The organism is Fundidesulfovibrio sp. (assembly GCF_058402725.1).
In genome coordinates this window covers 1-55,942 of record NZ_JBZVFJ010000006.1, presented here as the reverse complement: position 1 = coordinate 55,942, position 55,942 = coordinate 1, and the positions used below count along the sequence as shown (strand labels likewise).

54 protein-coding genes and 1 riboswitch are annotated in these 55,942 nt (G+C 68.1%); of the genes, 21 read left to right on the top strand and 33 right to left on the bottom strand.

The features are described from left to right. Together ACV4UX_RS01930 and ACV4UX_RS01925 are read right to left on the bottom strand one after the other, a co-directional pair. A partial coding sequence (locus tag ACV4UX_RS01930; protein WP_491591644.1) for a hypothetical protein occupies positions 1–597 on the bottom strand: 597 nt, incomplete at its 3' end. A 210-nt stretch (positions 598–807) separates the two neighbouring features. Next, the gene (locus ACV4UX_RS01925; protein ID WP_491591643.1) at positions 808–1,989 is read right to left on the bottom strand and encodes a GGDEF domain-containing protein; all 1,182 of its coding nucleotides are present in this window, start codon (positions 1,987–1,989) and stop codon (positions 808–810) included. A gap of 159 nt (positions 1,990–2,148) precedes the next feature. Here ACV4UX_RS01925 and ACV4UX_RS01920 point away from each other — a divergent pair, with 159 nt between their 5' ends. The 4 genes from ACV4UX_RS01920 (at position 2,149) to ACV4UX_RS01905 (ending at position 5,204) form a co-directional block, all read left to right on the top strand. After that, positions 2,149–3,285 carry an MFS transporter gene (locus ACV4UX_RS01920; RefSeq protein ID WP_491591642.1) on the top strand — a complete coding sequence of 379 codons (1,137 nt, stop codon included), beginning with the start codon at positions 2,149–2,151 and terminating at the stop codon, positions 3,283–3,285. Positions 3,286–3,418: 133 nt separating this feature from the next. Then, positions 3,419–3,646 (top strand): antitoxin, encoded by a 228-nt coding sequence (locus ACV4UX_RS01915; protein ID WP_491591641.1) that lies wholly within the window; start codon positions 3,419–3,421, stop codon positions 3,644–3,646. Further along, complete coding sequence (vapC, locus tag ACV4UX_RS01910; protein ID WP_491591640.1) at positions 3,643–4,065, top strand: type II toxin-antitoxin system tRNA(fMet)-specific endonuclease VapC; 423 nt, start codon at positions 3,643–3,645, stop codon at positions 4,063–4,065. Before ACV4UX_RS01915 ends, vapC begins: the two co-directional genes overlap by 4 nt. Before the next feature lie 59 nt (positions 4,066–4,124). Beyond that, a complete protein-coding gene (locus ACV4UX_RS01905; protein ID WP_491591639.1) occupies positions 4,125–5,204 on the top strand; it encodes an NAD-dependent epimerase/dehydratase family protein in 1,080 nt (359 codons plus the stop codon). 47 nt (positions 5,205–5,251) lie between these two features. On the opposite strand, the gene ACV4UX_RS01900 is transcribed toward ACV4UX_RS01905, so the two are convergent. The 7 genes from ACV4UX_RS01900 to ACV4UX_RS01870 all read right to left on the bottom strand — a co-directional run bounded on the left by ACV4UX_RS01900 (position 5,252) and on the right by ACV4UX_RS01870 (position 10,513). Continuing rightward, positions 5,252–6,388: an acyltransferase family protein gene (locus ACV4UX_RS01900; RefSeq protein ID WP_491591638.1), complete on the bottom strand. Its 1,137-nt coding sequence runs from the start codon at positions 6,386–6,388 to the stop codon at positions 5,252–5,254. Positions 6,389–6,954: 566 nt separating this feature from the next. Continuing rightward, a complete protein-coding gene (locus ACV4UX_RS01895; protein ID WP_491591637.1) occupies positions 6,955–7,866 on the bottom strand; it encodes a metallophosphoesterase family protein in 912 nt (303 codons plus the stop codon). A 12-nt stretch (positions 7,867–7,878) separates the two neighbouring features. Then, the gene (gene cysC / locus ACV4UX_RS01890) at positions 7,879–8,487 is read right to left on the bottom strand and encodes an adenylyl-sulfate kinase (protein WP_491591636.1); all 609 of its coding nucleotides are present in this window, start codon (positions 8,485–8,487) and stop codon (positions 7,879–7,881) included. Positions 8,488–8,662: 175 nt separating this feature from the next. Then, on the bottom strand, positions 8,663–9,202 hold the full coding sequence (locus tag ACV4UX_RS01885) for a DUF488 domain-containing protein (protein WP_491591635.1): 540 nt from the start codon (positions 9,200–9,202) through the stop codon (positions 8,663–8,665). A 16-nt stretch (positions 9,203–9,218) separates the two neighbouring features. Continuing rightward, positions 9,219–9,824 carry a hypothetical protein gene (locus ACV4UX_RS01880; RefSeq protein ID WP_491591634.1) on the bottom strand — a complete coding sequence of 202 codons (606 nt, stop codon included), beginning with the start codon at positions 9,822–9,824 and terminating at the stop codon, positions 9,219–9,221. Positions 9,825–9,923: 99 nt separating this feature from the next. Beyond that, entirely contained in the window at positions 9,924–10,256 is a 333-nt protein-coding gene (locus tag ACV4UX_RS01875; protein ID WP_491591633.1) for a type II toxin-antitoxin system PemK/MazF family toxin, read from the bottom strand. Further along, entirely contained in the window at positions 10,256–10,513 is a 258-nt protein-coding gene (locus tag ACV4UX_RS01870) for an AbrB/MazE/SpoVT family DNA-binding domain-containing protein (RefSeq protein ID WP_491591632.1), read from the bottom strand. Before ACV4UX_RS01870 ends, ACV4UX_RS01875 begins: the two co-directional genes overlap by 1 nt. A 183-nt stretch (positions 10,514–10,696) precedes the next feature. Here ACV4UX_RS01870 and ACV4UX_RS01865 point away from each other — a divergent pair, with 183 nt between their 5' ends. After that, positions 10,697–10,957: a DUF2442 domain-containing protein gene (locus ACV4UX_RS01865; protein WP_491591631.1), complete on the top strand. Its 261-nt coding sequence runs from the start codon at positions 10,697–10,699 to the stop codon at positions 10,955–10,957. Positions 10,958–11,060: 103 nt separating this feature from the next. On the opposite strand, the gene ACV4UX_RS01860 is transcribed toward ACV4UX_RS01865, so the two are convergent. From ACV4UX_RS01860 to ACV4UX_RS01835, 6 genes are all read right to left on the bottom strand, one after another. Next, a complete protein-coding gene (locus ACV4UX_RS01860) occupies positions 11,061–11,750 on the bottom strand; it encodes a hypothetical protein (RefSeq protein WP_491591630.1) in 690 nt (229 codons plus the stop codon). A gap of 128 nt (positions 11,751–11,878) precedes the next feature. Further along, on the bottom strand, positions 11,879–13,900 hold the full coding sequence (locus ACV4UX_RS01855; RefSeq protein ID WP_491591645.1) for a ribonucleoside triphosphate reductase: 2,022 nt from the start codon (positions 13,898–13,900) through the stop codon (positions 11,879–11,881). After that, a complete protein-coding gene (locus ACV4UX_RS01850) occupies positions 13,818–14,609 on the bottom strand; it encodes a radical SAM protein (RefSeq protein ID WP_491591629.1) in 792 nt (263 codons plus the stop codon). The genes ACV4UX_RS01855 and ACV4UX_RS01850 overlap by 83 nt, the downstream gene beginning before the upstream one ends. A 222-nt stretch (positions 14,610–14,831) precedes the next feature. Next, positions 14,832–15,023, bottom strand: a riboswitch (cobalamin riboswitch). 268 nt (positions 15,024–15,291) lie between these two features. Continuing rightward, positions 15,292–15,882, bottom strand: coding sequence for a glycerol-3-phosphate 1-O-acyltransferase PlsY (gene plsY, locus ACV4UX_RS01845; protein ID WP_491591628.1), 591 nt, complete (start codon positions 15,880–15,882; stop codon positions 15,292–15,294). Positions 15,883–15,924: 42 nt separating this feature from the next. After that, positions 15,925–18,039, bottom strand: coding sequence for a ribonuclease catalytic domain-containing protein (locus ACV4UX_RS01840; protein ID WP_491591627.1), 2,115 nt, complete (start codon positions 18,037–18,039; stop codon positions 15,925–15,927). A 19-nt stretch (positions 18,040–18,058) separates the two neighbouring features. Beyond that, positions 18,059–19,336: an IMP cyclohydrolase gene (locus ACV4UX_RS01835; RefSeq protein WP_491591626.1), complete on the bottom strand. Its 1,278-nt coding sequence runs from the start codon at positions 19,334–19,336 to the stop codon at positions 18,059–18,061. A gap of 121 nt (positions 19,337–19,457) precedes the next feature. Between ACV4UX_RS01835 and ACV4UX_RS01830 the strand changes: the two genes are divergently transcribed. Next, on the top strand, positions 19,458–19,835 hold the full coding sequence (locus tag ACV4UX_RS01830) for a hypothetical protein (protein ID WP_491591625.1): 378 nt from the start codon (positions 19,458–19,460) through the stop codon (positions 19,833–19,835). Between the two features lie 21 nt (positions 19,836–19,856). Here ACV4UX_RS01830 and ACV4UX_RS01825 read toward each other — a convergent pair whose 3' ends face one another. The 8 genes from ACV4UX_RS01825 to ACV4UX_RS01790 form a co-directional block, all read right to left on the bottom strand. Further along, the gene (locus ACV4UX_RS01825; protein ID WP_491591624.1) at positions 19,857–20,171 is read right to left on the bottom strand and encodes a helix-turn-helix domain-containing transcriptional regulator; all 315 of its coding nucleotides are present in this window, start codon (positions 20,169–20,171) and stop codon (positions 19,857–19,859) included. Positions 20,172–20,179: 8 nt separating this feature from the next. Further along, on the bottom strand, positions 20,180–20,503 hold the full coding sequence (locus ACV4UX_RS01820; RefSeq protein ID WP_491591623.1) for a type II toxin-antitoxin system RelE/ParE family toxin: 324 nt from the start codon (positions 20,501–20,503) through the stop codon (positions 20,180–20,182). A 315-nt stretch (positions 20,504–20,818) separates the two neighbouring features. Beyond that, entirely contained in the window at positions 20,819–21,616 is a 798-nt protein-coding gene (locus ACV4UX_RS01815; protein WP_491591622.1) for a PDZ domain-containing protein, read from the bottom strand. A 124-nt stretch (positions 21,617–21,740) separates the two neighbouring features. Continuing rightward, positions 21,741–22,724, bottom strand: a complete 984-nt coding sequence (locus ACV4UX_RS01810) for an SAM-dependent methyltransferase (RefSeq protein WP_491591621.1) — start codon at positions 22,722–22,724, stop codon at positions 21,741–21,743. A gap of 57 nt (positions 22,725–22,781) precedes the next feature. Beyond that, positions 22,782–25,016 (bottom strand): hypothetical protein, encoded by a 2,235-nt coding sequence (locus ACV4UX_RS01805; protein ID WP_491591620.1) that lies wholly within the window; start codon positions 25,014–25,016, stop codon positions 22,782–22,784. A gap of 26 nt (positions 25,017–25,042) precedes the next feature. Then, positions 25,043–26,476: a glycosyltransferase gene (locus ACV4UX_RS01800; protein WP_491591619.1), complete on the bottom strand. Its 1,434-nt coding sequence runs from the start codon at positions 26,474–26,476 to the stop codon at positions 25,043–25,045. Then, the gene (locus ACV4UX_RS01795) at positions 26,473–27,417 is read right to left on the bottom strand and encodes a GDP-mannose 4,6-dehydratase (protein WP_491591618.1); all 945 of its coding nucleotides are present in this window, start codon (positions 27,415–27,417) and stop codon (positions 26,473–26,475) included. The genes ACV4UX_RS01800 and ACV4UX_RS01795 overlap by 4 nt, the downstream gene beginning before the upstream one ends. Next, positions 27,414–28,655, bottom strand: a complete 1,242-nt coding sequence (locus ACV4UX_RS01790; protein WP_491591617.1) for a class I SAM-dependent methyltransferase — start codon at positions 28,653–28,655, stop codon at positions 27,414–27,416. Before ACV4UX_RS01790 ends, ACV4UX_RS01795 begins: the two co-directional genes overlap by 4 nt. A gap of 358 nt (positions 28,656–29,013) precedes the next feature. Here ACV4UX_RS01790 and ACV4UX_RS01785 point away from each other — a divergent pair, with 358 nt between their 5' ends. The 4 genes from ACV4UX_RS01785 (at position 29,014) to ACV4UX_RS01770 (ending at position 34,689) form a co-directional block, all read left to right on the top strand. Further along, entirely contained in the window at positions 29,014–30,294 is a 1,281-nt protein-coding gene (locus tag ACV4UX_RS01785) for an adenylosuccinate synthase (protein WP_491591616.1), read from the top strand. A 13-nt stretch (positions 30,295–30,307) separates the two neighbouring features. Further along, positions 30,308–31,180, top strand: coding sequence for a DNA polymerase III delta subunit-related protein (locus tag ACV4UX_RS01780; RefSeq protein ID WP_491591615.1), 873 nt, complete (start codon positions 30,308–30,310; stop codon positions 31,178–31,180). Positions 31,181–31,275: 95 nt separating this feature from the next. Continuing rightward, positions 31,276–32,427, top strand: a complete 1,152-nt coding sequence (locus ACV4UX_RS01775) for an ABC transporter substrate-binding protein (RefSeq protein WP_491591614.1) — start codon at positions 31,276–31,278, stop codon at positions 32,425–32,427. Between the two features lie 3 nt (positions 32,428–32,430). Next, a complete protein-coding gene (locus ACV4UX_RS01770) occupies positions 32,431–34,689 on the top strand; it encodes a hybrid sensor histidine kinase/response regulator (protein ID WP_491591613.1) in 2,259 nt (752 codons plus the stop codon). 4 nt (positions 34,690–34,693) lie between these two features. Here ACV4UX_RS01770 and ACV4UX_RS01765 read toward each other — a convergent pair whose 3' ends face one another. Further along, on the bottom strand, positions 34,694–35,011 hold the full coding sequence (locus ACV4UX_RS01765; RefSeq protein ID WP_491591612.1) for a hypothetical protein: 318 nt from the start codon (positions 35,009–35,011) through the stop codon (positions 34,694–34,696). Between the two features lie 167 nt (positions 35,012–35,178). Here ACV4UX_RS01765 and ACV4UX_RS01760 point away from each other — a divergent pair, with 167 nt between their 5' ends. From ACV4UX_RS01760 to ACV4UX_RS01745, 4 genes are all read left to right on the top strand, one after another. Then, positions 35,179–37,545, top strand: a complete 2,367-nt coding sequence (locus tag ACV4UX_RS01760) for a DUF3536 domain-containing protein (protein WP_491591611.1) — start codon at positions 35,179–35,181, stop codon at positions 37,543–37,545. Continuing rightward, positions 37,545–38,291: an orotidine-5'-phosphate decarboxylase gene (pyrF, locus tag ACV4UX_RS01755; protein WP_491591610.1), complete on the top strand. Its 747-nt coding sequence runs from the start codon at positions 37,545–37,547 to the stop codon at positions 38,289–38,291. Before ACV4UX_RS01760 ends, pyrF begins: the two co-directional genes overlap by 1 nt. 260 nt (positions 38,292–38,551) lie before the next feature. After that, positions 38,552–38,809, top strand: coding sequence for a hypothetical protein (locus ACV4UX_RS01750; protein WP_491591609.1), 258 nt, complete (start codon positions 38,552–38,554; stop codon positions 38,807–38,809). A gap of 1 nt (position 38,810) precedes the next feature. Further along, positions 38,811–39,476: a hypothetical protein gene (locus ACV4UX_RS01745; RefSeq protein ID WP_491591608.1), complete on the top strand. Its 666-nt coding sequence runs from the start codon at positions 38,811–38,813 to the stop codon at positions 39,474–39,476. Positions 39,477–39,680: 204 nt separating this feature from the next. Here ACV4UX_RS01745 and ACV4UX_RS01740 read toward each other — a convergent pair whose 3' ends face one another. From ACV4UX_RS01740 to trmFO, 5 genes are all read right to left on the bottom strand, one after another. Next, complete coding sequence (locus tag ACV4UX_RS01740) at positions 39,681–40,382, bottom strand: lytic transglycosylase domain-containing protein (protein ID WP_491591607.1); 702 nt, start codon at positions 40,380–40,382, stop codon at positions 39,681–39,683. Between the two features lie 43 nt (positions 40,383–40,425). Continuing rightward, on the bottom strand, positions 40,426–41,835 hold the full coding sequence (locus ACV4UX_RS01735) for a PilZ domain-containing protein (RefSeq protein ID WP_491591606.1): 1,410 nt from the start codon (positions 41,833–41,835) through the stop codon (positions 40,426–40,428). 142 nt (positions 41,836–41,977) lie between these two features. Further along, positions 41,978–42,847 carry a radical SAM protein gene (locus ACV4UX_RS01730; RefSeq protein WP_491591605.1) on the bottom strand — a complete coding sequence of 290 codons (870 nt, stop codon included), beginning with the start codon at positions 42,845–42,847 and terminating at the stop codon, positions 41,978–41,980. Between the two features lie 9 nt (positions 42,848–42,856). Continuing rightward, entirely contained in the window at positions 42,857–44,434 is a 1,578-nt protein-coding gene (locus ACV4UX_RS01725) for a diguanylate cyclase (protein ID WP_491591604.1), read from the bottom strand. 162 nt (positions 44,435–44,596) lie between these two features. Beyond that, complete coding sequence (gene trmFO / locus ACV4UX_RS01720; protein ID WP_491591603.1) at positions 44,597–45,901, bottom strand: methylenetetrahydrofolate--tRNA-(uracil(54)-C(5))-methyltransferase (FADH(2)-oxidizing) TrmFO; 1,305 nt, start codon at positions 45,899–45,901, stop codon at positions 44,597–44,599. Positions 45,902–45,977: 76 nt separating this feature from the next. Between trmFO and ACV4UX_RS01715 the strand changes: the two genes are divergently transcribed. Genes ACV4UX_RS01715 through ACV4UX_RS01705 form a run of 3 tightly spaced genes read left to right on the top strand, consistent with a single transcriptional unit; the run spans position 45,978 to position 48,415 of the window. After that, the gene (locus tag ACV4UX_RS01715) at positions 45,978–46,952 is read left to right on the top strand and encodes an ABC transporter ATP-binding protein (protein WP_491591602.1); all 975 of its coding nucleotides are present in this window, start codon (positions 45,978–45,980) and stop codon (positions 46,950–46,952) included. Next, positions 46,949–47,902, top strand: coding sequence for an ABC transporter ATP-binding protein (locus ACV4UX_RS01710; RefSeq protein ID WP_491591601.1), 954 nt, complete (start codon positions 46,949–46,951; stop codon positions 47,900–47,902). The genes ACV4UX_RS01715 and ACV4UX_RS01710 overlap by 4 nt, the downstream gene beginning before the upstream one ends. Positions 47,903–47,923: 21 nt before the next feature. Further along, entirely contained in the window at positions 47,924–48,415 is a 492-nt protein-coding gene (locus tag ACV4UX_RS01705) for a hypothetical protein (protein WP_173085206.1), read from the top strand. Positions 48,416–48,455: 40 nt separating this feature from the next. On the opposite strand, the gene ACV4UX_RS01700 is transcribed toward ACV4UX_RS01705, so the two are convergent. From ACV4UX_RS01700 to ACV4UX_RS01685, 4 genes are all read right to left on the bottom strand, one after another. Continuing rightward, positions 48,456–49,832: an NAD-dependent succinate-semialdehyde dehydrogenase gene (locus ACV4UX_RS01700; protein ID WP_491591600.1), complete on the bottom strand. Its 1,377-nt coding sequence runs from the start codon at positions 49,830–49,832 to the stop codon at positions 48,456–48,458. A 70-nt stretch (positions 49,833–49,902) separates the two neighbouring features. After that, positions 49,903–51,072 carry a D-alanyl-D-alanine carboxypeptidase family protein gene (locus ACV4UX_RS01695; RefSeq protein ID WP_491591599.1) on the bottom strand — a complete coding sequence of 390 codons (1,170 nt, stop codon included), beginning with the start codon at positions 51,070–51,072 and terminating at the stop codon, positions 49,903–49,905. A gap of 330 nt (positions 51,073–51,402) precedes the next feature. After that, positions 51,403–51,981 (bottom strand): FlgO family outer membrane protein, encoded by a 579-nt coding sequence (locus tag ACV4UX_RS01690; RefSeq protein WP_491591598.1) that lies wholly within the window; start codon positions 51,979–51,981, stop codon positions 51,403–51,405. A 187-nt stretch (positions 51,982–52,168) separates the two neighbouring features. After that, on the bottom strand, positions 52,169–52,702 hold the full coding sequence (locus ACV4UX_RS01685; protein WP_491591597.1) for a hypothetical protein: 534 nt from the start codon (positions 52,700–52,702) through the stop codon (positions 52,169–52,171). 176 nt (positions 52,703–52,878) lie between these two features. Between ACV4UX_RS01685 and ACV4UX_RS01680 the strand changes: the two genes are divergently transcribed. The 4 genes from ACV4UX_RS01680 to ACV4UX_RS01665 all read left to right on the top strand — a co-directional run bounded on the left by ACV4UX_RS01680 (position 52,879) and on the right by ACV4UX_RS01665 (position 55,785). Continuing rightward, positions 52,879–53,115 carry a hypothetical protein gene (locus tag ACV4UX_RS01680; RefSeq protein WP_173085193.1) on the top strand — a complete coding sequence of 79 codons (237 nt, stop codon included), beginning with the start codon at positions 52,879–52,881 and terminating at the stop codon, positions 53,113–53,115. 69 nt (positions 53,116–53,184) lie between these two features. Beyond that, the gene (locus tag ACV4UX_RS01675) at positions 53,185–53,403 is read left to right on the top strand and encodes a hypothetical protein (protein WP_491591596.1); all 219 of its coding nucleotides are present in this window, start codon (positions 53,185–53,187) and stop codon (positions 53,401–53,403) included. Between the two features lie 10 nt (positions 53,404–53,413). Beyond that, on the top strand, positions 53,414–54,136 hold the full coding sequence (locus tag ACV4UX_RS01670) for a lysophospholipid acyltransferase family protein (protein WP_491591595.1): 723 nt from the start codon (positions 53,414–53,416) through the stop codon (positions 54,134–54,136). Then, a complete protein-coding gene (locus ACV4UX_RS01665) occupies positions 54,133–55,785 on the top strand; it encodes a ribonuclease J (RefSeq protein WP_491591594.1) in 1,653 nt (550 codons plus the stop codon). The genes ACV4UX_RS01670 and ACV4UX_RS01665 overlap by 4 nt, the downstream gene beginning before the upstream one ends. The last annotated feature ends 157 nt before the right edge of the window (positions 55,786–55,942 follow it).

The window sequence follows — 55,942 nt, the reverse complement described above, 5'->3', positions numbered from 1 at the left end:
GACCCGTTTGAGGAACAGGGCCGCCACCAGGCAGGCCGCCACCACGCCCAGGGTGAGAGGCGCGTTGATGGTCATGGACAGGGCCACGTAGATGGCGATGTAGACCAGATTGATGATCAGGTTGACGTAGTTGTTGAGCCCTGAAAGAGCCCTGCCGATCTCCGTGGTGATGATGTTGTTCAGGTGGCCCTGGTTGGTCGAGGCGTAGAAGCGGTAGCTCATCTGCGCGTAGCGGTCGAGAAACCGGAGGCGCAGGTCGCGTTCCAGGTTGGTCTGGAGGCGAGCCTTGAACACGGCCTGGGCCAGCACGAAGCCGCCCTTGAGCAGGAACGTGCCCACCAGCAGCATCAGGAGCGAGGCCAGGCTGAACTTGATGCCGAGCGCGGCGAAGGCCTCGCGCACGAAGCGCGTGGGCGCGTTGTCGGCGGCTTCGCCGCCCTCCACGCCCAGCAGGGGGATGAAGAGCGTGAAGCCCAGGCCTTCGGTGAGCCCGCCCGCCAGGATGAGGACGAAGAGCGCGAGCAGGCGGTTGCCCACGTGGCGATGGAACACGCCGTAGTAGTGCGTCAGCGTGGAAAGGATGGGGATGTGCTTCATGGTTGGATGACCGCGCGCGGCGGCGCGCCACTGATAGCGCAATCCCCCCCTCCTGGCAAAGCCCGCGCGGGGAGGGAGCGGGAGGACGGGCCTCGCGGGGAGAGGCGTCCAGGTCCAACGGGCGGCGGTCGCGGCCTGCCGGGAGGTTTCCGAGGCGGGCGGGCGTCCGCGGCGGACGGCAGGCCGGAGCTCTCTAGCCCGGGGCGGCGCTCAGGGCTGCGGCGCGGCGCAGGCGTCCACGCGGTTCTTGCCCTGGCCTTTGGCCTTGTAGAGGGCGCGGTCGGCGCGGGCCACCAGCCCGGCGAAGGGTTCGCCGTCCAGTTCGGCCACGCCGAAGCTCGCGGTGACGCGCAGTCCGGGCAGCTCCGGCAGGACCAGGCCGCCCAGGGCCTGCTGGAGCCTGCATGCGGCCTCGCGCGCCTCTTCGACCCCGGTCTGGGGCATGAGCAGGGCGAACTCCTCGCCGCCCCAGCGGCAGAGGGTGTCCACGTCGCGCACGCTCTCCAGGCAGGTGCGGGCCACGGCGGCCAGCACGGCGTCGCCCGCCTGATGGCCGTGGGTGTCGTTGACGGCCTTGAAGTCGTCCAGGTCGAAGAGCACCAGGGAGAGCCGCTGTGCGTAGCGCCGGGCGAGGCGTTCGTCGTGGCGGGCGATGTCGTCGAAGGCGCGGCGGTTGCTCAGGCCGGTGAGGGGGTCGGTTTCGGCCTGGCGTCGCAGGGTGGCCTGAGCCTCCAGCAGTTCCTCCTCCACGCGGCTCTGGGTGAGGGTGACGAAGCCGTAGACCGAGAAGACCATGGACACCAGGCCCACGGCCAGCACCAGGGTGAGCCAGGCGTCCTGGCTGAGCATGTCGCTGATGCCCGGGGTCCCCGCAGTGGCCACGGCCCGGCCCAGCAGGCAGAGCACCACCAGGAAATAGCAGGCGCTCATGGAGGCCTGGATGGAATAGCGCCGCCCGTCAGGGTGGAGCAGGGGCGCGGCCGCCGTGTCCAGGAGCAGGAGCGCCAGGCCCAGCGAGAGGTTGACGATGCGCGCCTGGAGGCTGTTGTGGACGAAGAGGAACCACATGGCCACGGCCAGGACCACGGCGGAGAGGGCCAGGTGGACCTTCAGGCGCACGCCGCGCCTGTCGTAGCCGTAGAAGAGCGTATGCCCCAGCGAGAGCAGGACCATCACCGCCAGATAGGCCGCGTTGCCCACGATCACCGAGGCGACCTCGCCGATCGCGCCCCGCAGGTACACGGCCGCGCTGCCCACGATCCACATCGCCTGGCTGACGATCCACGGGAGGAAGCCGGGGTAGGTCTTGCGGGTCAGGTAGGTTTGCGTCAGCACCAGGGCCAGGGCCATGTGCAGGATGATTCCGATGACGGCGACCGTTTTCGCGTCCAAGTGCAGCAACGATGGCTCCTGTAAAGCGGCTGGCGCGGACTATGGCCGACACCGCTCCGGATGGCAACCACCCAGGCGCTGCATCGCCCATGTCGCCCTCGACCTGCACGTCGATTTCTGGCAGAATCCCGCACCTCATTCGTCGGTTCAGGATTCTTCATGTCCGATTCGCAGCGCCGCATGTACGTTTTTCTTCTCGTGGCCACCATCGCCTCCCAGGTGGGGATGCAGGGCTGGGCCACCATCCTCAACAACTTCTGCGTGGACGCCGCCTCGCTGGACGCCTTCCAGGTGGGCCTCGTGCAATCGGTGCGCGAGGTGCCGGGCTTCCTGTCGCTGCTGGTGATCTACATCCTGCTGGTGCTCTCGGAGCACCGCGCGGCGGCGCTCTCCGTGCTGCTCCTGGGCCTGGGCGTGTCCATGACGGGTCTTTTCCCCAGCTTCTGGGGCGTCGTGTTCACCACGCTCCTCATGAGCACGGGGTTCCACTATTACGAGACGCTCAACCAGTCGCTGTCTTTGCAGTATTTCAGCCTGGAGATGGCCCCCGTGGTGCTGGGGCGGCTGCGCTCGGTGGCGGCGGTGGCCAACATCGGCGTGGGCGCGCTGATCTTCTTCCTCTCGGGGCATCTCTCCTACGCCCAGCTTTTCGCGCTCATCGGCGGCAGCGTGGCCCTCATGGGCCTGTGGGCCGTGTTCCAGGACCCCTCCGACAAGTCGCTGCCCGCCCAGCACAAGCGGATGATCCTGCGCTCGCGCTACTGGCTCTACTACGCGCTCACGTTCCTTTCGGGCTCGCGCAGGCAGATTTTCATGGTCTTCGCCACGTTCCTGCTGGTGAAGAAGTTCGAGTACTCCCTGGCGGCCATGAGCGCCCTTTTCGTGGTGAACAACATCGTGGCCTGGGTGGCCAACCCCATCATCGGGCGCATGATCAACCGCCACGGCGAACGCGCCCTCATGAGCATCGAGTACGTGAGCGCCGTGCTCGTGTTCTTGACCTACGCCTACACCGACTCCCACATCCTGGCCGGGATCATGTTCATCCTGGACTACCTTTGCTTCAACTTCGCCGTGTGCATCCGCACCTACCTGCAGAAGATCGCCGACAAGCCCGACATCGCGCCCAGCTCGGCCGTGGGCTTCACCATCAACCACATCGCGGCGGTGTTCATCCCGGCCCTGGGCGGCTGGCTCTGGCTGGTGGACTACCGCATCCCCTTCCTGATCGGCGCGGCCCTGGCCGTGGTCTCCCTGGTGCTGGCCCAGTTCGTGCGCACGCCGGCGCGGGGGTGAGCACGACCGGCGGCTTGCATGCTAACAGCGCACAAGGTTTGCTGGGCACGCGCCTTGATACGCCTTTTGCCCGCCCGGGCTTGACCGGGCCGCCCGTCGTGTCTATACACGCAGTATAGACACGGAGGACCCCATGCAGACGGCCAAGCTCTTCAAGAACGGCGGCAGCCAGGCCGTACGTTTGCCCCGGGAATTCGCCTTCGAGGGCGACGAGGTGTTCATCGAGAAGGTGGGCGACAAGGTGGTGCTCTCGCCCAAAGAGCGCTCCTGGGACGGCTTCTGGGCCGCCTGCGGCAAATTCAAGGGCGCGATCGCCGTGGACCGAGACTATCCCCCCATGGAGGAGCGCGAACCGCTGTGACGCCCAGCTTCATGCTGGACACCAACATCTGCGTCTACGTGCTCAACCGCCAGCCCCCCGAGGTGCGCAGGCGCTTTGCCGCCCATCCCTTCGGGCAGGCCTGCATCTCGGCCATCACGCTCGCGGAGCTGGAATCCGGCGTGACCGCCAGCCGCTACAGGCAGGAGAACAGCCTGGCCCTCCAGGCGCTCCTGGACGAACTGGTCATGCTGCCTTTCGACGCGGCGGCCGCCCGGCACTTCGGCGACATCCGCACGGAGTTGAAACGCTCCGGGACGCCCATCGGCCCCATGGACATGCTCATCGCGGCCCACGCGCGCAGCCTCGGGCTGACCCTCGTCACCAACAACGTGCGCGAGTTCGCCCGGGTGCCCGGCCTGGCCGTCGAAAACTGGCTGGACGGCCTCCCGCCCGCCTGATACCCGTTGCCCCCACAAGAATCCACGCAGGGCCTCCGCAGGCCCCGGAGGCATATCCCATGACGCACCGCGACGGCGCGATCCTCGTTACCGGCGGGGCCGGATTCGTCGGCTCCAACCTGGCCATGGCCTTCAAGAACCGCTACCCGGGCCGCGAAGTCCTCGTTCTGGACAACCTCAAGCGCCGGGGCTCCGAATACAACCTGCCCCGCCTTGCGGACGCGGGCATCCGCTTCGTGCACGGCGACATCCGCAACCCCGAGGACCTGCGCTTCGAGACGCCCATCGGCCTGCTCCTGGAGTGCTCGGCCGAGCCCTCCGTGCTGGCCGGCTTCGGCGGCAGCCCCGAATACCTGGTGAACACCAACCTCACGGGCACCATCAACTGCCTGGAGATGTGCCGCCTGCACAAGGCCGACGTGGTGTTCCTCTCCACCAGCCGCGTCTACGCCTACGATCCGCTCAACGCCGTGCCCGTCAACGAGGGTGCCACCCGGCTGGTCTGGGCCGCCGAGACCGGCCCCGAGGGCTGGAGCCCGGCGGGCGTCTCCGAGCGCTTCCCCATCTACGGGGCCAAGACCATGTACGGGGCCACCAAGCTCTGCTCCGAGTTCGTGCTGGAGGAATACCGCTCCATGTACGGCCTGCGGGGCGTGGTGAACCGCTGCGGCGTCATCGCCGGGCCGTGGCAGTTCGGCAAGGTGGACCAGGGGGTGTTCTCCCTGTGGATGCAGGCCCACTACTTCAAGCGCCCGCTCAAATACATCGGCTTCGGCGGCCAGGGCAAACAGGTGCGCGACCTCTTCCACCCCGCCGACCTCTTCGACCTCATCGAGCTGCAGCTGGCCGACTGGAACAAGGCCGACGGCGGCGTCTTCAACGTGGGCGGCGGCCTGGACGTGAGCCTCTCGCTCCTGGAGACCACGCTCCTCTGCCAGGAGATCACCGGCAACAAGGTGGACATCGCCGCCGACCCGGTGAACCGCCCGGCCGACATGGCCATCTACGTCACCGACACGGCCAAGGTGCGCGAGACCTTCGGCTGGGAGCCCAGGAAGAGCGCCCGCGACGTGCTGGAAGACCTCCACGCCTGGGTGAAGGACAACGAGAAGGCCCTGGAAGTGCTGGCGAAGTTCTAGATTGATCCGCCCGTCCGGGGGAGCGCGCTCCCCCGGGCCTCATCCCCTCACGAACGCGTCAGCGCCGCCACGCCCGGCAGCTTCCGCAAGGCCCACGCCGCCAGGAAGCTCGCGGGCACGCCCAGGGCGCTCACCAGCAGGAACTTGGGCAGCGCCGCCCAGTGCAGCCCCCGCACGGCCAGCGACACCAGCACCAGCACCGGCGCGTGGAACATGTACACCGCGAAGGCGTTGGCCGACCCCCACGCCGCCAGCGCCCCCTTGCGCGGCAAGCGCTCCCGGAACACGGCCCACAGCCCCAGGGACATGCACACCCCCGTGGCGGACTCCCACAAGGCGTAGAACCCGCTCTGCCACGTGAAGCCGCCCCGAAAGGCCTCCACCCCCGCCTCGGAACCGCGCGCAAGGATTAAAAAAACCGTCAGCGTCGGCGCGAGCGCCAGGGCCGTCCCCACGAGCCCCCTGCCGAAGCCCGGCGTGAGCCGGTCCAGCCAGCCGCGCCGGAAGGACACGGCTCCGACAACATACAGGATCACGTATTGGGAAAAATAACAGAGCTGCATGTTGAGCACGCTGGTCCCGATGGGCCACGACAGACGCAGCGCGAACGCCCCCGCCGAAGCCAGCAGCACCAGCCCCGCCACGCCCGCCACGCCGATCCGCCCGCCCGCTCCGCGTCCCGCTCCGGCCGCCCGGCCCGGCAGCGCCGCGTGGACCAGGCTGAACGCCAGAAGCGCCAGGGCGAACCACATGGGCCCCGTGCCGCCCGCAAAACGCAGGCCCCCCACATACCAGCCCAGGAAATCCCACCAGCCCACCCGCGCCTGAAGCCCCCCGACGTCCGCCAGCCAGTAGACCGTCACCGGATGCACCACGAGCGCATACGCCAGCGTGGGCAGCCCCAGGCGCGCCAGCCTGCCCCGCGCGAAATCTCCGGTGCCCTTGCGTTCCAGCGACATGGCGGCGAAATATCCCGCCGCCAGGAAGAGCAGGCCCATGAAAAAGGCCTGCAGAAAACTCTGGAACGTGGCGAAGAACAGCACCTCCCACGGCGAAAGGGGCTGCGGCTCCTTGTAATACCAGGAACCGAACCCCGAATACGTCACCGCCGCATGCATCACCACCACCAGCACGATCATGGCGAGACGCAGATTGTCGACGAAATCCAGACGGCCTGACTGCATGACGGACCCCCTCGCGGGAAGGATATGGCACACTCCCTAGCGCCTCGGGTCGCGCAGGGCCACAGCAATTTCAGTCAGGCCCAAGCCCGGTTGCGCACGCGGCGGCCGGAGAAGCTGCCGGGGCGATACGCAGGAGAAGATGCCGGAGATGATGCCTCCGGCAGCCAAAGGGCTACGCCCTCTGGACTCCCTTTCCGCTTCGCGGGAATCAGCGGCCGCGCCTGTGTTGCCGGTCCCAGACCTGTTCGCGGGGAGAACAGGTGGATCGTCTTCAAGTCGGTCAGCCGGGAGAAGCGCTGCATGGAGCGCGTTTCCGGCGGGTGTCTGCCGTGCCGTGAGCCGTCCCTGTCCTGGGTGGCCCTGCGCCTGACCCCTCGCGTCTGACCGATTTGAAGACGATCAGCCGCGAGGGTCAGGCGCAGGGCCACCCAGGACAGGGACACGAGGGCGCAGCCGGTGAAGCCCGCGAAGCAATTGCCGGGGCCAGGGGGGGCGGAGAGTTCTGGAGAGGGCAGAGCCTTCTCCAACGGGCGCAGGGCAAAGCCCTACCCGCCGGAGGCGTCTGCTCAGCGCCCGGCGGGAATCACGCGTTCAAGGCCCGGCATCCATTGCCTGGCGGCGTGGTCCCAGGTTTTCACGGTCACCTTGTCCGGGCAGAGTGTGAGCACGTTGGTCCAGGGCGCGCCGCCCTTGTAGGACGGGGTGTGCACGTTCGCCACGCGGCCGTCGTAGAGGTTCACCCCGGCGAGAAAGCCGGGGTTGTCTGGTTTGGTGTGGGTGTGGCCCGAGACCCAGGCGATCACCTGCGGGTTGTGCTTGAGGAGGGCGTCGAGCGCGTCCGCAGGCTGGGCCACGCGGTCCTTGTTGTTGATCTTGGGGGCGTAGTTCTCCAGCGTCCCTTTGAGGGGCGCGTGGAAGAAGATGAGCGTCGGCGTCGCGGGGTGATCGCGCAGGGTACAGGCGAGCCAGTCCAGGGATTGGGGCGAAAGCTCCGTGAGCGTCTTCCCCTCCACTGCGTCCACAGAGAGGAACACGAGGAGATAGCCGCCCAGCTCCCGGGCCTGGCGCAGTTCGGGCGCGCCCAACTCGCGCCGGAAGCGTTCCAGCTTTTCGCGGCGCAGTTCGGGCGGCCCCCAGGGGGTTTTGCCGTCCTGCCCGGCGTCGGCGTACATGAATTCGTGGTTCCCGGACACCAGGACGCGGGGGCCTTCGATGCGCTCCACGAAGTCGCGGGCCTGGGCGTACTCCTCGGCCGTGCCGCGCCTGGCCACGATGTCGCCCAGCACCACGGTCAGGTCCAGCCCGCTCCAGTCGTTGAGGTCGTCCACGGCGCGGAGCTTCTTCGCGTCGCCCGCCTTGAAGTGGATGTCCGCCAGCACGGCCACGCTGGGACAGTCGGCGGCGAGCGCCGCGAGCCCAGGCCAGAGCGCGGCCAGCAGGAGCAGGAGCGCGACGCGCAGCGGGCGTGCCGGTCTCATGGGCGAAGCGGCCTAGCCGCCAAGGAGCACCTTGGAAACCACATAGCCGTGGAGCTGGTCCACGCATTCCTCCAGGGAGGCGTTGCCGGTGTGGATGGTCAGGGCGGGCGCGGCCGGGGCCTCGTAGGGTGCGGAGACGCCGGTGTAGTTCTTGATCTTCCCTTCGCGCGCGAGCTTGTAGAGCCCTTTGGGGTCGCGCCGTTCGCAGACCTCCAGGGGGCATTCGATGTAGACCTCGTGGAAGCGCTCCGGCCCGATGATGTCGCGCACGCGTTCGCGGTCGGCATGGAGGGGGGAGATCATGGCGCTCATGCAGACCACGCCCGCGTCCATGAACAGCTTGGCCATCTCGGCGATGCGGCGCATGTTTTCGGTGCGCTCCTCGGGGAGAAAGCCCAGATCGGAGCAGAGGCCGTGGCGCACGTTGTCGCCGTCGAAGACGTAGCAGAGCTTGCCCATGGCGTGGAGGCGCTCCTCCACGGCGTGGGCAATGGTGGACTTGCCGGAGCTGGAGAGGCCGGTGAGCCAGAAGACCTGGCTGCGCTGGCCCAGCAGCGCCTCGCGCATGGCGGGGGTGACCCTGCCGCGATGCTTCACCACATGACGGTTCGATGGTTCCATGCAGCCTTGTCCGTTGTTGAGAGCGTACGGTCCGCCCTGCCTGTGGGCGGATGGTCCAGCCTGAGGGCGCACAAACGGCGAGCAGGCAAGCGCGCGCGACCGCCAGCACGACGCGCGTGAAGATACCCGCGCGCCAGGCAAGAGTAAAGCGCCGGCGGGGCGGAGGCGGTGCGGGTCAGTCCGTGTGGTCCAGCAGGCTGGCGCGCGCCGCCGGGGCCTGTGGGGCGTGGGGTTCCAGGCCGCCGTGGCCCCGGATGTGGAGCACGCGCACGCCCCGCGCGGCGAGCGCCGGGGCGATGAGCAGGCTGCGGTGGCATCGCGCGGGGTCCTCCTCGGCGCAGGCCAGGGCGACGGCGTAGCGTTGCGCCCCCTGGACGATGCGCTCGATGCCCTCCGCGAAGCCCGGCGCGGCGGCAATGCGCGCGTAATCGGGCAGTCCGTCCGGCCCCAGGAGCGCGGGGTCGTCGGGCTTGCCGCCCACCAGATGGCCCAGGAACACGTAGGCGATCCCGGCAGCGCGCAGAAGGCGTTCCAGGGGCTCCTTGCAGAAGTGTTTGGCGTATTTGGCGTAGGGGCGCGAGCGCACGTCGGCCACGGCGTCCACGCCGTGCAGGCGCAGGAGGTCGAGGAAGCGTTCCGAGGATTGGTTGGAGAGGCCGATGGTGTGGACGGTGATCCCGTCCGGGCCGTGCGCGGGCGTTCCGGTCTGTTGCATGGCCGATGCCCAAGGGTCAGTTGTCGAAGTGGACCGACCAGACGAGCCAGACCACGGCCAGCAGTTCCAGGAAAACGTAGGACAGGAGGTTGGCCCGCAGCATGGCCGCCTTCACGCGCGCGGGGTCCGCGTCCGGGAGCAGCCTGCGCGCCACCCGCGTTTCCAGCCACCAGGAGGTGAAGAAGCTGGGCACGAGAAGCCACATGGCCGCCGTGGGCACCATCCACCGCAGGTTTCCGTCCATCTCGTAGGGAATGAGCCAGGGGGCCTGCCAGGTGACGGCCAGGAGCTTCTTGAGGGGCGTCTCGATGCCGTAGGCCTGTCCGCCCCCGGTGACCCCTTCCAGAAGGTAGAGGAGAATCCACGTGACGGGCACGCCCACGAAGGTGGTGGCCACGTTGGCCCAGGCGGACACCCGGAACGCCGTGCCGGCGGGCAGCGCCAGCCGCCCGGCCAGGACCCGCATCTCCAGGAGCGCCACGGGGGCAAGCGTCAGGACCATGCCCGGAAGCGTGAGCATGATCATGGGCACGCCGATGTTGGCCAGGGCCTCGCCGGGCCACAGGAGCACCCCGGCCAGGACGCACGAGAGCGCGAGGGGAAGCCGACGGGGGGGAGTCATGGAGACTCCAGGGACGTGCGGGACGGGGGGCATCGGGCTGGTGATGCCATCGATCGGCGGGGGTGACAACCGGCCGATGCCCACAGCGCTCCGAGACACCTAGGTCAAGAGGACCGAGAGCCGGGCCAGAACTTCCTCGACGATGGCCCCCGGCACGCTTTCCAGTTTGCGGCCGTGGCGCGCGGCCAGGTCGAGAGCGCGCGGCTGGTCGCAACGCACGACGCCCGTGGTCTTCGTCCCGGCCCCTGTGAGGGAAACGGCAAACCCTGCCGTGCGCGCGAAGTAGCCGCCCGTGGTGATGGGCAGCACGATGGGCGTGCGCGTGAGCTGGTTGAAGGCGGTGGGCGAGACGAGCAGAACGGGACGCGTGCCTTGCTGTTCGTGGCCGGACGTGGGGTCAAGGGACACGAGATAGATGTCGCCGCGCTCCATCAAAGCAGCTCGCTTCCGACCGGCTTGCCGCCCAGCCACTCCTGGTCCTCGTCGCTCGGAGCGGCCGTGGCGTCACACTGGGCGAGCAACTCGTCCAGGGTGTAGCGCGGACGCGGCGCAGGCTCGACCACAAGGCGGCCGTTGTCCACGGCAAGGCCCACGGTGGCCCCGGCCTGCAAGTGCAGCAGGTCCAGGATGGCGGGCGGAACGGCCAGCATGACGGAACCGCCGACTTTGCGCAGGTTTGTGGTGTGCATGGGCTCCTCCCAAATTATACTTTTATATAACCTGAGGAAGGCAGGTTGGCAAGCGAATGGCTAGGCATGGGAAACGGTCTTGACGCGAGGACGCGGAATGAAGACAGGCAAGGGAAGGCGTACAAGTTTGCGTCTGGGCCTGGCGTTCGCCCCCTTGAACCCCAACGAGCCGCTGGAGTAGCCATGATCCCCCGGGAAGCGACGACGGCCAAGGCCCTGCCCGGAGACCGCCTGGAAGTGACGTCCGCCGACGGGCGGCACGGCGTGGCGGATTTGTCCGACGTGCCGCACGTGGGAGTGTTCGCCCCGTGGGCGGATGAAGACTATTTCGGGCAGGCGCGCGTCGACGCCGCCACGTGCACGGTCTGCTGGCCCGGCGGGGAAGACGTGGCCCCGGGCGGGTTGTACGAGGAGATCAAGGGAAAACGGGAGAGGGCGGCGTAGGTGGCGACGCTACCAGGGGATGCATCTCGCAAACGAGGGAAGGTTGCCGCATTGAACGCCCTGCCCCATCGCATCTTGACCACCACAAGGAACCTCGCGCCTTTTAGGAGCTGGTGAATTTCTCCAGATAATATCGAGCGTTGCTTGACGTAGTGTAGTAGGACGAAACCATACACCACAGCCCAACAACAAACACCAGTGCGCACCACACTTGCTGCACAAATGACAAGTATTGCAGCTGCCACGAAGAATTAAATCCTGTGTCAATAATATTAAATCTCACAACAATAATGCCAAAACTCATCAAAACATACATGCGCAGCAACCACTTCAACATATTACGCTGCATCAACAACACATTAAAAACACGCATCGGCTCTGCTTTCAATTCTCCAAAGAACGACCACACATTAGCTGCACCCAGTCCAAATGCAAAGGCATGCGCCATCGTTTCAACAACCTTAGCATCAAGACTATTCAACACCTCGACGAATTTGGCGCTTGCCGCCACAGCATAGTCGAGTTTATGGCACACATAACAGAATATCGACGAAAACAACAGGGGGATAAGAATTATCGCAGGTCGATAGTTTATTTCTTGCCCGTTTGTAGTCAAACTCGACAACTCGCCTGAGGCGAACAACCCAAGCAAAACCAACAACACCGCAAGGGACACCAAACCCTGTACCAAACGCCCTTGCGCCTTTTCCAAGTTCGCGTTGATCTTTTCAAGAATCACTTCTCCCGAAAATACCGACGAAAGGCCTTGTACGGATTGCCCGCTCTCCGGCATGACATCCCCCTTCGATCGACTATCGGACAACAGCATTCGCATCCAACCTATTAAAAATCACCATCACCGGCAACAAAAAAAACGGAGAGCCGAAGCTCCCCGCCTTTCAATCATAGTATTCCGGCAGCTTACAACTGCCCCGGCTCGCACCCGCACATGCCCATTTCCATGCCGTAGGTGACGCGGTCGCCGTATTCGGCCTTCTTGCCCTTGTTCCAGCGCGAGACGGGCCTGTAGTAGCCCACGATGCGCGTGAACACCTCCGCGTCCTCGCCGCAGGTGGGGCACTCGAAGTGCTCGCCGGACATGTAGCCGTGCGTCTTGCACACGCTGAACGTGGGCGTGATGGAGAGGTACGGGATCTTCGTCATGCGGAAGGCCTTGATGATGAAGCTCTTCAGGGCCTCGGTGTCCGCCACGGCCTCGCCCAGGAACGTGTGGAACACCGTGCCGCCCGTGTAGAGCGGCTGCAGCTTGTTCTGGTGCTCCAGGGCCGCGATCACGTCCTCGCAGTGCCCCACGGGCAGGTTGGTGGAGTTCGTGTAGTACGGCGTGCCGTTGCCCGAGGCCTTGATGTCGGCGTAGAGGTTCTTGTCGATCTTGGCCAGGCGGTAGCTGGTGCCCTCGGCCGGGGTGGCCTCCAGGTTGTAGAGGTGGCCCGTCTCCTCCTGGAAGCGGCTGGTGATCTCGCGCAGGTGGTTCAGCACGCGCGTCATCAGGCGGATGCCTGCGTCGGTCTCGATGCCCTTGCCCAGGATGTTCAGGCAGGCCTCGTGCCCGCCCACCAGCCCGATGGTGGAGAAGTGGCCCTTGTAGCCGTTTTTGAGGTAGCGCGCCGAATAGGGGAACATGCCCCGGTCCAGCTGCTCCTGGATGAGCTTGCGCTTGAACTCCAGGGCGTCCTTGGCCAGGGCGGCGTACTCGGCCACCAGGTCCAGGAAGTCCTCCTCGCCCTGGGCCAGGTAGGCCAGCTTGGGCAGGTTGAGCGTCACCACGCCGATGGAGCCGGTCAGGTCGCCCGCGCCGAAGAGCCCGCCCACCTTGTTGCGCAGCTCGCGCAGGTCCATCTGCAGGCGGCAGCACATGGAGCGCACGTCCTCAGGGGAGAGATCGGAGTTGATGAAGTTCTGGAAGTAGGGCGCGCCGTAGCGGGCGGTCAACTCCAGGAGGCTCGTCCCGATCTCGGAATCCCAGGGGAAATCTTCCGTGACGTTGTAGGTGGGGATGGGGAAGGAGAAGATCTGGCCGTAGTGGTCGCCCTCGCTCATCACTTCCAGGAAGGCCTTGTTGAACATGTCCATTTCGGCCTGGAAGTCGCCGTACGTGGCGTCCTGGAAGGCCCCGCCCACGATGGCCGCCTCCTTGGCGACGTGCCTGGGGGGCGTGAGGTCGAAGCTCAGGTTGGTGAAGGGGGTCTGGCCGCCCCAGCGCGAGGTGGTGTTCAGGTTGAAGACGAACTTCTGCACGGCCTGGCGCACCTGCTGGTAGTTGAGCCCGTCATGGCGGATGAAGGGGGCCAGGTAGGTGTCCACGTTGTTGAAGGCCTGTGCCCCGGCCCACTCGTTCTGGAGCGTGCCCAGGAAGTTGACCATCTGGCCAAGGGCCGAGTCGAAGTGCTTGGCCGGACCGGCGGAGGAGCGCCCTTCCAGGTTGAAGCCCTCCAGGAGCAGGTCGCGCAGGCTCCAGCCCGCGCAGTAGCCGGCCAGGCCGAAGGAGAGGTCGTGGATGTGGAAATAGCCGTGGTCGTGTGCGGCGCGCACTTCCTCGGGGTATTTCTCCAGGGCGTAGCGGGCCTGCACGGTGCCTGAGAGGTGCAGCATCAGGCCCTGGAAGCTGTGGGACATGTTGGCGTTCTCGGAGACGCGCCAGTCGGCCTTGGAGAGATAGGTGTCGATGGTGTCGGCGATGTCCAGGAAGGCCGCCTTCTGCTCGCGCAGGGTGCGGCGCTTCTCGCGGTAGATGATGAAGCGCTTGGCCACGTCGAACAGGCGCGACTCCATGAGCACGCGCTCCACGGTGTCCTGGACGTGCTCCTGCAGGGGCACGTCCACGTCGGCGAGCTTTTCCTCAACCTTGCGCGCCAGGCGCTTGGAGAGCAGCGGGTCCTGCACGCCGCTGGCCTTGAGGGCCTTCAGGATGGCCTGGGCGATGCGCTCCAGGGACCAGGTTTCCAGGCAGCCGTCGCGCTTCTGGATCTGCAAGGGCATGTGCGGTCTCCTTCCCGGCCGGAGGGGGCAGGTAGGTTTGTTCGTTCAGGGTGAAGCACGGGGGCAGTTGCCGTCTGGCTGCGCTCACGTCATCCGGCGTGAGCTCCGGCACGAGGGTGATGCGGAAGCGGAAGCGGGCGGGATCCCGCGCGGCCAGGGCGAAAACCGCCTCCAGCCGTTCGCGGGCCGCCTCCGGAGAGGCCGCCCCGCCCGTGAGGACGGGGTATTTCTCCCAGGGGCCTTTCACGTCCACGGCGAAACACGTGCGGGGGCACGCATCGAAAAGACGCTCCACCACGTCCGGGGCCATGCCGTTGGTGTCCACCTTCACGGGCAGGCCCAGGGCGTCGAGAGCCTGCACCAGCGGGTAGAGCCCGGGATCGAGGGTGGGCTCGCCCCCGCAGACCACCACCCCGTCGAGCCAGCGCGCCCGGGCGGCCAGGGACCTCAGGACGGCGGAAGCGTCCAGGGACGGATGGCGGCTGGGCGTGAAGGCCAGCGAGGCGTTGTGGCAGGTGGGGCAGCGCAGGTTGCACCCGCCCAGGTAGAGGACGGCGGCGCTGCGGCCCGGCCAGTCGCACAGCGACAGGGGCGTGACGGCCCGGATGCGGGGCAGGGGCGTGGTGGTGGCGTGGCGTGCGTGATGTTCCATGCTCGTCTCAAAAAATCAAAGGTGCTCGTAGCAGAATCGGCAAGCCCCATGAAGTAAAAAAAGGTGCATCATTCTCAAGTGTTGCCGATACGCAATCACAACACCTCGAAAGGCCGCGCCTTTTCAACAACAGGCAGAACGCAACGTCGGGAAGCCGAAGGGTGGTGGGCGGACGCCGTCACGGCGGCCGAAGTCCGGCAGCCCGCCGCCCGTGCGCGGGGCGAGGCCATCGCATCCCTGGAACGTCTTCTGGCTTCCGGCCGGGTGGTGCGCGGGGCCTTCCCGGGAGCGTCTCCCAGTGGCTTACCGCCCGGTATCGTGCCGGTCACAGCAGCGCGCCTGCGACGGATTCGCACCGTCTTCCGTTTTCCAGGGCGTCGGGGGAGAAAATATTCCCGGGCTGCGGGAGTGTCAAACCGAAAGAGGGGGGCCTTCTCGCAACCCCCTCATCTGGCGGAGGAAATAGTTCCCTCACCCCCCGGAGCCGGACAGGAGGCCCAGGTACGGGAACTGGCGCGCCTCGCCGCGGCAGCTCCAGAATGCAGGCCCGACGGGGGCTTGCGCCCCGGCACGGGGCCGCCGTCCACCCGCGAGGAGGGCGCCCCCGGGTTGCGCGGGCGCGGCGCGAAGGCCGCGCCCAGGTCCAGGGGGCAGGTTCAGGCGATGCCGGAGGCGCGACGCCTCAGGCGGCCTTCTTGCGCCACGGCTTCTCCTCGCGGGCCAGAAGCCTGCGGATGTTGTCCTTGTGCTTCCAGACGATGAGCGCCGCGATCACCGTGGTGAAGGGCACGATGCTCCCCGGGCCGAACCACGCCGCCGTGAAGGGCAGGCTGGCCGCGAAGAAGAGCGAGCCCACCGAGACGAAACCCGAGGCCGCGATGAGCGCCGCGCAGGAGAGCCCCGAGACCACCGCCGCCCACGGGCACAGGGCCAGCACGGCCCCGATGGCCGTGGCCACGCCCTTGCCGCCCTTGTAGTGCAGGAACACCGGGAACATGTGCCCGCCCACGCAGGCCAGGGCCGTGAGCGAGGCGTACCAGCCGCCGCCCAGCTTCCAGGCCACGGCCACGGGGATGAAGCCCTTGAGGGCGTCGCAGGCCAGGGTGAGCACGCCGAGCTTCGTGCCGCACAGGCGGGCCACGTTGGTGGCCCCGATGTTGCCGCTGCCCGCCGTGCGCGGGTCGATGCCGCGCGCCGCCTGGGCGATGAACAGCCCGAAGGGGAACGAACCCGCCAGGTAGGCCAGGCCAAGCCAGAGGATCTTCGCGAGCACTTCTTGCTCCTTGCGCGAGGGTTTCGGTCGGTTCCGGGCGTCCTAGTCCACTTTCGGCGGCCACTCTCCGGCCTCGGGCTTCTCGTCCGCCTCGCGCAGGGAGAGCACCCGGAATTCGCCGGTGAGGGGGTCCACCTTGCCCACGCGCGCGCGGAAGCGCTGTCCGGCCTGGAAGGGGCCGCCCAGCATGTCGCGCGGGACGCGGGTGTACATCTGGAGCGTGGTCAGGCTGAGCGCCGCGAGGTGCCCGCACTCCTCCAGGGCCACGGCCTCGAGATCGCGCTCGCGGCCCACCTGCTGCAGGTGCGCGAGCTTCCAGTAGCGCGGCCTGCCCCGCTGCACCATGGCCACGGCGTCCAGACGCGCCGCCAACGGCGCGAGGGACTCCTGGAGCGCCTCGCGCGTGAGCCTGGGCGCGCCCGTGGCGAGATACGCCTCCACCTGGGCCAGGTTCACGAAGTCCGACATGCGCCGCAGAGGCGACGTGACCGGCGCGTAGGCCTCGGCCGCGAGGCTGGCGTGGCGGCCCGGGCGCGCCTCCAGGGAGGCCCCGCAGAGCTGCTTGACCACGCGGTGCATGTCCACGGGGTCGGTCCAGACCCCGGCGTAGCCCGCAGGAAGCGTCACGTCCTGGACGCGGTGGAAGAGAGCCACCCCCCGCTCCCCGGCCCAGGCGGCCATGGAGGCGTTGGCCAGGATCATCAGCTCGCTCACGGCCAGTTGGGCCTCGGGGTAATCCTTGCCGGGGCCGATCTCCACGCCGGTCGCCCCGGGGTAACCGGAAAGTTCGATGCGCGGCTCGGGCCGGTCGATGACCACGGCCCCGCGCTCCACGCGCGCCTTGCGCAGCAGGCTCGCCAGGTCGCGCGCGGCCGCCGCCTCGGGCGGGGCGTCGCCCCGTGCCAGGGCGGCCTCCACGTCCTCGTAGGTCAGGTTGGCCGCCACGCGCACCCAGCCCAGGGAGGGCGCGAAGGAGCGCGCGCCGCCTTCGGGGTCCAGCTCCCAGTCCAGCACCAGGGCGGGGCGGTCCTCCCCGGCCTTGAGGCTGTAGAGCCCGCAGCCCAGGGCCTCGGGGAGCATGTGGCTGTCGCCCTCGGGCAGGTAGAGGCTCGAGGCGCGGCGCGCCACGGCCCGGCCCAGGGGGCTCTCGAAGTTCCAGGAGAGCGTGGGCCTGGCCAGGGCCATGCGCACGCGCCAGCCGTCCGGAAGGCGCTCCACGTGGAAGGCGTCGTCGATGTCTCGGGTGGTGGGGGAATCGATGCTCAGGAAGAGGGAGTCCAGGGGCGGCTCGCGCCGGGCCTGGAAGTCGCGCCCGAGGGCCTCGATCTCGCCGGCGAAGGCTTCGCTCCAGGCGTCGCCCTCGTCGTAGCCCGCCTGGTCCAGGAGCACGTTGTGGTTGGGCCCCACGATGCCCCACTCCTGGGCCAGGATCAGGGCCTGGGCCGGGTGCTCGGGCAGCCCCTTGCGCAGTTGCTGCCACAGGGGGCCGTGTTCCTGGCTTTCGGCGTCGGCCATGATGGCGCGCAGCAGGTCCTTGAGCCGCCGGGCGGCCGAGGGGTCCAGCTGGGCCTCCAGGCGCGCCGGGTCCTTGCGCCGCCCCGAGGACCACCCGGCCCACAGCTCCTGGAAGAAGGCGTGTCCCGCCGTGACCACCAGTTCGCGCTCGCGGGCGGCCTCCTGCTCGGCCAGGCGGCGCTCCACGGTTTCGGCGGGATAGACCTCGAAGTTGGGCGGCTGGAACTTGAAGTGGGTCTTCACCGAGAGCAGCGCCCGGCCCATGGCCGCCACCTGGTCCACGTCGGGCTGCTCGAAGGCCAGGCCCGCGAACCATGCGGCGGAGTTCTGGGACACCTCTCCCTGGGCCAGCTCCCAGATTTCCAGGGGGTCGAGCCCGGCGCGAAGCGACTCGCGCCGGGCCGCGTGTTCCTTGAGCTTTTCGAGGATCCCCTCGCGGTTGAAGGCCCCCTCGTGGCGCGGCCCCAGCCAGGGCAGCAGGCGCGCCCCGGCAAGCTTCACCTCGCGCCGGGTGAGGGTGTAGAGCCTGAGCTTGTCGCCCGAGGCCTCCTCCACCCATGCCAGGTGGGGCTCGTTGCCCTGGAGGTATTCCACCACCGTGCCCGGCAGGGGGAGGCTCTGGATGCTGGGATGCCTGGTCAAGCGCGTCTCCGGTGCGGGCCTAGTGCTTGAAGGAGCGCTGGCCGGTGAAGACCATGGCCACCTGGGGCGCGGCTTCGTTGCAGGCCTGGATCACCTCCCAGTCGCGGATGGAACCGCCGGGCTGGGCGATGGCCGTGACGCCCTGGGCGATGGCCAGGTCCACGCCGTCGCGGAAGGGGAAGAAGCCGTCGGAGACCAGGGCGCTGCCGGGCAGTCCGCCCCGGTCGGCCTTGGTCTTGGCCTCGATCTCGGCCAGGGACTGGGCCAGGGCCGGGTCCGAGGCGGCCTTCTCGCGCAGATCGTGGATGGAGAGCTTGTGGCGCTCGAAGGCCAGGAGGTCGGCATACTTGGTGTAGGCCTTGTGGATGGTCAGCTGGACCACGCCCACGCGGTCCTGCTCGCCGGTGCCGATGCCCACGGTGGCCCCGTCGCGCACGAAGATCACGGAGTTGGAGGAGACGCCCGCCTCCACGGCCCAGGCGAAGAGCAGGTCCTGCGCCTCGGCGGGGCTGGGGGCGCGGGCGGTGAAGGCCTTGCCGTCCTTGGTCTCGGTCTTGGCGGGGAGGAAGTCGGCGGCTTCGAGGATGCGGTTGCGGAAGGAGAACTGGAGCACCAGGCCGCCGTCCATGAGGGTCTTCACGTCCAGGAAGGGTTCGCCGACGTAGTCGGCCAGGACGGCGATGCCCGGGATGGCCACGATGCGAAGGTTCTTCTTGGTCTTGAGGATCTCCAGGGCGGCGGGCTCGAAGTCGGGAGCGGCCACCACCTCGAAGTAGCCCGCGTTGATCAGCTCGGCCGTGGCCTTGTCCAGGGTGCGGTTGGCTACAACGGCCCCGCCGAAGGCGGCGATGCGGTCGGAGAGGTTGGCGCGCTCGAAGGCCGTGGCCAGGCCCTCGGCGGACCAGGCCGCGCCGCAGGGGTTGTTGTGCTTGAGGATCACGACGGCGGGCCTGGCCGAGAGGTACTGGAGAATGTTCAGGCCGTTGTCCACGTCGGTGAGGTTGGTCTTGCCCGGGTGCTTTCCGGCCTGGATCATGTGCTCTTCGGTGAGGGCCGAGACGAGCCCGCGTCCGGGGCCGCGGAAGCGCACGCCGCCCAGTTCCAGGGCGCCGTCCTTGAGCTGGTAGAGGGCGGCGGGCTGGTCGGGGTTCTCGCCGTAGCGCAGGCCCTTCTGCTCGCCGTCGATGGTCCAGGTTTTCTTGGCGAACACCAGGGTCTGTCCGCCCAGGGTGACGGTGAGGTCCTGGGGGAAGGGGTCTTCCTGGATGGTGATGTACATTTTTTTCAGGTCGCTCATGGGGGTGCTCCTGTGGTGTCGTGCGGGCGAAGCCTCTTAGCACGCCGGGGGCCGGGCGGCAAACGGGCATTGGCCGCGCCGGGAAATCGTGCTAGGCGGGGGCGTCCGAGAGGGAGACAACGTGGAAAGAGTCCTGTTGAAACTGGCCAGGCAGCTGGGGAACTACGACGAAGCGTCGCTGACCAGCCTTTGGGAGCGCTACGCCGAACAGGTGCAGCGGTTCGAGCCCTCCAAGCGCTGGGAGGAGGCGGTGCTGATCCTGAGCATGATCCAGGCTGTGCGCTTCAAGAACCAGCTGTTCAACCTGCACTGGGCCGAGGGCCGCGAGCCCGGGGCCGTGCCGCCGCCCAGGCCGCACATGGAGGCCGTGCCCAACGCCCCGACGGACGCGCAGCCCCACCCCGGCGCGACGCCCCTGCCCAAGACGTCCAGAGCGCCCCGCAAGCCCGGCAAGGGCAAGGTGCTTTCGTTTCGCCACAAGGACGGGCAGGAGCAATAGGCAGACAGCCAGGAAGGCGCTTCAACTGTTTTCCACGCCCAACCGGATGCCTTCACTGGCCTGCAGATGGTGGATCACCTGGAAGAGGTTCTCCGCCCGGGGATTGCCCTTCGGCCCGAACATGCGCATCAGGCTCTTGGCCGGGATGTTGGTGGCCTCGGCCAGATTGCCGAATCCGATGCCCGCATTGATGTAATCGCGCAGGATCGCCTTACCTGCCCCCATATCCCCCGCGAGGAGCGCGTCCACACCTTCCCGGAGCATAGCAAGACGAAATGACGCGTCGTGCCGGGCGCGCTCCAGAAGGATTGTCCTGAATTCTCTCGTCAGGGCCATGTTCCCACCTATGGTTTCCGTTTCTTGTAATCCACCCAACATGCCTGGGCGGCTGCGATGTCCGAACGTTGCCTCTTTTTTGATCCGCCCCCCAGTAGAATGACCACCCGCGCGCCGTCCTTTCCGAAATAGACTCTGTAACCAGGTCCGTAATTTACTTTGTATTCGTATACGCCCTCCCCGACCCCTTCCACATTGGAGAAGTTGCCCTGCTCCAGACGGTAAAGCGCCGAAGCGATCTTCGCCGCCGCAAAGGAATCCAACGCCGCAAACCATCGCGCAAAGGGAGACCGCCCTGTCGCGTCCAGGTATTCGCGCAGGCTCAAGGTCATGGAATATGGTAACGCAAAGGTTACCAAAGTCAACGGGGAGCGCATGGGCGCGCGACGCCCCTGCCCAAGACATCCAGAGCGCCCCGCAAGCCCGGCAAGGGCAAGGTGCTTTCGTTCCGCCAAAAGGACGGGGACGGACAGGGAGAGTAAACAGGGCGGGAGGCGAAGAGCACTTCTGCACAGCGATCACCCGTCACCAATCAGGTGATCCGGCCAAACGGCTGTTTCTCTTGCCGTCAGAGAACTCAGCGCACACAACAGGATATCAGAGCCACTGGGATAACTCTTTAGTCAGTGGGCCATGACCCCGCGTATTTACTCAACAGAAATCATAATCTGAATATTTTTATTATCACGTATCACTTCAATCGGAACTGTCTTGTTCCGGTTCTGATCTATTAAATCAGAAAATGCCTTTTGATCATCGACCTGGCGACCCGCAAGTGATATTATAATGTCTCCTGTCAAAATATTAGCTCTAAATGCGGGAGATTCGTCGCGGACAGATACAACCAGCACGCCAGCATTACGTTCATGCTTCTTCCTTAACTCGTCTGGAAGGGTGACAGCTAAAGCCCCAAATATGCTTCTCTGCATTTTCTTCCAGTAAGACACCTCAAAACTTTCTTTATGTCTCGTGACGGGGACATATTGCGTGCTGAATGACCCGTATCCTGCCTGGGTAACTGTAGACGTGCCATAAAATGGCCTACCCCCATAGTACCCATATGCTGTGGCGCTGTATTGGACGGGTTGTATATATGTTGCAATCGGAACAATACCACCGACATATCCACCGTCAGATGAAAAAACAAGAACTAAACATGCTCCAACAGCTTTTGCCTGCTTAATCGCATCAGAAATGCGCACACTTCCTGTTGTCCAGAAGTTTGATTCTCCCGCAAGGAAATAACCTTTGGCAAACATTGCACGCACAATATTTTCATTTGGCTTTTCACTGGAGTATACGAGCGGATCACCAGAACATGCGTCTGAAGGGTTGTCAGCCAACAGAGACGGTACATAATGAGCCTTAAAACCGTTGTACGCTTGGCATCCTGGCGTCAAAAGCATTATTAATGACAAAATTGTCAGCCTTGAGTATGTTGTCATGGATACCTCCACGCACATCAATCCGCTATAAAATCACTGCAGTCTACATGTTTTGCGCTTCTGTGTATTCGATATAATACATGACACACCCGGCCCATACATGTCAAATGGAGACCACTACGCCCTACTCCTCCGCCCCCGGCATGCCGAACTCGCCCAGCTTCCTGGGCGTTTCGCCGTCTTCGGGCGCGAAGTTGGGGAACTCCTCGCTGTCCAGAAGCACCCAGGTCAGCTCGTGCTTGTTGTTGTGCAGGTGCACCAGGCGCGAGCCCGGGAAGGCCCAGAACTTGGCCGCGGTCTCGTGGTCCGTGGGACCCTGGAACTTGATGGTGCACACGAAGTTGCGCGCCTTGCCGAAGGTGCGCCAGCGGTCCACCAGCCGCCAGAGGCGGTCCGGGTAGCAGACCACGTCGCAGAAGAGCCAGTCCACGGGGCCGACCTCGCGCGGGTCCAGGGCGAAGGCCGAGAGCATGCGGTACTCCACGCCGGGCAGGGCCTCGATCCTGGGGTCCAGGGGGGCCTTGTCCACGGTGAGCACCCGGCAGCCCAGCTTCGCCAGCACCCACGTCCAGCCTCCCGGGCTCCCGCCCAGGTCCAGGCAGAAGCTCTCGGGCTTGGGCGCGGCCTCCAGGAGCGTGAAGAGCTCCCAAAGCTTCAGATAGGCCCGGTTGGGCGGGTCGGTCTTGTTCTCCAGGAACTGCACCTCGCCGTGGGCGAAGGGGCTGGAGCAGGAGGGCGAGGCAACCAGGAGGTCGCGCTCCAGGAGCGTCCAGGAGCCAAGGGGCGCGCGCGGCGGCGGCGTGCCGATGGCGACGGGCTTGGGCTTCACCGAGGGCAGCTGGGCCTCGATGAGCCTTGCGCGGCGGTGATGGCGCACGCTCCACAAAGCCCAGTTGCGCTGAAGCGCCTTGAGCTTGTTGGCGGCGTCCGTGATGGACTCCACCCGGATGCGCTGGGGATTGAGCCAGATGTTCTGCGCCCAGGCCACGGCCCGGGGCGGCCCTGGAGCGAAGACCAGGCGGTCCACCACCTCGGTGGCGTCGCCCAGTTCGTAGACGAGTTCGTCGGTGAAGCCCTTGGGGGCCAGGTAGACGGTGAAATCGGCCATGATGCGCAAATGCCTCCGGTTCGGGGTGGCGACACGCCCCAGCAGGAGCCTTTACGTTCAGGGCCTGGGGTACGCAAGTCCGCTTTGCGGCCCGTCGCCGGGAGCGTCCCGGAAGACGCTCGCGGCGAAGGCCCTGCGGAACGGGTTGGACTCGTAACAGGGCGTCCCGGGCAGGGAACACTCGTAGATGGCCCGGGCCACCCCCTTGCCCGCCTGGACATCGTACACCTGGGCGTAGGCGGGGAACGTGCGCCCGGGAGACGGTTCGTCGCGCAGGCGCAGCAGGTAACAGCCGTCGCCCAGATCCTCCGGGTCGAACCAGACGGCCACGGCCGAGGGCTCGAAGAGGGAAAACAACGCCACGGGAGAGAAGCTCTCCTTGAGGTCCACATAGGCCCTGCGAACACCTGCGCCGCGCAGGAACGCCGCGGCCTCGTGGGGAGTGGCGGCCACGATGCCGTTGAGCACGGGATTTGTGTTCATCCAGTTGGAGACGACCCGGACGCCGGGCACGGCAAGAAGAGGAGAACTCTCGTTGAGCACCAGGGTGCCCCCTTCATGGACCTCCTGGAGTTTGTAAACCTTTTTGATGCTCACGTTATGGCTGTAATAATCGAGATACGAGGCCTCGCCCCGGAACATTTTCGAGTAGAAACCCCATTCCGACAAAGACAGATTTCCGAGGAAATGCCCCGACAGAAGCACCACAACGGCCACGGCAACCCACTTTGTGCGCCCTTCACCCATTCCAAATCGCAGTGCGGAACACAGCAGCAGGATCTGGATGATGGAGAAGAACATGAAAAACCGCAAGGCGGCGTTGTGTTTCAGGATCATGAGCGCCGTCGTGACGGCGCTAAGTATCAGGACGATCACCACGCCCCAATAGAACAGGTATCGATCCCTGCGCAGTCCGCGCAGGGCCACGACATAGCCTGCCGCCAAAAAGGCCGTCACGGTGAACACGACCCACGGTGAATTGCCGCGCAGAAACAGCCAGTACTCGCGGAACTCCAGCGTGAGCATGTCATGCAGCCAGCCGTTGCTCGCCACGTTCTGCATGGGAATGACGGCCTGGAGGTAGGAGAGCAGCGTACGCATGTTCCACTGCCCCACCCAGTCGAGCAGCGGTTCGGGCCTGGAGAATTTCCAGAACAGCGGCAGCGAGAACTCCGCCAATCCCGCGCGCCAGAGATTGTATCCCACCACCGCGAGGAACGCGGCGCAGGCGGCGGAAAAGCACCACAGCGCAACGGAGCGCGCCGCGTCGCGCGCATACGCCAGATAGACAGCGCCGACTCCGACAAACATCGCGAGAATCGCAAGGTTGAACGGATAATAGACCACCGCCCCCGCAGACAGGACGACCATGGCAAGAGACATCCTCCCGCTTCGCGCCACGCGGGGCAGGAGCAACATCATCAGAAAGATGCCGATGGAAAGGACGATGTTGCCCAGATGGATTTTATAGAAATTGAGCGCGCGGCAGACGGAGGAAAAACTCAGCAGCACGATGCCCGCCATGGCCAGCGTGGCGCTCCGGGCGAACAGCGTGACCAGGAGATAGACCTCCAGCGCCAGCAACCACAGGAGCGCGAACGAAGCCAGCCCGCCCGTGGTGATGTCCGCAAGCGACATCAGGTACAGCTGCGGCCCATTCCCCTTGTTGTGAAAAAAGGCCGCGAAGAAGTCCGCCGGGAAAAACCCCATGCGGTACGTTATCGCCTGAATGTAGTAGGGAATGTAGTGCGTCCACGTGTCGCCGTCATTGGTCAGGATCGGAAGGTTGACGTTCCGCAGGAAGTTGTCTGCGATGCTCAGAAGGAACAGTCCGAACAGTGCGATCTCACACCATCTTTCCCGGAAAAACCGCCAGTTCGCCCGTTCCCGGCACGCCCGGAAGACCTCGCCCGGAAGCCGACCCCCCAGGTAGACGCCGGCGCACCCGAAGAGAAAGGCTCCCGCCCAGGCGTAGTTCGTGGCCGCACCCAACAGAAGCATGACCGCGTTGCACAGTCCGAACCCCGCAAGCGTGCACAGGGCCACGCGCTCCGGGGCGCGCAGCCCAAGGCAGGGCCCCGCCAGGGCGACGCCCCAACCGTAGAGGGTGAGGAACACGAAAACGGGCAAGGAAATCCGCAGATAACTGGAGACCATGACGCGCGGACCGGAGGCATCGAAGGCCCCCTCGAAGACATCCATGGCCCTGAAGGTCAGCACGCAGACCACGAAGAGGACCAGCCACACGAGCCGGCCCGAGACAGCGGAGGAGATTCCGGCGAAACGCGACAAGGGTGCCCTCCTGGACGCCGCCCGGATCAGCGGTCCCGGCGGGGGACGCCCGTCACGACGGCCTGGACGAAGAAGTCGCGCCAGCCGAACTCGTAGCCGGCCAGCTCGAAACCTGCGGCCTCCAGCAGGCGGCGGGCATGGGGTTCGCCTGCCAGCAGGGTGATCTCGTCGGGGTGGAGCGTGCCCGTCTTGCCCAGGACCCGGTGCATCACCCAGTGGATGGCCTTGATCACATAGCCGCTGGTGGCGTGCACATGGGGCCAGAACAGGAGCACCTTCCCCCCGGGCCTGAGCACGCGCCGGAACTCGACGAGCAGGGCCACGGCCTGGTCCTCGGTGAAGTGCTCCATGACGCCCAGGTTGAACACCCCGTCGAAGCGTCCCTCCTCGAAGGGCAGGCGGAAGATGTCCGCCTGCTCGACGCGGGCTGCCCCCGGATTGTTGCGGGCGTAGAGCTCCAGGGCCATCCGGGAAAGGTCCACGGCGGTCACGGCGTGGAGCGCGTGCAGGGCCGCGTCGGCCTGGCCCGCGCCGCACCCGGCGTGGAGCAGGGCGCTGCCGGGAGCGAAGGTTTTGCGCACCGCCCGCTCCAGATTGGGCTTGATGAACACCTTGCGGTAGAGCGCGGCCGCCAGTTCGTAGGCCAGCCCCCCCGCGCCGGACTTCGTGGTCCAGTAGGCGTCCCAGTCGGTGTCGCCTGGCAGGTCCAGCAGGGCGTCCGGGCGGCGTCCCAGCCGGAAGCGCTCCGGATGGGCCAGGGATTCGAGCCACAGCCGCAGCAGGTACATGCCGCCGCGCAGGGCCTCCCGGGCCGTGAGCTTGGAGCTGCCGTAGGTGCGCGCCGGCAGCACGATGGGGATTTCCTTGATGGCCAGGCCGTTGCGGGCCAGCACGAAGAGGCTCTCGAAAAAGAAGGAATAGCTTCGCGACGTGACCAGGGAGAAGAACTCGGGCCTGACCCGCTTGAGGTCGTAGGCCCGGAAGGCCCCGCTGGCGTCCTGGGGCACGCCGAGCAGCGTGGAGGTGAGAAAATGGCCGAACAGGGTCAGGCAGCGCCGGGCCAGGTTCCAGCCCGGCAGGCTGCCCCGGCGCATGTAGCGCGAGCCAACGGCCACGTCGTGGCCGCGCAGGGCTTCGAGCATGCGCGGGATGTCGCGGGGGTCGTGGGTGAAGTCGCAGTCCAGGGTGACCAGCACATCGTAGCCGCCGTCATAGGCCCGGGCGATGCCCACCTGGTGGGCGGAGCCGATGCCCTGCTTGCCCTCGCGGTGCACCACGTCCAGGCGCGGGATGTCCCGGGCCAGGCTGTCCAGAACGTGGCCCGTGCCGTCGGGGGAGCCGTCGTCCAGGAAAAGGATGTCCGCGTCCAGGTCCAGGGCGGACAGTTCGCGGGCCATGCGCTCCACGTTGTCGCGCTCGTTGTACGTGGGGATGAAGATGAGGATGCGCTGCGCGCTCACGGGGTGTTTCCTTCGTGTTGGAACATCAGTTCCACCATGCGGTCGAAGTCCGTTGTCGGTCGCCACCCGCACGCCTCGCGGATGCGGGATGGGTCTCCCACCAGGGGTTCGCGTCTGCGGCCGAGGAGCGAGGGATCCTCGCGGACATGTTCTTGCCAAGCAAGCCCGGCCAGGGCAAACGCTTTCTCCGCCCAATCCCGCACGCCGCGCAACCTGCCCGTGGCGATCACGAAATCCTCGGCCGCGGGGGCCTGGAGGGTTTCCCAGAAGGCCTCCACGAAGTCCGGAGCGTAGCCCCAGTCCGCCCTGGCGTCCAGGTCGCCCAGCACCAGTTCCCGGTCGAGCCCCCGGGCGATGCGCCAGGCCCCCCGCACGATCTTGCGCGAGAGGAAATGGGCGGGCCGCAGGTGCGACTCGTGGTTGTAGAGGATGCCTGTGAGCGCGAAGAGGCCGTGGCGCTCCCGGTAGTGGCGCACGGCGTGCGCGCCTGCGGCCTTGGAGACGCCGTAGGGGCAGACGGGGCGCGGGCAGGTGCGCTCGGTCTGGGGGCTCTGCTCCGGCTCGCCGAAGGCCAGGCAGCTGCCGGCGTAGAAGAAGCGCGCGCGCGGGGCGTGGCGCTGGAGGGAGTCGAGGAAAAGCGCCGGGCCTGCGGCGTTCACGCCGAGAGAACGCTTCCAGAGTTCGCCCGCGCCGACCTGGCCCGCCTGCTGCGCGGAGTGGTGGTAGGCCGCCAGGTAGTAGACCTCGTCCGGGAGCACGCCCTGCACGCAGCCGTCGACGGCCGCCGGGTCGTCCAGGTCCACGGGTGGGGCCGAACGGCCTCCGGGCAGGTCGACGCCCTGCCGCCAGAGCCCCGTGACGCTGTAGCCCCGGGAGGCCAGGAAGCCGGAAAGCAGCGTCCCGTCCTGGCCCCGGCTGCCCACGACGAGCGCCCGCTTCATCCAGTGACGGTCTCTATGTGCGGCAGGGGGAAGATCAGTCCGCCGCCGGAAGCCAGGAACGCGCGCTCCCTGTCCATGATGTTCTCCCGGAAGTGCCAGGGGAGCACCAGGAAGTAGTCGGGATTCATGGCTTTGGCTTGGGCCTCGGACACGATGGGGATGTTCGTTCCCGGCGTGCGGGCTCCGAACTTGGATTCGTTCACTTCGGCAATGGCGGGCAGCAGTTCCGGGGTGATCCCGCAGAACTGGAGAATGACGTTGCCCTTGGTGGAGGCCCCGTAGCCGAGCACGGTCTTGCCCTGGGCCTTGAGGTCGCGCAGCAGGCGCGGCAGCTCCTCCTGGTGGCGCAGCACGTCTTCCCGGAATCTCCGGTAGCGCTCGGGCCGGTAGGCGCCCAGGCTCTCTTCGGAACGCAGCAGTTCCTCCACGGCCGAGTCCTCGCGGGGATACCCCGAGCCCTCGTGCGCCACGGTCACGGCGAAGCTCCCGCCGTTCACCGCGTTGAGCTCCACGCTCAGGATCTCCAGCCCGGCCGCGTCCGTCATGCGCTTGATCTGCCGCACTCCGTAGTATTCCAGGTGCTCGTGGCAGATGGTGTCGTAGGCGTTGGCGGAAAGCATCAGGGGGAGGTAGCTCTGCTCGAAGTGCCACACGCCGCGGGGGTGGAGGATCTCCTTGACCTGGCGGACAAAGGCCTGGGGGTCCTCCAGGTCGTAGAACATGGCGATGGAGGTGACGATCCTGGGCCGGGCGTCCTGCCCGAACTCCTCCCGGAAGCGCTCCGCGGAGAAGAAATCCTCCACGAGCCTGATGTCCGCCCTGTAGTGGCGCCTGAACTTGCCGGCCGAGGGGTCCATCCCGCAGAGCACGGCCCCGCCTTCGGGATAGAACGAGAGCGACGTGCCGTCGTTGGAGCCGATGTCGAGCACGAAATCGCCCGCGCCCACGGGGTACAGCGACCGCAAACGGCCGATCTTGGCCCCCAGGTGCTCCACCATGGACCTGTTCAGGCCGGAGCGGTAGCCGTAGTTCGGGCCGTACATCTCGTCCAGCGGGTGGGAATGGCGCAGCTGAACCAGGCCGCAGTCGCCGCAGAGGACCAGCTCCAGGGGCCCCTTGCCCACGGGAAGGCCGGGATCCCTGGGGAAGACTCCCGTGAGGTACTGCTCCCCCAGGCTGATGAGGCTGGTCAGGCAGGTGTCGCCGCAGAGGCGGCAGGCGTGGATTTCTGTACGCATGAGCAGTCAGGACCGATGAAATTTCTCTCTCCCGGGGCGTATCGGGACCGACCTCCGGGCATTCCAGGACACCGCGGCCGCACCGGTCTCCACATGGAAGCCGAGCGAAAGGCACGATTGACCGGGTGACTTGGCGCGCCGTCTACGCAACCTCACACGAAAAGTCAAATTCTCCGGGGGTAGCCCCGCGCGTCTTTTCGTTGACAAGCGGGGAGCGGTTTCTTACGCATTGAAGCCTTTTGCGAAAGCGTCGAATCCGGGGCGGATCACCGCCCGGACTCATTCTACAACTGCCGGGGTCCGGGGGTCTTCCCCCGGCGGGGACGGGGCGCGCTCCGGTCCCCTCTCTGGAGGATCAATGGCTGGCATGGTGGTGCACGGCGCCCAGTGGGGCGACGAAGGCAAGGGAAAGATCGTGGACCTGCTCACCGAGCGGGCGGACCTCATCGTACGCTTCCACGGCGGCAACAACGCGGGCCACACCCTTGTGGTGGACGGCGAGAAGACCGTGCTGCACCTCATCCCCTCGGGCATCCTGCACGCGGGCAAGCGCTGCGTGATCGGCGCGGGCGTGGTGCTCGACCCGGGCGTCTTCCTGGCCGAGGCCGACAAGCTCACGGCCAAGGGCGTGGACATGTCCCCGGCCCGCCTCGCCGTGAGCTACCGCACCCACGTGATCATGCCCTACCACAACCTCCTGGACGCAGCCCGCGAGGCCGCCAAGGAGGGCGCCAAGATCGGCACCACCGGCCGGGGCATCGGCCCCTGCTACGAGGACAAGGCCTCGCGCATCGGCATCCGCGCGGGCGACTTCCTCGACGAGGCCCTGCTCGAGCGCAAGGTGGCCGCCGCCCTGCCCGAAAAGAACGCCCTGCTGGCCGGGCTCTACGGACTCGAGCCCCTGGAGCTCTCCAGGGTGATGGAGGCCGTGCTCCCCCTGGCCCGGCGCGTGGCCCCCCACGTGCAGGACGTGCCCGCCATGATCCAGGAGTGCCTCGCCCAGGGCAAGGGCGTGCTCTTCGAGGGCGCGCAGGGCACCCACCTGGACATCGACCACGGCACCTACCCCTTCGTCACGTCGTCCTCGTGCCTGGCGGGCAACGCCGCCGCAGGGTCCGGGGCCAGCGTGCGCGACCTGGGCGAGGTGATCTCCGTGGTCAAGGCCTACACCACCCGCGTGGGCTCCGGCCCCTTCCCCACCGAGCTCTCCTGCGCCGACGGCGAACACCTCCAGAGCGTGGGCGCGGAGTTCGGGGCCACCACCGGGCGCAAGCGCCGCTGCGGCTGGCAGGACATGCCCGTGCTGCGCGAGGCCGTGCGCCTCAACGGCACCACCAGCCTCGCCGTCACCAAGCTCGACGTGCTGGGCGGCCTGAAGGAACTGAAAATCTGCGTGGCCTACCGTCTCCAGGGCCGCGAACTGCTCTACCCGCCCCAGCAGGAAGGCGCGCTGGCCCATGTGGAGCCCGTCTACGAGACCCTGCCCGGCTGGAGCGAGGACGTGAGCGCCTGCCGCTCCATGAGCGAGCTGCCCCAGGCCGCCAGGAACTACCTGCGCCGCATGGAGGAGCTCTCCGGCGCGCCTGCGGGCATCGTCTCCGTGGGCCCCGGCCGCGAGCAGACCATCTTCCCGGGCTAGGCCCGCGCACGGCATGGACGGCGCGCTCTTCGGCCTGCCCCCGAGGCAGGACCTGGCCAGACGCCGACTGGACGACCTGGGGCGCAACCCGCCCCAGGTGCTCGTGCTGGAGGGCGGCACGGCCCCGGAACGCGAGGCCGCCGCGCTCTACTACGTCGCGGCGCTCAACTGCGCCCGCCTCCTGGAGGACCCGGCGCGCCAGTCGCCCTGCGGCGCCTGCCCCGCCTGCGTCCAGGTGCGCGAGCGCACCTACATGGACCTGCTCTACCTGGACGGGGCCGAGCAATCCATCAAGGTGGACGACATCCGCGAGGTGCGCCAGAAGGTGGGCGAGCCCCCCCGGGGGCCGGGACGCCGCGTGGTCGCCCTCACCGAGGCCCAGGGGCTCACGCCCCAGGCGGCCAACGCCCTGCTCAAGTCCATGGAGGAGCCCAGGCCCGGCAACTGCTTCGTGCTCCTGGCCCCCCAGCGCGAGCGTCTGCTGCCCACGCTGGTCTCGCGCTCGTGGGTGCTCACCCTGGCCTGGCCCGAGCCCTCAGCAGCCCAGTGCCCCTCCGGCCAAGGCCCGGAGGCCCCCTTCCTGGAGGCCCTGGAGCGCTTCTGGCACACGGGGCACGGCCTCTTCGGACTCACGGGGGCCAAGGGCAAGCTCACCCGCCCCGTGGCCCAGCAGGTGGTGCTTGCCCTCTCCAAGGAGCTGGCCCAGGCCCTGGCCGGACGCCCCTGCTCCGGACTGGGCGCGTTCTTCGCCCAGCGCCTGGGGATCGAGGGCCTGCGCGCCCTGGACCTGCTGCTGGAGGCCGCCCAGGAGGCCCTGATCAACATGGCCAACCCCGCCCTGGTCCTGGAGCGCCTGGCCGTGCGCGTCTGGCTCTTCTCCCGCTAGCCGCCCCGCGCAGGGGGAAAAAGGAAATCCCCCCTGTTCATTTTCCTCGAATCGGGCTAAGCCATGATTGAAGTCTCATTCATGGAAGCCAATCCGTGCGAAGCATCATCCACATCCTTCTTGCCGCCCTCCTGGGCCTCAACCCCGCCGCCCTTGGCGCATCGCCGGCCGAGCCGCCCGTGCTGCTGGGCGCGGCGCTCAGCCTGAGCGGTCCGGCCGCCGGGACCTCCAGCGCCTTTGCAGAGGGAGTGCGCCTGTGGATCGAGGAAGCCAACCGCCAGGGCGGCATCCTGGGACGGCGCGTGGAACTCCTCTGGCGCGACGACCGCTCCGACCCCGAACAGACCGCCCAGGCCTACCGCGAACTGGCCCGCGAGACCCCGCTCCTGCTCGGCCCGCCCGAACGCGTGGCCGGCCTGGCCGTGCTGCCCGAGCTCGTGCGGGCCAAGACCCCCTGCGTCTTCCCGGCCCCGGCCACCGACAGCCTCTGGGAGGGTGGCGGCGGCTTCGCCTTCGGGCTGCTGACGCCCCTCTCCGAGTGGGCCGGCGGCTTCTTCGAGATCGCCGCCCGGGAGGGCCTGGAGACGGCGGCCTCCGTGAGCGTGGACCACCCCTACGACCGCAACGTCTCCGGCAACGTGGCCAAGCTGGCCGGACGCTACGGCCTGCGCGTGACCTTCAAGGACTCCGTGCCGCTCGACCAGGCCGCCCGCGCCCTGGAGGCCGCCCAGAAGACCCAGCCCGGCGCGCTCCTGCTCTGGGGCAGTCCGCGCGGCTGCGCGGCGGCCCTGCGCGCCCTCAAGGCCATGCGCTGGAAGCCCCGGGCGCTCTACGTGTCGTCGAGCCTTTTCGAGGAGCCCCTTACCGCCCTGGCGGGCGCCGCCGAGGATGTCTACACCGCGCTGCCCTGGGCCCCGTTCGCCGCCCGGGCCTACCCCGGCGGCGTGGACTTCCTGCGAGACTTCCACGCCGCCCACGGCCGCAACCCCGGCTACCTGGCCGCCTCGGCCTACGCCGGGTGCCAGGTGCTGGCCGCTGCCGCCGCCAAGGCCGGATCGCTCGACCGCGACAAACTCCGCCAGGCCCTGGCCTCCCTGGACGTGGTGACCATCGTGGGCCGCTACGGCGTGGACCCCTCGGGACGCCAGATGCGCCAGTTCCCCCTCACCGTGCAGTGGCGCAAGGGCCGCGAGGAGATCGTCTGGCCCGAACAGATGCGCACCGCAAGGCCCCAGGTGGCGAGGTAGCCCGTGCTCGACCGCCTCTCCTTCCGCCTCGCCCTGCCCGTGACCCTGGCCGTGCTCCTGCTGGGGGGCTGCCTGGCTCTCTTCGTGCTGGGGGCCATCTCCCGCTTCGCCCGGGAACACGCCGATCACGACCTGCAAAGCTACGCCCGCGAGACCAGCGCCATCCTCGACGCAGCCTACGACCAGCTGGCCGCCAGCGGACGCATGGCCGACCCCGCCGAGGAACGCGCCGCCAGGGGCCGCGCCCTGGCCGCCCTGGAGCGGTCCGTGCGGGCCAACGCCATCACCTGCGTGGTCGTGGGGCCACAGGGACAAACGCTGCTCCAGGAGGGCATCGCCGATCCCGCCCCCCTGCTGGAGGCCGCCAAGGCCCCGGGGGGCGTGGAAGACGTCCCGGTGGGGCAAGAACGCTACCACGTGCTGCGCAACGAATTCCCTCTGTGGAACCTGAGCGTGCTCCTGGCCCGCAAGGACGCCGACTTCCCCCGCCTGGCCGTGGCCGTGCGCGACCTCTACCTGGGCGCGGGCGGCCTGCTGGTGCTGGCCCTGGCGGCGTTCCTGCTGTTCTCCCACGGCGTCGTCTCGCGGCCGGTGCGCCTCATCGCGGGGGACCTTTTCCACGGCAGGCGGCCCTCCTACCGGGGCATTCGGGAGTTCGAATCCCTGGCGCGCTCCATCGGCGCGGTGATGGCCTCGCTGGACGAGCGCGAGCGCCTCGTGCGCCTTTCGCGCACCTGGTATCGCCAGATGTTCGAGGCCGCGCCCGCAATGATGTTCACCGCCTCTCGCCGGGGCTGGTTCTGCGACGTGAACCTGGCCTTCATCGACCGCACGGGCCTGGGCCGCGAACACCTGCTCAACGCGCCGCTCTCGGAAGTCCTGGACGTGGATCCGGACCTGCTGCAACGCCTCTGGGAGGGCGAACCCCTGCGCCGCGCCCCGGCGCAGCTGCGCCCGGCCTCGGGACCGCCGCGCCAGGCCATCCTGGACGCCCTGGTCACCGAAGACCCCAAGGGCGAGCGCGTGGCCCTCTTCGTGGTCATCGACGTCACGGAAGAGCGCCGCGCCCGCGCCGAACTCATCGCCGCCAAGGAGGCAGCCGAGGAGGCCAGCCGCGCCAAGAGCGAATTCCTGGCCAACGTGAGCCACGAGATCCGCACGCCCCTCAACGGCGTGCTGGGCATGCTCCAGCTCCTGGAGAAATCCGGCCTGGACCAGCGCCGCGACGACTGGGTGCGCAACGCCCTGGACTGCGGGCGCTCCCTGCTCACGCTCCTGGGCGACATCCTGGACCTCTCCAGCCTGGAGTCCGGCAGCCGCCAGTGCCGCCTGGAGCCTTTCAGCGCCGTGGACATCCTGCGCGAGGTGGCCCAACTCTACGTGCGCCAGGCCCAGGCCAAGGGGGTCGTCCTGGCCGTGGAGGCCGACCCCGCCATCCCCCGCACCCTCCTGGGCGACGGCGGCAGGCTGCGCCAGGCCCTCTTCAACCTGGCTGGCAACGCCGTGAAGTTCACCCCGTCCGGGTCCGTGACCCTGCGCGTCGACGCCGTGGGGCGCGACCGCAAAGGCGTCTCCCGGCTGCTCTTCTCGGTGGAGGACACGGGCGTGGGCATCGATCCGGCCAAGCTGGCCCGGGTCTTCGAGCCCTTCACCCAGGCCGACGGCTCCCACACGCGGCGCTACCAGGGCGCGGGACTGGGGCTGGCCATCGTCCGGCGGCTGGTCCGCCTGTGGGAGGGCTCCCTGGAGATCGACTCGCTGCCCGGCGAGGGCTGCACCGTGAGTTTCACCATGCCCGTCTCCCCCGCCCCCCGGGGAGCCGAGCCTCCGTTGCCAGCCCCCGCCCACCCGGTCCAGCCCAGACCCGGCGGACGCGTGCTCCTGGCAGAAGACGACCCCGTGAACACCGTGATGACCATGGACATGCTCGAAAGCCTCGGCTACCGGGCCACCATCGTGGAGAACGGCGAGGAGGCCCTGAAAGCCCTGGCCCAGGATGACTTCGACTGCCTGATCATGGACATCCAGATGCCCGGCATGGACGGCCTCACGGCCACGCGGACCATCCGGCGCGCCCCGGCCCTGGGCGAGAAGGCCCGCATCCCCATCATCGCCCTCACCGCCCACGCCCTGCCCGGAGACCGCGAGCGCTTCCTGGCCGAAGGCATGGACGACTACCTCCCCAAGCCCGTGGAGTACGACGACCTGGCCGTGGCCCTGCACCGGGCCATGGGCAAGCCCTGGCGACGCCTGCTCAGTTGAGCGTTCAGCGCTCCATCTTCTTCAGGTAGACGTTCTTGCCGTTGATCGTCCCGCGCAGCACGCCCCTGCCCTGGTGGAACAGGCGCACCACCTCCTTGTCGCCCGTATAGGCGTAGAGAGCCCCGGCCACCGTCTCCATTTTCCCATTGTAATTGAATTCGTCGCTGCTCACGATGATGCCTTTTCCGCTCTTGATCCGCACAACCATCCTCTCCGTGTTGTCCAGGTAGTCGCCGTCCTCGATCCTTCTTTCGGGGCCGCATCCGCAGACAAGAACGCAGAATGCCAGCACGAGGGAACGAACGGTCTCCGAATTGAACATGATTTGGTTTCTCCAGGGCGAGTGCAACGATTGATCAAAAACCAGTCAAACAGATCGCTCCTCTCATAGCGTCAGTTCCTGAGCGGGACAAGTCCGCTTTGGCCCTGCCGCAAGCCGTCGCCGCGCGTCGGAAACAGCGCGCCACGCCCGGCTGAGCCCTCCAAGAAATGCCTTGTGAGCCCGACGCCTCAACTGCTACCCAGAACTGGCCCGTCTGCGGCCCCGCCCTGCCGGGCATCCTCTTTGGAAAGCTCAACAACTCCGCACGATGGAGAGAGGTCCTCACGGTGGACGACAACTTCCTGTGCATCCACGGCCACTTCTACCAGCCGCCCCGCGAAGACCCCTGGCTCGGGACCATCCTCCCCGAAGGCAGCGCCGCGCCCTGGCTCAACTGGAACCAGCGCATCACACGCGAGTCCTACGCGCCCCTGGCCCGCGCCCGACGCCTCGACGGCTCGGGCCGCATCACCGAGGTGATGAACTGCTACGAGTGGATGAGCTTCAACGCAGGCCCCACCCTGCTCCACTGGATGGCCCAGGCCGACCCCGACACCCTGCGGCTCATGGTCCAGGCCGACCGCGCCAGCGCCAGGCGTCTGGGACACGGCAACGCCATGGCCCAGGTCTACCACCACCAGATCCTCCCCCTGGCCTCCCAGTTGGACAAGGAGCTCGAAGTGGCCTGGGCCGTGGACGACTTCACCGCCCGCTTCGGCCGCGCCCCCGAGGGCATGTGGCTGGCCGAGGCCGCCGTGGACACCGCCTCCCTTGAGGCCCTGGCCCGCGCTGGCATCGCCTTCACCGTGCTGGCCCCGCGGCAGGCCCGCGCCGTGGGCCCCCTGGAGGACGGGGCGCTCACCCCCGTGGACCAGGGCTCCCTGGACATCCGCAGACCCTACCTGGTGCGCCTGCCCTCGGGGCGCTCCCTCAGCGTCTTCTTCTACGACGGCCCCCTCTCCCAGGCCGTGGCCTTCGAGCGCCTCCTGGCCGACGGCGGCGACTTCTGGCGCAGGCTCGCCGGGGCTTCTGGTCCCGGACTCACGGCCCTGGCCACCGACGGCGAGACATACGGCCACCACTTCACCTTCGGTGAGATGGCCCTGGCCTACGTGCTGGACCAGGCCCGGCAGGGACGCGGCGGTCCGCGCCTGACAAACTTCGCCGCCTTCCTGGCCGCCAACCCGCCCACGCGGCGCGTGGAGCTGCACGAGCCCTCCTCCTGGAGCTGCGCCCACGGCGTGGAGCGCTGGCGCTCCGACTGCGGCTGCACCGACGGCGGCCACCCCGGCTGGCGGCAGACGTGGCGCGGCCCCCTGCGCAGGGCCCTCCAGGACGCCAAGGACGCCGTCGACCAGCACTTCTTCCAGCGCGGCGCGCTCTGCTTCAAGGACCCCCGCGAGGCCCTCACCCGCTACGGCAGGGTGCTCTCCGGCCTTGCGGCCCCCGAAGCCTTCGCGCGGGAGCATTTCCTGGAGCGCCTTCCCGCTCCGGAGCAGGACGCGGCCTGGAAGCTCCTGGCCATGCAGCAGTGGGGCCTGGCCTCCCTGGCCAGCTGCGCCTGGTTCTTCGACGAAATCTCGCGCATCGAGCCCGTCAACGCCATGACCTACGCCCTGCGCGCCCTGGAACTCATGCGCCGCACCGGCGGCCCGGACCTGGAGGCCTCCTTCGCAGAGGCCCTGCGTCAGGCCCCCTCCAACCTGCCCGAGTACGGCGACGGCGCGGGCGTGCTGCGCGCCAGCGCCCTGCCCCGGCGCGAAACCCCGGCCTCGCTCACGGCCCAGGCCCTGTGGACCCTCTGGGCCGAGGACCGGCTGCCCGCGCCCGGCGCGTCCGCCACCGTCTCCTGGCCCGGCGTGGCCGTCACCGTCTCCCCCGCCAGGCCCGACGCGGGCAAGGTTTCCATCGCCTGGAACCTGGAGCCCGCCCCGGATCAGGCCTCCTACCGCTGGACACCACCGCCCCCGGACCCGGACCCGGCACGGGACCCCCTGGCGCTGCCCGTCACGGTGACCCACGCGGGCGGCGAGGAATCTTTCGTCCCGCGCGCGTTGCCCGTGAACAAGCGCCAGGCCCTGGCCGACGCCTTCGCGCGCCGCGCCGCCGACCGGGCCTGGGATGCCGGGAAGGCCGCCATGGCCGTTGGGGCCAACCTCGTCACGGAACTCCAGGAGGCCCAGACCACCATGACCCTTGCCCCGCTCTGGGCCGGACAGTGGGCGCACCTTGCCTGGGCCTGGCTCAACGGCCTGGAGCTCGAGGGCAGGCGCCTGGAGCTTCTGAAGCTCTTTCTTGGACAATGCTCCGGCGCCCCCCGCGAGCGCGAGGCCCTCATGGAACGCGTGCGCGCCCATGCGCTGGCCCTGGCCGCCTCCGACGCGCCGGACTGGACGGCCCTCTCGCTCCTGGTGGAGCGCGCGCGCTCCCTGGGCCTGCCCGAAGACTGGTGGAGCGTGCAGAACCTGCTCTGGGACCGGGGTCTGCACCAGGGCGCGGGCCGCGCTTTCGCCCGCCTGCTGGGGTTTGCCTGATGCGCCCCTCCCCCCCCGCCGCCGAGCGGCTCATCGTGGCCCTGGACGTGGACAACGCCGCCGACGCCCTGGCCATCGCCCGGACCCTGGGCGACGCGGCCTGTCACTACAAAGTGGGTCTGCAGCTCTTCCTGGCCGAGGGTTTCCCCCTGGTGGAGCGGCTCATGGGCATGGGCCACCGCCTCATGCTGGACCTCAAGTTCCTGGACATCCCCCAGACCACCCACCTGGCCATGCGCGAGGCGGCCAAACGCGGCGTGCACATGGCCACCATCCACTCCCACGTCTCCAGCGTTTGCCGCGCGGCCGTGGCCGGAGCGGCGGACGCGGACACCCTGGTGCTGGGCGTCACCGTGATGACCAGCTACGGCGAGACCGAGCGCGCAGAGCTGGGCTACCCCGGCAGCATCGAGGACCTGGTGCTCGCCCGCGCCGGGCTGGCCCTGGCGGCGGGCTGCGGGGGCGTCGTGGCCTCGGCCCGCGAGGCGGGGCTCATCCGCCGCGCCTACGGCGAGGGCTTCGCGATCGTCACCCCGGGCATCCGCCCGGCCGGTCTCGGGACCAAGGACGACCAGCACCGGATCATGACTCCCGGCCGTGCCATAGCGGGCGGCTCGAACTATCTCGTGGTGGGACGCCCCATCACCCGCGCGGACGACCCGCGCGCGGCGGCCCTGGCCATCCAGGAGGAGATCGCCGAGGCTTTGGAGGGTTTGGACGCAACGGCTGAAGACTATATCCAATAAACGACATCTAAGCCTGCAAAGGGGATTTTTATTGTCGGCAGTAAAATATGAATGTACCAAATCTCCTCGATATGGTAAAAACTCAATCAAAGGCTCCCAAGCCACCGAGCGAATCGAGGGGATCAGGTTCTGGTGATAAACGGGAAAGAAACCGTGCGTCGACCTCCTGGGGCGCTGAGGCCATATCGGCTTCACAGAAGTGGAGCACTGTCCAGCTTGCGATACGGTGCGCTACAGTCGCCTTGTGCATTTATCTCGTCATGTCCGGACTCGAGCGAATAGTGCAGGCCAATCCGGACGGCATCGCCGCCCTTGCGAGGGTAGTCGATGCTCTCCATTTGGGGACTGTTTCCGGGTGGGGCATGACTGTCTGCATGGGGGCAGCGTACGCCATTGAACGCAAAGGCAAGAAGAGAGCCATCGCCGCGAAAAGCAAGCTTCAAAAGCAGCTTGAAGCCCAAGATCCTGACAGAACATCGAGTGGGCTTACCGAAACGGGGGAGACACCGGAGGACTGACATGGAAACGCTTGCGCTTGGAATTAATATATTACTATTCATGCTATTTTGGGAATACATCTGGTGCAAGAGCGTACTAGACGACACGCGCGACAAACTCTTCGATCTGCGTGACGGCGCTCGCCAATGGTTCCTCGACAACCGCATCCCTCTCGACAACAAAGCATACGTCGCATTGCGAAACATACTGAATTCCCACCTGAGACATACAGAGTCGATAACACTGACCCAGTATATTGCCGCCGTCATCCTGCACACCAAGAATGCAGACACCATGGCTGCTTTTAAAAAACGGATCGACCAGGCTTTTGACACGAACGACAAGAGGGTTTCAATCTATGTGGACGGCGTTCGACAGAATGCCGCCCGTATCCTAATGGCGCACATAGCCAGAAGGAGCTTTATCCTTTCATCCACGCTGTTCGTCTGCGCCTTGTACATAATACTACTGGAAGTTATCGCCTATACGCTCAAGTGCCTTATACCCAACGGCGGACGTTTTCCGCATATGCGTCACGTAGCCATCATTGCTGCAGCATGGATGTCCATCATTTCATGCATCCCATTCGGACGGTATTTCAGCCGAGAACGTGTAGAAGAATACTCTGTTAGGACAAGTACTGACCAGCGTGATGGGCTCACTGGATTCCGATGCTTCCACTCGTAGAGCACAAAGCGCCTTTCTAACGTTGCTTCCTACGGATGGAACACCATCCATGTTCATCTCCTGCATAGTACGCCGCCGTCAGAACGGCGGTGTTGCGTACCACCGGCTTCGCAACCGCCCAAAGACAGCTGTATCTGAGCAACGCTCTCAAGCGTAACCCGACATATCCGCCGAATGGTGTAAACGAGCACTCGATTGGATCGCTCATGGCTCATTCGCGCCCATTCCCGGCCCCCAAGGACGAAGTTCACGCGGCTGATCCGGCTGGGGCTTCTTCGCGGCCGCTCCTGAGCCCGCTCCCGGGGCCTGCCCCTCCATGGCTTTCTTCACGAAGACCTCCAGGCTGCCCCCTGTCTTCAGGCGGATGTAGCGGTCCGCCACCAGGCCCACGTAGCGCTGCGTCTCGGGGAAGGGCGGCACGCCGCCGTACTTGCGCACGGCCTCGGGACCGGCGCTGTAGGCGGCCAGGGCCAGGCGCACGTCGCCCCCGAAGGCCGCGAGCTGGGCCTTGAGGTAGCGGCTGCCCGCGTCGATGCTCTCCTGGGGGTCGAAGGGGTCGGTCATGGCCAGCTCCCGCGCCGTGCCGGGCATGATCTGCATGAGTCCCTGCGCGCCCTTGGGCGAGACGGCCTGGGGGTCTCCGCCGGACTCGATCTCCATGACGGCGCGCACCAGGGCGGGGTCCAGGCCGTGGCGGGCGCTGGCCTGCCTGATCCAGGCGGCGGTCTGGGCCGGGGTGGTCCCCGGGGGAAGGCGGAAGTCGCGGTCGCCGGGCTGGTGCTCGGCGGCGGACGCGGCGGGGGCCTGCCAGCACAGACAGGCCAGCAGGAGCGCGGCCAGGACGGAGGCGGTCAGCCTCCGCTGCCGGGCTGCGGGGGGCGCAAGGGCGTCGGGGGTCGGGGTCATGCCCCGGTTGTGTCCGAGCGCGGGGCGGAAGTAAAGCGCAACACTAGCGCGAAGCGGCCTCCAGACGGGACACGAAGCCGTCCAGCCGGGCCACCTGGGCGCGCTCCGGCATGAACACCAGGCCAAGGGTGACGGGGCCGCCCGCGAACTGGAACGACTTCACCTTGGCGCGCAGCGTCTCGCAGACCGGCCCGCCCAGGGGCAGGGAGAGTTCCACCACGTCGCCGGTCATCACGTTCACGATGGGCTCCCCGGCCTCCAGGTTGGCCAGCACGCGGCAGCCGCCCGCGCTCACGTCCACCACGAAGCCATGGGCCCGGAAGTGCTCGTTGGCCACGCTGGTGGGGATCTGGCACTCCACGCGGGGGTGCTTGCGGCGCATGAGGGTCTCGATCTTCTTGGGGTAGGCCAGGAAGACCAGAGGGCGGGGCTTGGTGACGAACTTGGTCACGAAGGTCATGAAGCCGTAGTAGGAGCCGTGTTCCTGGAAGCGGCCGCGCAGGCCCATGCCGGGTTTGGGGCAGCTTTTCAGGCCGCAGGCCACGGGCATCTCGGCGATGAGCGCCTGGGAGCCGTCCACGCCCAGGATGAGCGACTGCTCGTAGAGATGGTTGCCCGTGAACTGGATGTCCAGGGCGCTCAAGGCCTTGAGCTCGATCTTGCGGGCGTCGTGCACGCAGGCCGTGGCGTCGGCCAGGACGGATTCGGGCGCCGCCAGGGCCTGGGGTCCGCGCCCGTTGCCGTTGCCGCCGGGCGTTGTCCTGCGGCGCATCTCCTCCACTGTCAGGAGGCGTTCCACGAAGCGCTCCACCCGGGCGCGGGTCAGGTCCCCCGGGGGAAAGGCCAGCCCCATGGCGAGTTCGCCTCCCGCGAGGGTCCGGGCGCAGACCTGTCCGGCCAGGCGGTCCATGCCCGGCCCGTTCATCACCAGACGCACTTCGCAGAGGTCTCCGGGCTTGAGTTCCCCGGCGCGCGGGGCCAGGCTCAGGTCGGCGGTGACGCGGCAGCCGCCCAGGCTCATGTCGCGCACGTGGGCAGCGAAGCGCGCCCCCGCGATCTCCACCTGGGCGGGGATCAGGCACTTCACGCGCGGATGGCGGCGCAGGCTGCGGGCATGGAAGCTGGCGGGCCAGCCCAGGAAGAGCACGGGCAGGGGCTGGCGCAGGGCCGCGAGCACCGTGGCCTCGCACTGGCAGACCACGCCCTCGTTCTCCAGGCACAGGCGCACAGGCTGGCCCTCGGCCAGGCCGTTCTTGGCCAGGGCCGAAGGCGGCGTCTTGACCATGAGGAACTCGCCGGGCTTCACACCCAGCACCACCACCCGGCAGCCCGGGTCGCCCTGGCGCGACTGGAGCACGGCCGGGTGCCCCGGAGCGAGCAGCAGGGACTGCTCCTGGTCCACGGCCAGGGACTCGCCGTGCGGATCGAGATCGTCCAGGAGGGTTCGGTTCATGCGGCGTCTCGTTGCGCCCCGGGGGCTGATGGAGTGTCGCCGGGGGGACGCCCCGGCTCGCACGGCTCCGGGAGACGCTAAACCAACGCGATGGCGTTGAAAAGAGAGGATATCCCTCATTTTTTCTGCGGGAGGGACCTTCTCAGAGCCTGCGGGCGCTCTCGGGCTTGAGGCCGCGCCGCCCCGCAAGGGCCTCGTCCAGGAGCGCGAGCCCTGCCTCGCGGTCCCTGGGCATGCGCAGGCGCAGGGGGACGTGGTTGGAGGCGTGATCGGCCAGGAAGAGGCCGCGCTCCATGCGGGCGTGCTCCAGCAGGGCGCGCAGCTCGCGCACCATGTCCGGCCCCTCGGGCAGGACGAAGCGCCCCTCCCGGATGCGCCGCCACAGGGGCGTTCCCGGCACGGGAATGAGCGTGAGCGCCGCCGCGTGGTGGGGCGAGAGCGCGGCCAGGGCCTCCCCCGTGAGCCTCGCATGGCGCTCGGAGCCCTCCAGGCCGCCCAGCCCCGTGATCACAGTGACCGAGAGCCGCAGCCCCGCCTCCATGACCATGCGCCCGGCCGAGAGGATTTCCCCCACGGCGGAGCCCTTGTTCATGGCCTCGAGCACCGCGTCGTCGCCCGATTCCAGGCCCATGTACACGGTGTCCAGGCCCAGGGAGGCCAGCCGGGCCAGGTGGTCCCGGGATTTGCCCTCCAGGCCCAGGGCGCTGGCGTAGGCACCGACGCGCCCTACGCGTGGCAGGCGCTCGCGCACGCGCGCAAGCACGCGCTCCAGGCGCTCCATGGGCAGGGTGAGGGCGTCGCCGCCGCACAGGAAGAGCCTGCGGTTGCCGCCCAGGCGGGCGGCGGCCCAGTCGATGTCCTCGAAGACGCGCTCTTCGGGGATCACGGCAAAGCGCTGGCCCACATAGGCCCCGCAGAAGGCGCAGGCGTTGCGCGAGCAGCCCGCGCTCACCTGGAGCAGGATGCTGTCGGCCTCGCTGGGCGGGCGGATGATGGTCCCTTCGTAGTGCACGGCGCGCTGTTACGGGGTGTCGGGCGCGCAGGCGGACGCGTCGGGGTCGCACTGGGAGACCGCCACCTGGTCGCGTCCGGCGGCCTTGGCCTGGTACATGGCCGTGTCGGCTGCCACCAGGAGGCGGTCGAAGAGCACGCCCGAGGGCTGGATGAAGGTGCGCACGGTGGCCACGCCCACGCTCACGGTGACGCCGCCCGCATTCAGGGGAGCGATGCGCGCGTCCTTGACGGCCTCTCGCACGCGCTGGGCCAGGATGAGCGCGTCCTCCCGGGTGGTGTCGGCGCACAGCAGCAAAAACTCCTCCCCGCCCAGGCGGCCCAGGATGTCGGCCCCGCGCGCCGTGCGACGCAGCACGGAGGCCACGCCGGCCAGCACGAGGTCGCCCTTGGCGTGGCCGTGGAGGTCGTTGACGGTCTTGAAGTTGTCAACGTCCAGGAGCAGGCAGGCGCAGGACAGGCGGGTGCGCGAGCAGAGCTCCACGAGGCGCGGCCCTTCTTCCATCAGGTAGCGGCGGTTGGGCAGCCCCGTGAGGGCGTCGGTGAGAGCCATGGTTTCCAGGGTGTTCACGTCCAGGACGATCTTTTCGCGCATGACCTCGTAGGCCCGGGCCAGCACGTCCAGCTCGCGGGGGACGCGCCCCGTGGGCATCGCGGGAAGGGGCAGGTCGTAGCGGCCCTGGGCCAGCTGGGAGGCATGGCCGGCCAGCGGCTCCACCACCGCGCCGATGCGGCGGGCGAAGCCCAGCACCAGCGGCAGGAGCACTCCGAACGACACGAATCCGGCCGCGAACACCACCCCCACCACGGGGCGCACGGCGTCCCGGAGGGCCTGCCTGGGCGTGGCCGCCACCAGCCTCCAGCCGGGCACGGAGAGGGGCAGGGCCATGGCCATCATGGCCGTGCCGTCCCGGCGCAGGTAGGTGAACTCGTGCGCCTCGCCCTGGGCGCCCTCCATGGAGGGCTGCGTGGCGCCGGGGTTGGGCACGAGCTGTTCGTCGCCCGCCACCACGGCCCCCACGCGGTCCAGCAGGAAGGTCTGGCCTTCGTAGTCCAGCCGCGCGCCGCCCACGGCCTGGACGATCACGTCCGGAGAGATGGGCGCGAAGACGATGCCCCGGAACTCGCCGCCGGGGCCGCGGACGGGGGCGGAGAAGATGATCAGCCGCGCGCCCGTGGCCCGGCCCACGATGAGGTCCGTGATGTAGGGGCGTCCCTGGCGGCCTTCCTTGAAGTACATGCGATCGCCCAGGTAGAGGCCGGGCTTGGCCACGGTGTCCAGCACGGTCAGCCCCTGGGCGTCCACGTACACCAGGCCCCGGAACTCGGGCATCACGGCCATGAAGCGGCGGAAGTCGCCTTCGGCCTGGGCGGGAGACAGATCCTTGAGTTCGGGCTGCTCGGCCAGCCGGATCACGTCCCGCTGGCGGTCGGACAGCCAGCTGTCCACGAAATGGCGCTGCAGCTTGAGGGTGAGCAGCATCTCGGCGGCGTAGCGCTCGTGCAGGCGCTGGGAGAGGTAGTAGGAGAGAAAACCCGCCATGAGCAGGCAGGGAAGCAGCGTGGAGACCAGAGCGTGGACCCGCAAATGGGAACGTAGGGGCCAGTACGGAGGAACGAGCATGCAGGGCGCTCCGCGGGCAAGGTGTCCGGCCCACGCCGGAAGCAGGGATCACACGCCTCGGGTTGTCGCCCGAATGTGTGCCCTGAATCCCGGCGTGTTGTCAATGCGGGGAGGGGAGGCAGGCCCTCACCCCGCCGCCTGCTCCCACGCCTCCCAGGCCTCCCGGGCGCGCTTGGCGTAGAGGGCCTTGCGCGAGTCCTTCCTGGCGCGCTCGGTCAGCTCCGGGGTGAGCCCGTAGTTCACGTTGGAGGGCTGGAACTTCTTCACGGGGCGGCGCAGGTGGGCCAAAAGCGCCCCCAGACACGTCTCCTCGGGCGGCAGCGACAGCTCGCGCGCCAGATGATGGCCCAGCCACAGGCCGCAGGCCGCGCTCTCCACATAGCCCTCCACCCCGGTGATCTGCCCGGCCAGGAACACTCCCGGGCGCGCCAGCAGCTCCAGTCCGGGCGAGAGCACCCGGGGCGCGTCCACGTAGGTGTTTCGGTGGATGGAGCCCAGCCGCGCGAACTCGGCCCGCTCCAGCCCCGGGATCATGCGGAAGACGCGCTCCTGCTCGGGGTACTTGAGCTTGGTCTGGAAGCCCACCAGATTGTAGCAGGTGGCCTCGCGGTTCTCGGGGCGCAGCTGCACCACGGCGTAGGGCCTGCGCCCGGTGCGCGGGTCGGTGAGCCCCACGGGCTTCATGGGGCCGAACACCAGGGTCTTGAAGCCCCGGTCGGCCAGGGCCTCCACGGGCATGCAGCCCTCGAAGTGCAGCTCCTTCTCGAACTCCCGGGGCACCACGCGCTCGCCGTCCAGCAGGGCCTGATGGAAGGCCGTGTATTCGTCCTTCTCCATGGGGCAGTTGAGGTAGTCGCCCTCGCCCTCCTCCCAGCGCGACTGGGAGAACACCTTCTCCCGGTCGATGGAGTGGGCGAAGACGATGGGCGCGATGGCGTCGTGGAAGTAGAGGCTCTCGCCGCCGATGGCGGCGGCCAGGCTCTCCGAGAGCGCCCGGGAGGCCAGGGGACCGGCGGCCACCACCACCTGGTCGAAGCCCGCCAGCGCGGGGTCGTCCAGGCTCTCCACCTCGCGGCGCGTAACGCTCACCAGGGGCTCGGCCTCCACGGCGGCCGTGAGCCGTGCCGTGAAGAGCTCCCGGTCCACGGCCAGGGCCTTGCCCGCGGGCACGCTCACGGCGCGGGCGGCCTCCAGCACGGCGCTGCCCAGGCGCTCCATCTCGCGTTTGAGCAGCCCCACCGCGCTCTCGGGGTCGTCGGAGCGCAGCGAGTTGGAACACACCAGCTCCCCCAGGCCCGCGCCGGAATGGGCGGGTGTCATGCGCCCGGGGCGCATCTCGAAGAGGGTCGACGCCTTGCCCGCGCGCGCCAGGGCCAGGGCGCACTCGCACCCTGCCAGCCCGCCGCCGATCACCGCATACCGTGAGGCCATCCATGCTCCTTCTTGCCACCGCGTGGCGAAAATCGTACGTTTACGGGCCGGACGCCCGGCCCTCAAGGAAAAAAACATGCACCCCCTGCTCGCCCTCGACGGCCTCGGCGTGGCCTTCGACACCCCCCTCGGCCCGGCCCCGGCCGTGGACTCCGTGAGCTTCGCCCTGGAAAAGGGCGAATCCCTGGGCCTGGTGGGCGAATCGGGCTGCGGCAAGACCGTGCTCTCCCTGGCGGTGCTGGGGCTCGTGCCGCCTCCCGGGCGCGTCACGGGAGGGCGCATCCTCTTCGAGGGGCGCGACCTGCTCACCCTGGACCCAGAGCCGCTGCGCGGCGTGCGCGGAGCGGGCATCGGCATGGTGTTCCAGGAGCCCATGACATCGCTCAACCCCGTGATGCGCGTGGGCTTCCAGACGGCAGAGCCGCTCATGCTCCACAAGGGCCTGGACAAGGCCCGCGCCCTGGCGCGCGCGGCGGAACTCTTCGCCCAGGTGGGCCTGCCCGACCCCGGGCGCGTGCTGCGGGCCTACCCCCACGAACTCTCGGGCGGCATGCGCCAGCGGGTGATGATCGCCATGGCCCTGGCCTGCGAGCCACGGCTTCTCATCGCCGACGAGCCCACCACGGCCCTGGACGTGACCATCCAGAAACAGATCCTGGAACTTCTGGCCTCCCTGGCCCGGGAGCGCGGACTCTCCATGCTGCTCATCAGCCACAACCTGGGCGTGGTGGCCCGCACCTGCGCCCGCGCCGGGGTGATGTACGCGGGCAGGCTGGTGGAGCTCTCCTCCGTGGAGGCCCTCTTCGAGCGCCCGCTCCATCCCTATTCGCAAGGGCTCCTGGCCTCCCTGCCCCGGTTGGGCGAGCGCCACCGGCTCACCCCCGTGGCCGGGGCCGTGCCGCCCATCCACAGCCTGCCCCCGGGCTGCCACTTCCACCCGCGCTGCCCCAGCGCCTTCGAGCCCTGCCGCCGGGAGGCCCCGCCCGCCTTCGCCCCCGAACCGGGCCGCGCCGTGCGCTGCTGGCTCCACGCCCCGGAGGCGCGCCCGTGACGCCCTGCCTGGAGTTCCGCGACGTGCGCAAGGCCTACCGCGTGCGCCGGGGCCTGCTGGGCCGCGTCGGCCTGGTGCGCGCCGTGGACGGCGTGGACCTCTGCGTGGCCCCGGGCGAGACCGTGGGCCTGGTGGGCGAATCCGGCTGCGGCAAGTCCACCCTGGCGCGCCTGGCCACGGGGCTCGTCCTGCCCACGTCGGGCTCGGTGCTCCTGGAGGGGCGCGACCTGGACGCGGACCTCGCGCTCCAGGACGAGATGCCCGAGATCGTCCAGATGGTCTTCCAGGACCCCGTCTCCTCCCTGGACCCGCGCATGAGCGTGGGCCGCTCCGTGGCCGAGGGCCTGGAGGCCCGGGGCGTGGGGGACAAGGCCTCGCGCCGGGAGCGCGTGGCCGAACTGTTCGCCATGGTGGGGCTCTCGCCCTCCCAGACGGTGAACTACCCGCACCAGTTCTCGGGCGGGCAGCGCCAGCGGGTGGCCATCGCCCGCGCCCTGGCCCTGAACCCCCGGCTGGTGGTGCTCGACGAGCCGGTCTCGGCCCTGGACGTGTCCATCCAGGCCCAGGTGATCAACATCCTGGAGGACCTCAAGCAGCGCCTGGGGCTCACCTACCTTTTCATCTCCCACGATCTGGCCGTGGTGAGCCACCTCTCGGACCGAGTGGCCGTGATGCGTCGGGGACGCCTGGTGGAGCTGGCCCCTGCGGCGGCCCTTTACGCCGCGCCGCTTCACCCGTATACACGCCTGCTCCTGGACGCCGTGCCCGATCCCCACGGCCGGGCGCGCCCGGAGCACGCCGCCGTCCGGCACGACGAGCAGCCCGCTGCCCCCGGGGAGGGCTGTCCCCACGCGCCGCGCTGCGCAGACGCGCGCGAGGCCTGCGCCGAGACGCCGCCCCCCTGGCGCGAGGCCCGGCCGGGCCACTTCGTGCGCTGCCACGCCCCATGAACCCTTAAGGAGCCAAGCCTGATGATCGACCAGCAAGAAACCCTGATCAAGGACATCATGCGCGTGTTCATCCTGGAACACTGGGCGCGCTTCTACCACGCCGCCGAGCGCGACGGGAAGACCTGGCTGGAACTGCCCGAGGCCGTGCTGGAAGACTGCCGCGCCAAGCACCCGGACCTGGCCCCCCTGCTGGAGGAGGCCAACGGCAAGGAACTGACCTACGAGGGCTCCTGCACCAGCGTCGGGGCCTTCGTCTGCACCCTCTACGACGGGACCAAGTACGGCCAGGGCGTGGTGCTCAAGGGGCTGGACTCCAGGGCCTTCAAGATCGAGCAGCACATGTTCGGGCTGTGGCTCAAGGGCCACGAGAGCTACCTGGACCAGCACGCCCTCTCCTACGACGACTGGCTGGAGATGATCACCAACTGGAACCTCATGGACCAGGTGAAGGCCTTCCGCCAGAAGCTGGAGCAGACGCCTGCCCAGGACGCCAAGGCCGCGCCCACGCACTGATCCGCCGATCCTGCGCGCCCCGGCCCGCCGGGGCGCGCCCTCACGCCCCCGGGGGCAGGCGCAGCACCTTGGCGTTGACGAACTCCAGGAGCCCCGCGCGCCCCAGCTCCCGGCCGTAGCCCGAGTCCTTCACCCCGCCGAAGGGCAGGCGCGGGTCGCTCTTGAGCAACGTGTTCACCGCCACGTTCCCGGCCTCGATGTTGTCGGCCAGCTTGGCCCCCAGGGCCAGGTCGCGCGTCCAGACGCTGGCCCCCAGGCCGTAGCGGGTCTGGTTGGCCAGGCGCAGGGCCTCGCCGGGGCCGTCCACGCTCGTCACGCTGGCCACGGGACCGAAGACCTCCTCCTCGAACACCGGCATCCCCGGGCGCACGCCGGCCAGCACCGCAGGCCGGTAGAAGAAGCCCTCCCCGGGCACGGGTCCGCCCTCCAGGATCATGCGCGCGCCCAGGGCCAGGGAGCCCTGCACCTGGCGATCCAGGGCGTCGCGCAGGTCGGCCCGGGCCATAGGGCCGATGCGCGTCTCGGGGCGCAGGGGGTCGCCCATCTTGAGCAGCCCCACCGAGCGCGTCAGGCGCGCCTCGAACTCCCGCACCACCTTTCGGTCCACCAGGAAGCGCTTGGCCGAGATGCAGGTCTGCCCCGCGTTGTAGAAGCGCGCGCCCACGGCGGTGTGCACGGCCAGTTCCAGGTCTGCGTCGGCCAGCACGATGAAGGGGTCGGAGCCGCCAAGCTCCAGCACGCACTTCTTCACGGCCCGTCCGGCGGCCTCGGCCACGGCCGATCCCGCCCGGCGCGAACCCGTGAGGCTCACGGCGCGCACGCGCGGGTCCTCCACCACGGCGGCCACGCGCTCGTCGCGCACCACCAGGGCGCGGTAGAGCCCGTCGGACATGCCCACGCCGGAAAGCGCCTCCTCCAGGGCCAGGGAGCAGCCCGTCACCGAGGGGGCGTGCTTGCACAGGAAGGCGTTGCCCGCCAGGAGCGCAGGGGCCGCCGCGCGCAGCACCTGCCAGAAGGGGAAGTTCCAGGGCATCACCGCCAGCACGATGCCCAGGGGCTCGTGCACGATGCGCGCGCCCTGGGGAGCGCCCTCGGGGGTCTCGGGGGCGAGCATGGCCGGGCCGTGGTCGGCGTAGAAGCGCAGGACGCCCGCGCAGCGGGTGATTTCGGCCAGGGATTCGCCGATGGGCTTGCCCATCTCGGCGGTGATGAGCCGTGCGTAGTCCTGGGCGCGCTCCGTAAGGTTCCCGGCCACGCGGCGCAGGCAATCGGCGCGTTCGTCCAGGCGGAAGTTGCGCCAGCAGCGCTGGGCGTTGCGCATGTCGGCGAGGATGGACTCCACCTGGGCGGGGGTGTGCTCCTCGAAGGAGGTGGCCTCGCGGCCCGTGGCGGGGTTGATGCTCGTGAAGGGTGTCATGGGGTCTCCCAAACGCAGGCGTCCGGCCTGGGCCGGACGCGAGGGGGGTACAGGAGGGGGCTGGGGATGTCTAGTGGGCCTGGGCCATCTGCTTGCCCGAGGCGGCCTTCTCGGCGGCCACGATCTTGAAGCCCTCCTCGATGAGCCGGGTGGCTTCGCGCTCGCGCACGCGGCGGTTCCTGGCCCCGAGCACCACGGCCACCAGGCGCGTGTCGCCGCGCTTGGCCGTGACCACGATGTTGTAGCCCGAGGCGCAGACGAAGCCGGTCTTCAGGCCGTCCACGCCCTCCACCCGGCCGAGCAGGGTGTTGGAGTTGTGGCGCACGCGGTTGTTGCGGGTGAACTCGGTCATGGAGTGGATGGTGAGGCTTTCGGGGAAGCGCTTGAGGTAGGCGCTGGCCAGGGTGACCATGTCGCGGGCGGTGGTCACCTGGTCGTCGTGGGGCAGGCCGTTGGGGTTGAAGAACTGGGAATTGGTCATGCCCAGTTCCTTGGCCTTGCGGTTCATGGCCTCCACGAAGGGCGCCATGTCGCCCTTGCCCAGGTATTCGGCCACGGCCACGCAGCCGTCGTTGGCCGAGGCGATGGCGATGCCCTTCACCAGGTCGTCCAGGGCCACCATCTCGCCGGTCTTCAGACGCATGGTGGAGCCGCCCGCGTGGCTGGCGGCCTCGCTGACGGGGATGGCCTGTTCGAGCTTCAACGAGCCGTCGCGCAGAAGCTCGTTGACCAGATAGAGGGTGAGCACCTTGGTGAGCGACGCAGGCGGGATGGGCGCGTCCGGCTCCTGGGCGAAGAGCACGCGCCCGGTCTCCATGTCCTGCACCATGGCGGCCTTGGTGGCCACGCCGAATTCGCCCTTGAAGGAGTCGGGCAGGACGGGTTTGGCCGGGGCGGGCTCGGCCTGCAGGACGCGCTTGCGCCCCTTGGAGCCGCGTTCCTCCTTGGAGGACTTTTCCTTGGCCGGGGCTTCCTTGGCGGCGGTCCGGCGCTCCTGCGCGGGCTTCGCGGAGGCCTTGGCGTTCCGGGCCTCGCCCTTGGTCGAGGCGGATTTCTTTTCTTCCTTGGAGGACTTCTTGGAGGAGGAGGACGAAGACTTGTGGGCAGGGGCCTTGGAGGCGCTTTCCGTGGAACGCGCCTGTTTCTTGTCCGGCTGGGAGGACTTCGCGCCAACCAAGTGGGGGGACAACAGCAGGGAGAAGATGGTCAGTACGACAACCAGCACCGTCCACTTGCGCATTCCGTCGAACTCCTCGCGGTTTCGGGCAGGATTGAGGCGGGCGTCGGCCCGGAGGGGCCGGGGAGACGCGTCCGGGCGCTGCGCCCGGGATCGGACAGGGGGCCGACATGCACGGGGCCGACCCGCTCCGGGACAGCCCTAGCCCAACTCCGCCGGGCAGTGCAACCCATTTTTCGCGTTGTCGGACTCGTCCTGCATATCAGAAATGCAATGCTGCATTCCTGAAGCGTGCCGCTACAGTGGCTCGGCAGTCCAAGGGCGGAGTCGCCGCCCCTGAACATGCCCTACAAAATTATGAAATCATTGTGTTTTTATGCGACGCACGCAGTGCTATTGCGCTTTCTCGGGTGCAGGCGCAGGCCCGGGGTCCGCTGCAGGAGCCGCCTGGGGGACCGGCGCGGGCGCGGGCGGCGCGGGCGGCGCGGCCAGACGGGCCACATCGCCCGCCAGTTGGCTCACCAGCAGTTCGGCCGCCGTGGCCAGGGAGCGAAGGTCGGTCTTGGCGTAGGCGCTGCGCGCGGCCACGATGCTGCCAGAGGCCACGTCGATGAGCCGCGCGTCCAGGCGCACGGAGCCGCCCGTGCGCGCCACCGAGCCCGTGAGCACGCCGCGCGCGCCCACCATGGCCCCGATGGCCTGGGCCACGCTGCCGGGCGCGTCGGAGTTCTGGCCGAACTGCATTTCGTCGAGCACCTTCTTGAGCGCCGCGCGCTCCACCACGGAGAACGAGCCCGCGTTGACCGCGGCCGTCACCAGGAATTCGGCCGTGAGCCGTCCCAGGTTCTCCTTCTGGGCTTCGGCCGTGACGGCGTCGAACTCCAGAATGGCGATCTTGTAGGGTTCGGCGGCCCGGGCGGGGCTGGCGAAGTGGAAGAACAGGCAGAACAACGCGGAAAGAGCTGTGCGCATGGCGGCCTCCGGAACGCGCGGACCATACAGCGAAGCGCAGCGCCCCGCAAGGAGCGTCCGCCCGCCTCCCGCGCCCGGGCGTCGGCCTTTGGCCGGAACGACCCGCAAAGGATTCGCCCCCCCGAAACGAAGAACGCCGGGCGGCCATTGGCCGCCCGGCGTTCGGGAATGACTCGTGTTGTCGCGCCTATTGCCGCACGGAGCGCTCGAAGCGCGACTCCTTGCGCTCGATGAGGTAGCGGGCGAAGTCCTGGGCGTCCAGGAACACCACGTCCGGGGAGCCCGCCTTGGGCGCGGCGGGTGCGAACTGGCCCAGCATCCCGGCGTCCTCGTGGACCCACCACTTGCCCGCCGGGACGCGCACGCCGCAGCAGGGGGTGGTCATGTCCTGGGCGGCGTAGCCCCAACGCTGGCCCTTGAGCTTGGGCATGTTGGTGCACACGCTTTCCACCAGGGCGTCCATGTCGGCGTCGGTGATTTCGGACTTGCGCTTCCAGTAGTCCAGGCGGCGCACCTCCACGGCCAGCTTGCGGATCTCGCCGTAAAGCTCGTCCAGGGTGGGCGTGGCGTGGGAGAAGGTGCGGCGGCGCTTGTCCGGGTCCGTCACATAGTAGTAGGCGTAGCCGTGCTGGGGCTCATCCTCGCCCGTGCGGGCCACTTCGAAGCCCTTGGGGAGCACGTCGGCCACCAGGCGGCGCAGGTTCATGGGGACGTAGTTCATATGCAATCTCTCGAAATGATTCAATTTCAACGATACATTCAGTGCAAAGCCGGATGTAATTATACCTCCTTTCGCGTCTTGTAAAGGGCCGCGCCGTGACGTTTTCGCGCCGCCCCGGAGCGCGCCCGGGCGTGACAAGGGAACCGTTTCGGTCTACACAACGCAAGGAGGCGGCCATGAAATACATCATCTTCGAGGATTTCGCGGGCCATCCCGCCCCCATCCTGTTCCCCGCCCGGGTCAGCCACGGCGAGATGCGGGAACTGGTGCCCTACTCCACGGTGCTCTCGGCGGGCTATGTGGAGCACGCGGGCGGCAGCCTGCGGGTGCACGGCCACTCCGTGTCCCTGGGCGCCAAGGCCCGCCCGGAGGATCTGGCGGTCATCGAGCGCCATCTCGCGCCCGAGGCCTAGCTTTTTGCGCTCCGGCCCGCTAAAAGCGGCGGAGTTTGCCTTTCAATCCATCCCCATCAGGAGATTCACGTGGAAGAATTCGAGATCGATCCTCAGGACCTGCTCCTGGAAAACGCCCTGCGCGTCGTGTTCAAGGCCGCCGAAATGCTCGACGCCGAAGAACTGACCCCCTCCGGCCTCAAGGACCTCTCCGGCGCCCTGCGCGACGCCACCGAGGTGATCCTCTCCATCGAGTCGGCCTGCGGCTGCGGACACGACCACGGCGACGAAGAAGAAGAACAGGCCTAGCCCCCGAGCCATGGTCCTCGCCCGCAAGATACTGTTCCTGATCGCCTTCCCGGTGCTCACGGCCATCGTCTCCTGCCTGTGCTGGCTCATGGCGCCCCTCGGGACCAACGCCCGTCTGGCCCACGCCATTCAGTGCGCGTGGGCCAGGCTGGGCCTCCTGCTGGCGGGAGTGCGCGTGCAGGCCGACCTCTCCCGGCTCGACCCCGCCGGCAACTACGTCTTCCTGTCCAACCACCAGAGCCATTTCGACATCCTGGCGCTCTTAGCCGTGCTGCACAGCTGGAACCTGCGCTTCGTGGCCAAGGAGGAGCTCTTCAAGATCCCCCTCTTCGGCCCGGCCATGCGCCGCACCGGGCACATCGCCATCCTGCGCGAGAACTCCCGCAAGGCCATGCGCTCCATCGACGAGGCCGTGGACGCAGCCAAACGAGGCCTCTCCATCCTCATCTTTCCCGAAGGCACCCGCGCCCGCACCAGCGAGCACCTGGGCGACTTCAAGATCGGCGGCATGATCATGGCCCTCAAGTGCGGCCTCCCCGTGGCCCCCCTGATCATCACCGGCACGCGCGCCGTGCTGCCGCGCGGGGCCAACCTGCCCTCCCCCGGACTGGTGCGCGTCGAGGCCCTGGAGCCCTTCCAGCCCGCGGAGCGCTTCACGCTCAAGCAGCGCGAACAATTCAAGGACTGGTTCAAAGGGCACATGGACCAGGCCTATCAGGAGCGACGCGCATGAGCCGAGACGTAACGCTCTACCCCCTGGGCGGGCTGGGCGAGATCGGCATGAACTGCCTGGGCGTTGGCTGCGGCGACTCCCTCGTCCTGGTGGACTGCGGCCTCATGTTCCCCGAGGACTACCTCTTCGGCGTGGACGTGGTGATCCCCCGCTTCGACTTCATCCTGGCGCGAAAGGAACACCTCAAGGCCATCGTGCTCACCCACGGCCACGAAGACCACATCGGCGCGCTGCCCTGGCTGCTCCCCTATGTGGACGCGCCCATCTACGGCTCGCCCTTCACCCTGGCCCTGGTTTCCAAGAAGCTCGAAGAGCACGACCTGCTCAAGTTCGCCGACCTTCGCCCCGTGGAAAAGAACGACCGCGTGCAGATCGGCCCCCTTTCCTTCAATTTCTTCCAGGTCTGCCACTCCATCGTGCACAGCTACGGCCTGGGCATCGAGACCCCCGTGGGGCGCTTCGTCCACACCGGCGACTTCAAGATCGACCGCTACCCCCTGGACGGACACCTCACCGACCTGGACGCCTTCTCCCGCTTCGCGGACCCCGGCGTGCTCTGCATGCTCTCCGACTCAACAAACGTGGAGCGCGAAGGCTTCGCCCTCACCGAGATGGAGATCAAGCAGTCCCTGGCCGAGATCTTCCGCAAGGCCGAGGGGCGCATCATCATCACGCTCTTCTCCAGCCACATCCAGCGCATGCAGGAGATCTTCGACCTGGCCCACGACACCGGCAAGCGCGTGGCCGTCTCCGGCAAAAGCCTGGCCAACAACATCGACATCGCCCGCGATCTGGGCTACCTGCGCATGCCCCCCGGCGTCTGGGCCTCCATGGACGAGCTGGCCGGGCTGCCCCCGGAAAAGAGCGTGCTCATGGTCACCGGCTCCCAGGGCGAACCCCTCTCCGCCCTCTCCCGCCTGGCCACCGGCGAGCACCGCCAGCTGAAGATCCGCCCCGGCGACCTGGTGCTCATGAGCTCGCGCTTCATCCCGGGCAACATCCGCGCCATCCACAAGCTCATCGACAAGCTCTACCGCCTGGGCGCGGAAGTGCTCTACGAGCGCGTCCAGGCCATCCACGCCTCCGGACACGCCCACCGCGAGGAGCTCTCCATCATGCTTGGCGCGGTCAGGCCCAAGTTCTTCATCCCCGTGCACGGCGAGTTCCGACACCTCGTCAAGCACCGCCGCCTCGCTCTGGAACACGGCGTGGCCCCCGAACGCGCCCTGATCATTGAGGACGGCCAACCCGTCACCTTCCTGGCGGAAGGCGGCATCCGCCTGGAAGAACCCATCCTCGTGGAGCAGGTCTACGTGGACGGCAAGGGCGTGGGCGACGTGGGACAGACCGTGCTCAAGGAGCGCCAGCTCCTGGCCGGCGAAGGCATGGTCATCGTGGTGCTCGTGCAGGACGAAAAGACCGGCGAGATCATGATCGGACCAAACCTGATCTCCAAGGGCTTCGTCTTCGAACAGCAATACTCCCACGTGCTCGAAGACGCCAAATGCGTCATCCTCGACACCGTGGACACCGTCCCCCCGGGCAACGCCGACAAGCTCAAGGAACGCATCCGCTCCTCCCTGCGCCGCTTCTTCCGCAAAGTGCTCGACCGCGACCCCGTGGTGGTGCCCCTGGTGATCACGCTCTAGCGGGGCTTGGCCCCCGCACCGCTGACGGGGCTCCGCCCCGGACCCCGCCAGGGCTCCGCCCTGGACCCGCCGGGGGGAGAGCCTCCCCCCGGACCCCGGCAATTGCTTCGCGCCCTCCACCGGCCACCTCCGTGTCGCCTGTCGCGTTGCTCCTGCG

Bases quoted from the DNA above. Each gene is read 5' to 3' on its own strand.
- ACV4UX_RS01920 (WP_491591642.1), top strand. From the start codon at position 2,149: ATGTCCGATTCGCAGCGCCGCATGTACGTTTTTCTTCTCGTGGCCACC.
- ACV4UX_RS01915 (WP_491591641.1), top strand. From the start codon at position 3,419: ATGCAGACGGCCAAGCTCTTCAAGAACGGCGGCAGCCAGGCCGTACGT.
- ACV4UX_RS01905 (WP_491591639.1), top strand. From the start codon at position 4,125: ATGACGCACCGCGACGGCGCGATCCTCGTTACCGGCGGGGCCGGATTC.
- ACV4UX_RS01900 (WP_491591638.1), bottom strand. From the start codon at position 6,388: ATGCAGTCAGGCCGTCTGGATTTCGTCGACAATCTGCGTCTCGCCATG.
- ACV4UX_RS01895 (WP_491591637.1), bottom strand. From the start codon at position 7,866: ATGAGACCGGCACGCCCGCTGCGCGTCGCGCTCCTGCTCCTGCTGGCC.
- cysC (WP_491591636.1), bottom strand. From the start codon at position 8,487: ATGGAACCATCGAACCGTCATGTGGTGAAGCATCGCGGCAGGGTCACC.
- ACV4UX_RS01885 (WP_491591635.1), bottom strand. From the start codon at position 9,202: ATGCAACAGACCGGAACGCCCGCGCACGGCCCGGACGGGATCACCGTC.
- ACV4UX_RS01880 (WP_491591634.1), bottom strand. From the start codon at position 9,824: ATGACTCCCCCCCGTCGGCTTCCCCTCGCGCTCTCGTGCGTCCTGGCC.
- ACV4UX_RS01875 (WP_491591633.1), bottom strand. From the start codon at position 10,256: ATGGAGCGCGGCGACATCTATCTCGTGTCCCTTGACCCCACGTCCGGC.
- ACV4UX_RS01870 (WP_491591632.1), bottom strand. From the start codon at position 10,513: ATGCACACCACAAACCTGCGCAAAGTCGGCGGTTCCGTCATGCTGGCC.
- ACV4UX_RS01865 (WP_491591631.1), top strand. From the start codon at position 10,697: ATGATCCCCCGGGAAGCGACGACGGCCAAGGCCCTGCCCGGAGACCGC.
- ACV4UX_RS01860 (WP_491591630.1), bottom strand. From the start codon at position 11,750: ATGCCGGAGAGCGGGCAATCCGTACAAGGCCTTTCGTCGGTATTTTCG.
- ACV4UX_RS01850 (WP_491591629.1), bottom strand. From the start codon at position 14,609: ATGGAACATCACGCACGCCACGCCACCACCACGCCCCTGCCCCGCATC.
- ACV4UX_RS01835 (WP_491591626.1), bottom strand. From the start codon at position 19,336: ATGAGCGACCTGAAAAAAATGTACATCACCATCCAGGAAGACCCCTTC.
- ACV4UX_RS01825 (WP_491591624.1), bottom strand. From the start codon at position 20,171: ATGGCCCTGACGAGAGAATTCAGGACAATCCTTCTGGAGCGCGCCCGG.
- ACV4UX_RS01820 (WP_491591623.1), bottom strand. From the start codon at position 20,503: ATGACCTTGAGCCTGCGCGAATACCTGGACGCGACAGGGCGGTCTCCC.
- ACV4UX_RS01815 (WP_491591622.1), bottom strand. From the start codon at position 21,616: ATGACAACATACTCAAGGCTGACAATTTTGTCATTAATAATGCTTTTG.
- ACV4UX_RS01810 (WP_491591621.1), bottom strand. From the start codon at position 22,724: ATGGCCGATTTCACCGTCTACCTGGCCCCCAAGGGCTTCACCGACGAA.
- ACV4UX_RS01795 (WP_491591618.1), bottom strand. From the start codon at position 27,417: ATGAAGCGGGCGCTCGTCGTGGGCAGCCGGGGCCAGGACGGGACGCTG.
- ACV4UX_RS01790 (WP_491591617.1), bottom strand. From the start codon at position 28,655: ATGCGTACAGAAATCCACGCCTGCCGCCTCTGCGGCGACACCTGCCTG.
- ACV4UX_RS01785 (WP_491591616.1), top strand. From the start codon at position 29,014: ATGGCTGGCATGGTGGTGCACGGCGCCCAGTGGGGCGACGAAGGCAAG.
- ACV4UX_RS01780 (WP_491591615.1), top strand. From the start codon at position 30,308: ATGGACGGCGCGCTCTTCGGCCTGCCCCCGAGGCAGGACCTGGCCAGA.
- ACV4UX_RS01765 (WP_491591612.1), bottom strand. From the start codon at position 35,011: ATGTTCAATTCGGAGACCGTTCGTTCCCTCGTGCTGGCATTCTGCGTT.
- ACV4UX_RS01760 (WP_491591611.1), top strand. From the start codon at position 35,179: ATGCCTTGTGAGCCCGACGCCTCAACTGCTACCCAGAACTGGCCCGTC.
- pyrF (WP_491591610.1), top strand. From the start codon at position 37,545: ATGCGCCCCTCCCCCCCCGCCGCCGAGCGGCTCATCGTGGCCCTGGAC.
- ACV4UX_RS01750 (WP_491591609.1), top strand. From the start codon at position 38,552: ATGTCCGGACTCGAGCGAATAGTGCAGGCCAATCCGGACGGCATCGCC.
- ACV4UX_RS01745 (WP_491591608.1), top strand. From the start codon at position 38,811: ATGGAAACGCTTGCGCTTGGAATTAATATATTACTATTCATGCTATTT.
- ACV4UX_RS01740 (WP_491591607.1), bottom strand. From the start codon at position 40,382: ATGACCCCGACCCCCGACGCCCTTGCGCCCCCCGCAGCCCGGCAGCGG.
- ACV4UX_RS01735 (WP_491591606.1), bottom strand. From the start codon at position 41,835: ATGAACCGAACCCTCCTGGACGATCTCGATCCGCACGGCGAGTCCCTG.
- trmFO (WP_491591603.1), bottom strand. From the start codon at position 45,901: ATGGCCTCACGGTATGCGGTGATCGGCGGCGGGCTGGCAGGGTGCGAG.
- ACV4UX_RS01715 (WP_491591602.1), top strand. From the start codon at position 45,978: ATGCACCCCCTGCTCGCCCTCGACGGCCTCGGCGTGGCCTTCGACACC.
- ACV4UX_RS01705 (WP_173085206.1), top strand. From the start codon at position 47,924: ATGATCGACCAGCAAGAAACCCTGATCAAGGACATCATGCGCGTGTTC.
- ACV4UX_RS01700 (WP_491591600.1), bottom strand. From the start codon at position 49,832: ATGACACCCTTCACGAGCATCAACCCCGCCACGGGCCGCGAGGCCACC.
- ACV4UX_RS01695 (WP_491591599.1), bottom strand. From the start codon at position 51,072: ATGCGCAAGTGGACGGTGCTGGTTGTCGTACTGACCATCTTCTCCCTG.
- ACV4UX_RS01690 (WP_491591598.1), bottom strand. From the start codon at position 51,981: ATGCGCACAGCTCTTTCCGCGTTGTTCTGCCTGTTCTTCCACTTCGCC.
- ACV4UX_RS01685 (WP_491591597.1), bottom strand. From the start codon at position 52,702: ATGAACTACGTCCCCATGAACCTGCGCCGCCTGGTGGCCGACGTGCTC.
- ACV4UX_RS01680 (WP_173085193.1), top strand. From the start codon at position 52,879: ATGAAATACATCATCTTCGAGGATTTCGCGGGCCATCCCGCCCCCATC.
- ACV4UX_RS01670 (WP_491591595.1), top strand. From the start codon at position 53,414: ATGGTCCTCGCCCGCAAGATACTGTTCCTGATCGCCTTCCCGGTGCTC.
- ACV4UX_RS01665 (WP_491591594.1), top strand. From the start codon at position 54,133: ATGAGCCGAGACGTAACGCTCTACCCCCTGGGCGGGCTGGGCGAGATC.